Source organism: Lawsonibacter sp. LCP25S3_E2 (assembly GCF_052117285.1).
Classification (GTDB): Bacteria; Bacillota; Clostridia; order Oscillospirales; family Oscillospiraceae; genus Lawsonibacter.
Genome location: NZ_JBQKJL010000019.1, coordinates 1 through 53,783 on the forward strand (window position 1 = coordinate 1; position 53,783 = coordinate 53,783).

The window sequence follows — 53,783 nt, forward strand, 5'->3', positions numbered from 1 at the left end:
ATACATGAACATGAAGCACTTGGAGGCGGCTCTGTACGACGCCTCTATTGCCGGCTGACTTCATTCAGCCGGAGCCTGCAAATAATTTTGCGCATAAATCTTGACGGCACCAAGCGATGGTGTGCCGCTGTATGGACTGGTGTTGCCTTAAAACAGCCAAAACTGATGTTCTTTTTACCAGATACCAAGGTGAGGTGATTTGAACAAAGTCAAGGACGGAAGCTGTTCGCTTCCGTCCTTGATTACTCCAGAGATATTTTTAAATTTTTTCCCAAACTGTCTGCCATTTTTTGAAGAAAGGCAAGGGAGGGATTGTATGTCCCACTTTCAAATCGGGAGATGTTGGCCTGCGCCGTCCCCATTTTCTCTGCCAGTTGTTTTTGTGTCATACCGATGGCTCTGCGGCTCTCAATTTCGGCACGAATGATTTCATATTGAGGCGCAAGCGCATCGTATGCCTCCTCGACTTCGGGACGTTCGGCAAATACCTTTGCTTTATACTCTTTAAAGTCCATATAATGCGGCCTCCTTTTTGTTAGGTGTATTTATTGTGCCCGGCTTTGATAATCCTCCATCCGCTTTTTTGCAATCGCAATTTCTGACGGCGGTGTTTTCTGAGTCTTCTTCGTAAAACCGTGGAGCAGTATCAACTTATTCCCATCCCAAATAAAATAGAAGATACGATAGATATTGCTGGAAAACTTAGAGCGCAGTTCCCAAATCGGTCCATCAATATGTTTTGTATAAGGCTCATGTAAGTCGGGAGCATATTGTGCTAGAAGTTCAATATCCCGAATCACCTTTGCCAGGTCTTTATGGGGTAGGCTATCCAGAAAATCCTGCATTACCTCTTTGCCTGATTGTGTGCAATAAAGTTCAACCTCCATTGAATCACCACCTAACTAGACCTGAACAGAGTATATCATATAAGATATGCTCTGTCAATATCATATATGATATATCTTGGTGACGTTATAGAGCTTTAGATTAATTACCGAGTCTTTCAGTTGTGGGTGGCTGTGGCAGTCTGCGATGTATTTAACGGTCAGCCCATGTACACCATCACCGAAATTGACATGCGCTGGAATGGTGCAACAGACAGAATAGTACATACTATCAAGTTGTGGACGTTATATCCCGGCAGATCCACAAGACGATGTGAGGAGAACAGTACCCATCAAACCTGACGGCGGCTAGCTGGAATGTAGCAAGAGAGGATATCTCTACAACAACGAAAACCGATTCAACTATTAAAAGATTCCGCTGCGAGATTTAAATTTACTACAACTCCTATGCACTTGCTTTTCTCGATAATTTCGATATGACGATTCAGAAAAAATATACTTGATATTTGCGCATCTGTTCGTATACAGTCTGTTCAACTCTGGTGATCACCGCATTGGAATATAATTCTCTGACAGAATCTAATATTTTGGAAATATCCCGACGAACAAATGAGAATCGTAATTGTGTTCCATATAATTCTTCTGCGGCTTCCACCTGAGCATCAAAGTCCACATCAAAAGGCTTGGCATGAACGCGGCGGATGGAATCATAGATATTCTGATCCATAGGATAGTCATTCAAATCGGACAGCAAAGCCAGACCATGATCAAAAATTGGACAGAGACGAAATTTGCCTGTTTTTTCGTTTCGAATCACGGCCAGATTGTTTGTATGGCGATCTTCATTTAGAAAAAAAGAATCTAACTCCAATAAAAAGGTCAGGTAGCATCCAATCCCGGTCAGTCCGGTGATTCTCTCGATAAATTCTGTCGTATATCGAATTCGTTCCTGGGGAGTGCTGATTTTGCTAAGTGCTGCCGCCAAACCCTGGCCTTTATAGGCGCGATGCAGACGCTCGAAAGGCACTAACATTTCGTCTTTGGCGCGAAAATTTTTGCTGACACAGCCAGCAAGTTCTTTTCCCTTATGCTGAATCAATACTGGTTCATATTCTACAAATTCGGGCGCATTGGACTGCTTCAATAACTGGGATACCAACACCTCGGACAATGCTTCATAACCCATATGGTCCGCTTTATACCACTTACCTTTGAACTGCCATTTTGGCTGGTCTCCCTTCGATGTGTGGCCAAAAATTGCTTCTCGCTCAACGGCATCAAGGTTGATTTTATTCACATATTTCTCCTCCCGCTGGGTAATAGTGGAACTTCATCCACATATCGTCTTCCGCCGTTCTTCCCTTCATCTTTTCCGCGATCTGCAAGGGGTCATAGGATGTGAGCTGAAGATCCTTCAAGATTGCTTTTGCATCACCACGTGTGGAGGGAAAGCAGCGATCCTTCAAAAATAGTTCGAAGTCATCCCAAGTTGGATGTTCTACAATGCCAAATGCACGGTGGATAATGTCTTTTGTCTTATTTTGAACGATAACTCTTTGGTTCAGAAAGTCTACATCAATGACTGTACAAGGATGCTGGTGGTACATGTAGGTTATGCGTAGTGTATAGCCGTCGGCCGGTTTTTCGTTGAGATACTTCCCAATGATTTGACGGGAGGTTTTGAATCGCTCTGCGACATCGCTGACGGTCATTCCGTTTTCGATCAGGGTCCGAATTGTCTGAACGTCCTCTGCGGTAAATTTCTTCTTCCGTCCTGCTTTGCGAGAATTTTTCTGTTTATATGTTTGAGCAATTCTTGTTAATTCATTTACATTGTCCGTTCCAAACAGCTCCAAACATAAATTGCGATAATCCACGTCCTACACCTCCTTTGTATTGATTATATGCAATTATTTTAATTTAATATCATTATAACAAAAATAAAGTAATTGTCAACTGAACAGAAAATCTGTGAGGGAGCCTCTTAACGTTCGTTGTACAAAAGACGAGTATTTTTGCCCTGCTATAATAAAAAATATTAAATTTGGAAATATAACCAGAAATATCCAAAAATGCGACCCGTCACAGACAACATGGTCATGGTGGGAGGAGTTCTGCATTGGCATGCTGGATTTGAACAAACGCCGGGGATGGTAACAGTGCGCATTGCCCAAAATTTTCCTTACAACGGTACATATCCGGGAGGGCAAAAAAATCCTGCACAAATGGAGTTTGTGCAGGATTTGCAAGGGTTGTGGGGAAAAAGTACTGTCTCCGTGTTGTCAGCGGGGGTGCAATTTGTTGTGCAGTAGCACAAGAAGTGGGGGTGTACTGTGTGTCGCCAATTTCCGCAGCGCCCCCTCGGTGGAGCTGATACGGAGCGAAGGGCAGAGTTCCCGAATGTCCTGCTTCATGAACCGGCTGACCTTCTTCCATGGCAGCCCGGCGCACAGTCACCAAAGCCGGGAATTTGGTCTCCATCAGGGCAAAGCGGTCTTCAAAGTCCTTATAGAGGATCTTGTAAAGCTGCAGGATGTAGTTTTGCGGAATAGGGGTGGCGTCGAAGTTCTCGTGGATGAGGTTCAGCATATCCCGGTAACCTGCGATTTCCTGTTCATCCCGGTTCCCCGGCGTTGGTTTCTCCTCCATAAGCTGACGGATACGGGTGTTTGTCGTCACGATTCCCTCAATGGCATTAGTTGCCTCGGTACTCTGTACTTTTGCGAGCTCCACCAGTTTCTCCAATTCTGACAGCCGCTGCTTCAGGTACAGTTTTTGCTTTCCGGCTTTTTGTGGAGAACACCCCTCCGGTCTCTTTATTCGGTTTCATCACGGCCTGACATGTTGAAAAGCACCATGGCGGTATTTCGCATTGAGAAAACCCGCGACTATACGGTGATGTCCAACCACCACCTGCGCAACGCGGGGCTGTTGCTAAAATCCAAAGATCTTCTTTCCATGATACTGTTTTTGCCGGAGGACTGGAACTACATCACCAGAAGCCCATCCAAAATCTGCAAGGATAGCACAGTCAGCATCGGCTTTACCCTGAAGGCGCTGGAGCAGGTCAGGTACATAATCCGTAACCGTCTCTGGGACAGCAAGGGTAAGATCGAGGATGTGGAGTATGTCATCTACGAAACGCCCCGCTCCTCGGACACGGGCCAGCCGTTTGAGGACGAGCCGGATACAGCTTGTCCAGATACGGAAACCCCGGATATGGATGACCCATATCTGAAAAAAGGTGATGTAACTGTAGAAAACCTCTCAGTGTGCAGTTCCCCTATGCTTGATTTTTCTCAGATAACAACTCGATGATTGGTGAATCATTTCAATCTGTAATAGCAAATGTTCTTCCCAGCACCCTCCCGTTTCAGTTCGCCGGATGCCACTAATTTCCGCAGTGCTCCTTCGATGGAGCTGATGCTGAGCGAAGGGCAAAGCTCACGGATGTCCTGCTTCGTAAACCGACCGACCTTCTCCATGGTAGCCCGGCGCGCAGTCTCCAGGGCAGGGAGCTTGGTCTCCACCAGAGCAAAGCGATCTTCAAAATCCTTGTAGGCGGAAAGAATGGTCCCTAGCAGATACTTGATGAACGGAATCACATCTTCAGTACCTTCATGCCATCCGATCTGCGCCTGGCCCAGGGCATCGTAATAGAGATCCTTGTTTTTTACGATCTTGGCCTCCAGCGAGATATATTTGCCCACATAGAACCCGCTGCGGTAGAGCAGCAACGTGGTCAGCAAACGGCTCATTCTGCCGTTTCCATCATTGAATGGGTGAATGCAGAGAAAGTCGTGGATGAACACAGGAATGACGATCAGCGGCTCCACTTCCATGTTCCCAATGACCCGGTTGTATTCCTCGCAGATTCTGTCCAGGGCCTCTGGCGTTTCATAGGGAGCCAGTGGCGTAAACAAGGTCTCCACATGGCCGTCTAGATAGGTGGCGCTGATGTAGTTCTGCACGCTTTTGGTCCTGCCCGCCATGGGATTGTTCATGTGGCTGTAAAGGATCTTGTGGAGCTGCAGGATGTAGTTCTGGGTGATGGGGATGGCGTCGAAGTTCTCGTGAATGAGGTTCAGCACGTCCCGATAACCCGCGATCTCCTGTTCATCCCGGTTTCTCGGCGTCGTTTTCTCCTCCATAAGCTGTCGGATACGGGTGTTTGTGGTCACGATGCCCTCAATGGCATTGGATGCCTCGGTGCTCTGCACCTTCGCGATCTCTACCAGTTTCTCCAATTCCTCTGGCCGCTGTTTCAGGTACAGTTCCTGCTTTCCGGCTTCTTTATAGATCGCCGCAACCAGGCCCAAGATCTCCGAATCCCACTTCTGTTCCCGGATCGCAGAGTAGTTGAATGTACGCATATCCTTATCCTCCCTTCATTCCCTTAAATTTTACAATATAATAAGGAAAAGTTCAACTCTAGGAGAAAACTTTCCCTTATCAGTATATCAGTTTTAAGGGATACTATACGTCTGTAAGGGAAATCAATCCTGTTTCCGCCATAGGTCTGCGACTGTGGTGCTTTTCATCTCCCACAGTCTTTTGAACTTAATAATCGCTCCGGTTCTCCTCTGCCGCGATTTTCCAATGGAGGTCCAGCAACTCCTGCTTCATCTGATTTCCGGTCAATTCCCCTCGGACCCACTTCTCTGACAGGAACTTTGCATCCGCAGAAACCGGCACACCCTTGATCGCGTTGATCGCATCTGCGGTTTTGACGGCCGTAAGCATTTTATGGAAATCCTCTTTCATTTTTGTTTAGCTCCATATCGTAATAGCAGAACGGGACCGCCAGCGTACCGGCGGTCCCGTGTCTTTTCATCCAAGGATTTTCATTTGTAGTAAAATTGTTGTAACTGTAGTAAACCTGATTTCTCACAAACCCAGGTTTCATGCGGGTTTGCGGGCTGTCCGTCAGTCTATTGGCTTCATGGTGGGGAACACCCCTCCGGTCTCTTTATCCAGTTTCATCACGGCCTGACATGTTGAAAAAGCACCATTTTTGCGAGGCTTTTCTAACTTTTTGGATTCCATAGGATGTCCTCCTGTGCCGTCTGGTTCGGGGCAAAAGTTGTAAAAAAGTTGTAAAAAAGTTGTAGAAAGTTGTATTGGCACAAAATCGACTCAATATCGACTTCAAATTGGCACAACGAATGGTTGCATTGTTCGAAAAGAAGCCATTGTAAAATTGCCTCATTTGCAGTAAAGCCTGTATGAGCTCTGCGCAGGATTGTCTTGCAGATTCATACAGAAACAAGTATGGCATAAGCATCAAAGATGTTCAAGTCAACATTTTTTCGTTGACGCATTCAATTTCATTACCTTCATTAAAGTAGGTTGGCTTATCATCCGTTTCAAACAACGGCTCTGAAGAACCACGATTTATGCAAATCGAAAATGTCAATTTGGATTTGCATAAATCTTTTGACAGAAGTACTTTCTTATGCAATAATAAAATCGTACTTTAGATTTGCATAAAAATATCTTTGTTGCATAAACTAAGAATGATTGAGGAGGTGCACCATGTATTACGCAAGAACCATTGAGCCAACGATAAAGAAGATCAACGAAACTTTTCCGGTATTGATTGTAACAGGGCCTCGCCAGGTCGGCAAAACCACATTATTGACAAAACTGGCCGAAAAGAATCGCAAAATCGTTTCCTTGGATAATCCTACGATTCGTGCTTTTGCCAAAAATGATCCCGAACTATTCATTCAGCGGTATGCTCCTCCTGTTCTGATTGATGAGGTTCAATATGCTCCCGAGCTCTTTGACTATATTAAGGTATATGTAGACCGAGAAAAGCATTGCGGGGATTTTTGGCTTACAGGTTCTCAAACTTTCCGTATGATGAAACATGTTACTGAATCACTGGCTGGTCGTGCTGGTATCGTTCAAATGCTAGGCTTGAGCAACGACGAGATCAGAGGCGTCCATTTTCCGCCTTTCCGTGTTGATATTTCAGAGCTTACACAGCGAATGTCTCAAGTTTCCCCTATGACTTTATCCGAAATCTATGAGAGGATTTTCAGGGGTTCTATGCCTCGCCTTTATGAAAATCCCGATGTGGATCGAGTTCAATATTATGAATCTTACCTGGAGACATACATCAGTCGTGATATTAAAGATCTGTCACAGGTCGCAGACGAAACATCTTTTTTGAACTTTATGAGTGTGGTTGCTGCCAGAACCGCCACCAATGTTAATTACGAAACTCTCGCAAATGAAGTTGGGGTCTCTGCACCTACAGCAAAGCATTGGTTATCTATTCTGGTGTCGTCTGGTATTGTTGCACTCATTCAGCCCTATTCTAACAATGCGCTCAAGGCGCTCAAGCGCGTCATTAAAGCCCCCAGGATGTATTTTCTGGATACCGGTCTTTGTGCGCACCTGACCAAATGGAGCAGCGCCGAAACTTTGGAGGCTGGTGCAATGGGCGGAGAATTCTTTGAGACATGGGTTGTCTCCGAAATCTACAAAAGCTACTTGAATGCGGGTCAAAAGCCACCATTATACTTTTACCGCGACAGTAATAAGAAAGAGATCGATGTGATCATTTATCAGGATGGCACGGTAACTCCCGTTGAGATTAAGAAGAGCTCTGCACCTAAAAATGCCGTCAAAAATTTTTCTGTCCTTGATGCAATTGAGCAAGATCCTAGCGAAGAGGATGTTTTTTCCGGGGCCACTCATTTGAAAGTTAAGGTAGGGACAGGAGCCGTTGTTTGCATGCCGGTTGATTTGATTCCGGTCGATAAGAAAAACTGGTATGTTCCGGCTTGGCTGATATAAACTCTCTCTTCCGTTGCCTTTTCACAAAAAGCGGATTACAATAGATAAAATCTTGGTATCGGGATGTTGCTTATGCTGATTCAATTTAGTGTAGAGAATTTCCTACTAATACTTGAGTTAGCAGTACGGAAATCATACCGAAACGTAAGAAGCCGCCGATCTGCAACACTAAGTTTGCAGATCAACGGCTTCTTTTTAAAAGGGAAATTCTCGTTTGGTTAATCGTCTATGATCTCGCCGGCTTTCCAGCACTCCGCAAGATATTCCCGCGGCTGATAATAGAGGTCAGAATTGTAATTGCACAGCAATTCATCTATCCAAGAGGTATACACGCTCCACAGCGTATTCTCCTGGTTGTCGTCATCCACATCCTCAATAAGCCGTGAGTAAACTTTCCCCATATCCCACGCTGAGGGAACAGTATGTCGGCAGGCAGACACATTATCATAGTCGCCTCCACGCAGGCCGTACTCTCGGCTAACATCATCAGCCACTTTTTCCAATGGTTCACAGTGGAGAATATCCGCATTGTCCAGCAAGATTCGGATACGCTCTGCCCCAATTTGTCGGACAACATCTCCACGGTGAAGATGGAGATCGCGGCCTATCTGTTCAATGAGAGAACAAGTGAAAAACAAAGCACTGTTATTTGTGTGTCCCATCTGGCACATAACTCCTCTCAAAGTGCAAACGCGCCAAGGCACGCGGCGTATGAAGACTAATTTGATGGGTAGGACGTTTCAATTTGGCCAATGCCCAGAATGCTTCCCGAGTGATGACGCCACTCAAATAATCCTGCACATAGTTGAAAATCGTATCGTCAACCATGGGTCCCTCTACCACATCATAATCGTGAGGCTGCCCAGACCGACAGGAGGCTATAAAGTCCAGCCATTCCTCTGACATCTCAGGAAAACGCTTTACACGAAGGCCATCCAAGTCATCCAGCTGATAGACATTGATAATTCCTGGTTTCCCCAACCTAGTGGCCCAGCGAGCCGCTTGTTGCTCCAGTTTTGTGCAATAAAATCCCCAATGGAAATCTTTGTGGTATTTATGGCTGCGGATTTTAGGGAACTCCACAGTTTTTCTGCTTCCATGATAAACGGTGTTCAAAATCCATATCTCTTTTCTTGGACAATTTCTTATTTGTGTTATATTGTGTTATATTATATCAATGACAGAGAAGCGTTGCAATTTGCATTTTGTCACATAAGGTTGCAATAAAGCTCAACCTCCATTGAATCACCACCTAACTAGATCTAAACTAAGTATATCATATATGATATATCCGGGCGACAATATGAAGTTTTAATTTAATATATCGCTTTTGCCTCCTTACCTACTTATAGCATATGCAGAAATAACAACTTTTTCAAACGACTTTTTTAAATAAGTGTAAGCTTTTTTAAGTCACTCCGACACAAGCACTGTGTTAAAACAACCCGAATAGTTTTTTAAAATTTGACTGAATAGAGTTGTAAAATTTATCTGAATGGAATATAATAATTTCACTGAATCCTTGAGGTGAGTGCCATGGACAAACAAAACTACAAGCCCCGCATCATTGACCGGCAGATGGAGGAATACCTGTCTGCCTTTGGCGCCGTCTGCATCGAGGGGCCGAAATGGTGCGGCAAGACTTGGACATCCTCCTACCACAGCAAAAGCGAGATCTACATCGGCGATCCTGCCGGCAACTTCCAGAACCGGCAACTGGCGGAGCTGTCCCCCGCCCTGGTGCTGGAGGGGAAGACGCCTCGCCTTATCGACGAGTGGCAGGAGGTACCGCCCCTCTGGGACGCCGTGCGTTACAAGGTGGATCAAAGCGCCCAGAAGGGGCAGTTTATCCTCACCGGCTCCGCAACACCAAACCACAAGGGCATCCTCCACAGCGGCGCGGGCCGCATTGCCCGGCTGCGAATGCGGCCCATGTCCCTGTGGGAGTCCGGGGACTCCAGCGGCAAGGTGTCACTGGAGCAGTTGTGCCATGGGAAACTGACCCCCGCCATGACCGGCGAGGTGGATCTGAAGAAACTGATTGAACTGATTATCCGGGGCGGCTGGCCGGGGAGCCTGGGCCTGCCGCTGGAGCAGGCAGCGCTGCTCCCGGCTCAATACTTGGACGCCGTCACTGACGATGACGTGTACCGAATCGACGGGGTGAAGCGGGATACCCAGAAAATGCGTCTGCTGCTGCGCTCCCTGGCCCGAAACGAGAGCACCACTGTCACCAATAAAACGCTGATGAAGGACATCAAAGCGGTGGACGACGAGGACATTGACGCCAATACCGTGGCAGCTTACCTGGACATCTTCAAGCGGCTGTTCATCACAGACAATCAGCCGCCCTTCTCCTCCGGCATCCGCTCCTCTGTACGGGTGAAACAGGCGGAGAAACGGCACTTTGCCGACCCCTCTCTGGCCTGTGCGCTGTTAAAAGCTACTCCCGCCGGACTGCTGGGGGATCTGGAAACCCTGGGTTTCCTCTTTGAGGCTCTGTGCGAGCGGGACCTGCGCATCTATGCCGAGTCCTTCGGAGCGCATCTCTATCACTATCAGGACTATAAAAATCAGGAGATCAACGCCGTAATCGAATTGCCTGACGGCCAGTGGTGCGCCTTTGAGATCAAGCTGGGGGCCAACCAGATCGACGCCGCAGCAGCGAATCTGCTGGAGATCAAAAAGCAGATCGAGGCAGACCCAAAGGGCAAGCCTCCCGCTGTACTGTGCGTTCTGTGCGGGATGGCCAACGCGGCGTATCAGAGGCCGGATGGGGTGTTCGTAGTCCCAGTGACAGCGCTAATGGCATGAAGCTGTTCAAAATTTATATTGTCTTCCTACTCAGAAGAAGCAAAAGAGTGGTTGTGTGACGTGTTCTCTGGTTTAACCGTCCCGTGGACTGGTATAGAACAATTCCTGATCGAGAGCACTATGCTCACAGAATCACAGATCATCAAAAATGTATTGAAACCACTGATTGATGCCGGAAAAGTAAAAGAGTGCAATCTTCACGAAAAGGCAAATAGTGAATTGTCAAATTAAGTGCAACAGGAATTATGGGACTTTGAACTCAATTCCTGTTGCACTTAATTTGACAATTCACTTATACCATATTTCAGGCGGCAGTCATTGTTGATGTAGCTGTGCCGTCCAGTTTTTTAGTGATTCGGATTGTCTTGCCCGTTTACTCCTTAAAATAATCTAGCAGCAAGCGCTACACGGAGCGTTCCATTTGACGTATTAACAGTATCATCTTGGTTTGTTGGTTAGAATAACTCTACACGACCAAGCAGCAGGTCTATCAGATTGCAATGGAAAATTTCGTTCGGAAAGTTTGTAATAAAGTTACGACATTTACGTCGCAAGTACAAGGTACGTGTTGAATTCCATCCGGGATAATGTCGTTGACATACATTTCATGCTTCGGTTTTGCCATGCCGGGATATTCCTTATGGCATTCCCAAAGATCAAATAATAAGCCAAACGGCAATCAGCCACACCTCATCTTGTGACAGACGAAGGTGTGCGCTCCAAAAATCCGATCCGTCACAGGCAACATGGTCATGGTGGGAAGAATTCTGCTCTGGCATGCTCGATCTGCATGAACGAAGAGGCTGGTATTATCATTGGTTTCTCCCAGCATAATAGTAGGTTAATCGTCACAGAAATCCTCATTTTGACCGTAGTAGGTATCCATGATATTCTTATATTAGCAGTAGGTCATCCAAAGTCTTAGGGTAATCATGAGCAAGGAGTGGTCAGCAAATGAAGAAAGCGAGAATCCATTATCCGCTTGCAGAGCGTCACGCAGACACCCTCAAGTATATGAACAACCTTGACTGGGATCGGATACGCAAGTGCATAGATTATAAATTTTTACAATGATAATAGAATCAGAAAATTAAACCAAAAATTTCCTCTAAACGGTACATATCCGACAGGGCGAAAAAATCCTGCACAAATGGAATTTGTGCAGGATTTTCAAGGGTTGTGGGGGCGAAGAACTGTCTCCGTGTTGTCGGCGAGGGCGGAATTTGTTGTGCAGAGTACAACAAGTAGACAGACTTACTTTGTACCGACAAGACAGATTGATGGAAGAGACGGCGTGCCGCTGCATGGGCAGGTATTGACTTTAGTTCGTACTGGGACACACAGCGATTTATTTGATCGGTAAATAGATACGCTGCCGTATATAAAAGATGATCTAAGAGATTCTCAAGGAGAGATGGATGCGCCTGAATTGCGCTTTGAATCTTCCATCTCAATAGAGGGAATTGAAAAAATTTCGATAGGACGATTCAGAAAAAATATACTTGATATTTGCGCATCTGTTCGTATACAGTCTGTTCAACTCTGGTGATCACCGCATTGGAATATAATTCTCTGACAGAATCTAATATTTTGGAAATATCCCGACGAGCAAATGAGAATCGTAATTGTGTTCCATATAACTCTTCCGCGGCTTCCACTTGAGCATCAAAGTCCACATCAAAAGGCTTGGCGTGAACGCGGCGGATGGAGTCATAGATATTCTGATCCATAGGATAGTCATTCAAATCGGACAGCAAAGCCAGACCATGATCAAAAATTGGACAGAGACGAAATTTACCTGTTTTTTCGTTTCGAATCACGGCCAGATTGTTTGTATGGCGATCTTCGTTTAGAAAAAAGGAATCCAACTCCAATAAAAAAGTCAGGTAGCATCCTACCCCGGTCAGTCCGGTTATTCTCTCGATAAATTCTGTCGTATATCGAATTCGTTCCTGAGGAGTGCTGATTTTGCTAAGTGCTGCCGCCAAACCCTGGCCTTTATAGGCGCGATGCAGACGCTCGAAAGGCACTAACATTTCGTCTTTGGCGCGAAAATTTTTGCTGACACAGCCAGCAAGTTCTTTTCCCTTATGCTGAATCAATACTGGTTCATATTCTACAAATTCGGGCGCATTGGACTGCTTCAATAACTTGGATACCAACACCTCGGACAATGCTTCATAACCCATATGGTCAGCTTTATACCACTTACCTTTGAACTGCCATTTTGGCTGGTCTCCCTTCGATGTGTGGCCTAGAATTGGTTCTCGTTCAACGGCATCAAGGTTGATTTTATTCACATATTTCTCCTCCCGCTGGGTAATAGTGGAACTTCATCCACATATCGTCTTCCGCCGTTCTTCCCTTCGTCTTTTCCGCGATCTGCAAGGGGTCATAGGATGTGAGCTGAAGATCCTTCAAGATTGCTTTTGCATCACCCCGTGTGGAGGGAAAGCAGCGATCCTTCAAAAATAGTTCGAAGTCATCCCAAGTTGGATGTTCCACAACGCCAAATGCACGGTGGAGAATGTCTTTTGTCTTATTTTGAACGATAACTCTTTGGTTCAGAAAGTCTACATCAATGACTGTACAAGGATGCTGGTGGTACATGTAGGTTATGCGTAGTGTATAGCCGTCGGCCGGTTTTTCGTTGAGATACTTCCCAATGATTTGCCGAGAGGTTTTGAATCGCTCTGCGACATCGTTGACGGTCATTCCGTTTTCAATCAGGATCCGAATTGTCTTAACATCCTCTGTGGTAAATTTCTTCTTCCTTCCTGCTTTGCGAGGATTTTTCAGCTTATATGTTTGAGCAATTCTTGTTAATTCATTTACATCGTCCGTTCCAAACAACTCCAAACATAAGTTGTGATAATCCACGTCCTACACCTCCTTTGTGTTAATTATATGTAATTATTTTAATTTAATACCATTATAACAAAAATAATGTGATTGTCAACTGAACAGAAAATCTGTGAGGGATCCTCTTAATGTTCGTTGTACAAAAGACGAGTATTTTTGCCCTACTATTGAAAAATATTAAATTTGGAAATATGACCAGACATCTCCAAACATGCGACCCGTCACAGACAACATGGTCATGGTTAGAGGAATTCTGTTTTGGCATGCTCGATTTGAACAATAGGAAGGGTTGGTAGTGGTACACAGTGACCAAAAATTTCCTGCCAACGGTACATATCCGAGAGGGTCAAAAAATCCTGCACAAATGGAATTTGTGCAGGATTCAGGCTGTCGAAAAAGTCCAGCATAGGCTGGGCTTTTTCGACAGCCTGCGGTCAGCAACACACTTGGGTTGCTGACCGGGAAAACTTTATATTTTTTACTGTCCTCTTGACGGGTAGCGGTTCAATGCGCACTGAGATGGCGGCCTTTTTATCCGCCCGGAGATTTGACGGTTACTCATTGTTCATCGCAGAACGTTGCTGTCATATCCATTCCCACTGGTATCAAAGTCGTGCGAGGTATGGGCGCGCCCATGTGTAGGGGAACATGGGAGAAGGTTGAGCGGAAACAACCTTAGGGCTCAAAGAAATGTGATAAAAAGCTGCTGCCAAAGGGAAAGGGATTGAGGGCAGTGGGGGAACCCAAAGATCAAGTGCTCCAGAGCGTGTGTCAATATGGATCAAACAGTGTGGCGTTGCTGTGGGCCGCTTATTTGAGCTGTCTACCTTTATCACGTTTATCTCGCAATGTATTTACCTGGGGTAGGATTTTGCCCGGCCGATTTTAACATAAACATAATAGTATTACAGATGGAAACATGAATGAGAAGTATAGTATCCATTTAAACTTAGATATATGTGCGAGATATATTGCATTTTTAGGGAATTAGAATTGGAAACGGCCGGATTAAAAAACCATTTGAAAAGAATATTGAACAAAAAGCTGGGACTGTGATATAATATTGGTAAATTTTGATAATACACTAGCAAATCGCGCTGCGAAACATGACAACATATGACGGAGGAATTATATATAGGGCGGGAGAATAAACATGACGCTTCAACAACTTGAATTTTCCATTGCAGTTGCAGAGCAGCGGCATTTCACCAATGCTGCCAATGAGCTGTATGTGTCCCAGTCCACCTTATCAAAACAGATCATTGCGTTAGAGAAAGAACTGGGAATTCAACTTTTTGTAAGAAACCATCGGAATGTATATTTGACCTGCGCAGGGGAGGAAATTTTGGAATACATCCGCCGTATTGTGGATGAATACGTAGAGTTGCAGCGTCAGTTATCTGATTCAAAGTGCGTGTCCGTGGATCAGATTCAATTTGGAGCAGTTCCTATTTTGAACCACTATGGGATTACCGAACAGCTGATTCAATTTTGTAAGGATAATCCAGATATTTCGCTGAAGATTTCTGAGACTGTAACGGCCGATATCTTTGATATGTTGGACTGCAAAAAAATTGACATTGGCTTAATCAGGACAGCATACCTTAAGGACAACTGCTATGATGTGCTGCCTCTGCTGAAGGATGAGCAGATGGTCTTGGTAAGTGAAGATCATCCGCTGTCAGACCGGCGAGTTGTCGACCTGACCCAGCTGGCGGAGGATCGGTTTATGCTGATGGACACAGATCCATACTATACCCGCTTTTATCGCAAACTGCTGCGGGATGCGGGCATTCAGCCGAAAATTGAATATACCGGAATGCGTGTCGAGACAATTAAGAGGTGCGTAAAAAACAATACCTGCGTTTCCTTGATGATGGGAAAGGTCGCGGATTATCCCCATATGCCAGGTACAGTATCCTTGAGGATCAAAGGATATCCGTCGCTATATCTGGCGTTAGTGGTCAAGAAAGACAGAATGCTTTCACTTGGAGGGGAAAAGCTGAAAAGCTATCTGTTGCAGACAGTAGGCGGACAGCAGCAGAAGTGATGCATGGCCCCGGATACGCAGATATAACAGAGGGGTATGGAACCAAAGATTCCATACCCCTCTGTTCATTTTAGCCAGAGTGGTTTTCGTGTATTTCTGCCGGTACGGCTTAGCGTTCAGGGCACTCGAACAGGACAGCCCCCTGCTCCAAGAGCATTTGCTGAAGCTGGGAAACGTCCTTCTCCAGCTCTCTGGGAGTAATACCCTTCTGGATACAAAGGCCGGCGGCAGTACCGGCGGCCTGACCGGTCACCATGGTCTGATGCAGGTAGCGCAGATAAGCGGGACGGTCGGTGGACACGCACTTTCCGGCAGCAAGCAGATTGTCGATCTTCTTGGGGACCAAGCAGCGGTAGGGGATATCATAGGAGCCGCCATCCTTTGGCCAGGACATACGGGGATCGTCGATATTGACGTTCAAAGTATTGACGTTTGTCACGTGATACCCACCGGCCTTGAAGGAACTCTTTCCGATGGTATCGGGGAACTGGCGGCACTCAGACACATCTTCGCGGCAAAGCACATAATCACCCACAATACGGGGACCTTCCCGCAGACGCAGTTCGGTGCACACCTTGGTGATATAGGCGTTCTTGAAGCCGGGAACATAGTTCTTAAAGAAGCGCCAGGCGATCAGATTCTGCTTGCGGCACTCAACCATACAGCGGGTCAGATCCCAGGCATCGGTGGGCAGAGAGTGGTCCCACTGAGAAGAGTGCTGGAAGTGGGCCTGGATGTGGCCGCCTTCTCTGGGAATCAGGAAGAAGCCAACACCAGAGTAAGGATGCCAGTCGCCATTTTTCATAGCCATATCCCGCAGCTCATAGAAGCCCATCAGCTCTCCGATCTCAGTGATGTCATGGCACTTACGGTACATATCCATGACCCCTTCGTGAGTGCCGTCAGTATAGGGATTGAGAAGCTGCTTGAAGGCAAACTGCTCAGGATGCTCCCGTACATAGGTCAATAGCACATCCCAGTCCACGCCGTCAACGGTGAATGCCAAGGTATGGGGCTGGATCTCATCTCGGTTGACACAGGCCATCTCACAGCCGGCCTGGGTGGACACATAGCCCTCACCGGTGCAGTCAATGACGATCTTGCCCTTGATCTCGTTGCGGCCATTGGCGTTTTCTACCACAATGCCCGTGACGGTATCGCCGTCCTTGGTGACACCCACCACCAGGGTGTCCAGCAGCAGCTGCACGCCTTCTTCGTCCATCATCTCGAACATCAGCATGGTCCACCACTCAGGGTCCACATAAGAGAAGGTAAATCCGGCTTTTTCACGGACGGGATACCGCTGGTGGGGCATGGCGTGCCCCATCTCTAACAGACGGTGATGAGTCTCTTCCACAATGCCGCCCACATCCCGTTTCCCTTGCGGGTTAAACAGACGGGCGTAGGCAAATCCCGGAGGGCCGGACAGATTCATCTGTCCGCCCATGGTACCAGTCCGTTCCACCAGCAGAGTTTTGACGCCAGTTCTTGCCGAGGCGATTGCCGCAGCTACACCGGAGGTTCCGCCTCCACATACGATTACATCGTATTGAACATCATATCCGCTCAAATGAAAGACCTCCTTTTCGCGGCTTGTTGCAACGGATTATTTGATCACACCAAATTATTTGCGCTTAAAGTCCTCGATGCTCTTGGCGACGGTTCCGTCGGGAAGCGTGAGCGCCTCCACACAGCCCTCGCTGTGCAGTGCCCAAGGCAGAATCACACCGGAGTGGCCGCCGCGACCGCCGATGGTGACCACTTCCACATCCTTGGGGGAACGGGTAACAGGCAGGGGGTGACGGTTGGCCCACTCCTTGGGCCGGACGGGCATCAGGCCACGGCCATTGACCATGGGAGTCTGGTGGTAGACATACTGATGGATGTGCTCCTGAATCATCTCCTTGGTATAGCCCGCCTTCTTCAGCATCATGGCATGGTCAGGAGTCAGACAGACGATCAGGGGGCCGGGCATATAGGCGTTGTTGGAGCCCAGCGTAGTGCAGCAGGCGGTAATGGTGTCCAGCAGGTCATAGCCGTTCAGGCTCAAGAAGTCGATGATGTCATGGATGGGTTCCGCTTTCAGCAGGTAAACAGTGGTGGTTTCGGAATTGAAGCGATCCTCGTTGATCATGTTCCACTGGGCCAGGGAAGGTTCTTCAGCAAAGCAGTAAGTAAACTCCGCCTGGGAAGCGATACAGTCAAGGTCACATACACCGGGAACCGAGCGCAGCACATTCATGATAACCAGGTTGATGGCGCGGCCGATGGTGGCGTTGGCAGGCCAGCCGGGGCCCTGGCAGCCCTGTTTGCCGGAGATGCCGATCTCCTGAGCGATGGGGCCGGAAACGATACACAGGTTACCACCGGGGTGAGAGGTGGTGACAGACTGGTTGAAATTATAGAGGGGGCTGTTGAGTGCCTTAAAGGCGGAAACCAGAACGGGCATCGCCTGGGGAGTACAGCCGGCCATAATGGCGGCAATGGCCACATCCTTTACAGTGATCTCACGTCCGCTGGGACCGGAGGGATCTACCAACTTCATGGACTCGTCCCAGGGGCAATACTCCATCATGGCCTCGTAGCGGCGTTTGGTGGGAGGAATGATGGGCAGGCCGTCAGAGATGTGCATCTCATTGAAGTAGCGGTTGATCTCTTCCATGTAGGCGCCGGGCTCTTTCGACTTCTCCTCGTCGTATTCAGGAACGAAGGGCAGAAGCCCATCCTTGGCGGGAGCCACTTTGTCCATCTTAAAGTCGATATGCGCCAACTTGGCGAGTTCCTCACCGTTGCTGGTCAGGGACTTGAGAATATAATCCCACTTCAGATCCACCTGGGCGGCGACTTCTTCTACGGTGCTTGCCTGGTAGATATCCACGGAGCACAGACACAGGTTTCCGGCACGGTAAACGCCCACACCTTCGGTGATGGCGGTTCCCGGAGGTGCGGTCATATATACAGCGGGAATCCCGATTTTTTCCAAAGCAATGGTCAGAACAGTGGTGGAGGAGGAAGTGCCCATATCACCAAATGCGACGATGGCCGCTACCGGCTTCTCTTCTGCCAGCATCTTGGCATACTCCATCAGCTTATCTGCGTTTTTGCCACGAACGGTCTCGGTGTACTCTACCCACTTGGTATCGTCGCAGCCGATCTCGCGCAGGCGTTCTTTGATGCGGTCAAAAACGGTGTAGTAGTTGCAGAAGCCCAGCTTAGTGTTGTTGTAAAAGAGAATCTTTCCGTTCTTTAACTCATCAAGCGAGGGACGCTTGGCGAGCTGAATGATCTCTCTTTCCTGATAACCGCGGGGATCCAGCAGCGCATGAAGTTGATTGCTCATGAGTGATTCTCCTTTTCCAAACTTATTTATGTCCGGCAGACAGCAGCGGCGCGGTGCTTGCTTCAGTGACATCATTCTAAGGGGAATCAAGGAAAGGAATCAATTCCGTTTGCCGGGGATAATCATTCTGGAATGGAATAAAAGGAGAGAAAAGATCCTAAAATTTACCCTGAAGGGAGGTAATATTCCAGTTGAGAATAAAAGGGAGGGGGAAATCGAATTGTGTTAGGAATATGAGAATGATATAGTTACTTTGCCGTAGAAAAGCAGTCCGGCCCTTAAGCACGGCGCGGTGCTTCGATTCAGGGAATTAGGACAGCCTATCTACCTACTATTTATTCTATTAACCGTGTAAAAGGAGGGTCAATTATGAATCGAAAAGTCATCGCTCTTGCTGTTGCCAGTGCATTGGCGGTTTTGTGCCTCAGCGGTTGTAATTCTGGGAGTGAAGCTGGCCAAAGCAATGCCTCCGCCGATGCTCCCGCAGGAGTTTCCAGTGTTAACATTGGCACCCAGGCGGTAGGTACTTCCTACTATGCCATGGGCACCGGAATTGCCAAAATCATAACTGAGAACACTCCCATCCAGGCGACCATCCTCCCTTACGCCGGGCCGGATGCCTGGATGCCCGAATGGCGGGACGGTACCATTACCTTAGAAGTTATTTCCGCCATGGATATGTACTGGGCCTACACCGGTACGGTGAACTACACCGAGCCCTATGAAGATACCCGACTGCTGCTAAGCGGCAACTGGTCGGAGCACTGCACTATGACAGTGTTGGAGAGTTCCGGAATTACCTCCGTTAAGGACCTGGCCGGAAAACGGGTGGGCTATGAGTACGGCGGCAACAAGCTGACCGTAAATCTGATTGACGCCGCTCTTGAGGCGGTGGGACTGACCATTGATGACTGCGTGGCCGTTCCCCTTGCCGACCTGTCCAGTGCCCAGCGTGCTCTGCAGGAGCGCCGGGTAGATGCCATCTTTGCCGGCTCCAGCACGACCCCCTCCTCCGTACAGTTGGATGAATCCATCGGGATTCGGGTGCTTCCCTTCGGTGATTTGAAGCCCGAGGATATTGCCGATGGCGTTCCCGAAGATTTGCAGGCCATTCTGGATAAGTATGTGCCGGGTGCCACGGCAAAAGTAAGCCCGGCGGCAGGTATCCTGGATGAAGACACAGTATTGATTACCTATCCGATCCAGATGGGTGTTTCTACTCAGTTGAATGAGGACGATGTTTACACCATCATGAAAGCGATCTATGAGAACTATGAGGAGCTGGCCGACGTGCACGCCTGGGGCCAGCAGTGGACTCCTGAAAACTTTGTGGCTGAGGACTTTATGGTGCCCTATCACGACGGAGCAGTGAAGTTCTATAAGGAAGTTGGCCTTTGGACGGATGAGGCGGAAGCCACCCAGAACGCTTTGCTCTCATAATAGGGCAGAGACTGGTAAGCACCTCGACTGGCCGGAGCTTTGATTGAGAGGTGAATTTTTTCATAATGATTAACAAGCTGTTTGAGCGGATTCGGTATGTTTCCTATCCGATTATGGCTGTGATCGGCCTGCTCATTATTATTGACGTCCCCGCATATTTTCGTATTTCCATTTATACTGAGCAGTATCTGGGCATTTATCTGGCCATGATACTTTTCGGCACCTTTATTTCTAACCCCTGGAAAAAAGGAGCGAACTACAACGTGGTGGATGTTGTGTTCGCGGTACTGTCTGTGGGGGCCGGTCTGTATATCACGGTTGCCTACCCGGATATCGCACTGAATATGGGAGTCGTTACCCCGGAGCGCACGGTCTTCGGCGTGATTGCCATTCTGCTCATCCTGGAGGGACTGCGGCGCTCCATGGGAATTTCTCTGACCATTGTGTGTACAGTATTCTTGCTGTATACCAAGTTTGGAGAGTATTTACCCGGAATCCTCCACTGCCGGGCCTTTACCATTCCCAAAATGGTCAGCTATATCTATGTGGACCCCAACAGCCTGATGTATATGCTGAGCTTCGGTGCCACGGTGGGTGTAGCGTTTATCTTCTTTGGACAAGTACTGCTTCACTACGGCGGCGGCAGATCCTTCATCGATTTTGCGCTTCTGTTTTGCGGCAAGTCTCAGGGCGGCAGTGCCAAAACTGCCGTGGTGGCCTCCAGTCTGGTGGGAACCATTACTGGCGCGCCCATGTCCAATGTTCTGCTGACCGGCAGCGTGACGATCCCTATGATGAAGGAAGCCGGTTATCCTCCCCATACCGCAGGTGCGGTGGAAGCGGTGGCTTCTTCCGGCGGACAGATTATGCCGCCGGTTATGGGAATCGCAGCCTTCATTATCGCTGAGACTCTGGGTGTACCGTACAGCTCTGTGGCATTGGCGGCATTGATTCCGGCACTTCTGTTTTATATGGCGACCTTTGTGCAGGTGCATATGGATGCCGGTAAGCTGAAGCTAAAGAAGATCCCGGTGGAACAACTCCCCAAGCCGAAGGATGCCTGGACGCGGGGCTGGTTTATTATCCCTCCCATTGTGGTTTTGCTGGTATGTATGTTTACCCTGGCGCTTCCCGCCTCCATTTCCGCTATCATTGCCGGCGCTGTGGCGCTGCCCTGCTTGGCCATGAAGCCGGAAAACCGCAAGAATTTTGTGGGACAGTTTGTGGGAGCCCTGCGTGAATGCGGTGAGCTGATGATCGGTATTGGCATTGTGATGGCCATGGCTGGCATCGTGGTGGGCTGTATCAATGCCTCTGGCTTGGCGTTCAGCCTGAGCTTGGCACTGACGCAATTGGGTAACGGCAATGTGCTGCTGCTGCTGGTTTGTGCCGCAGTTGCTTCTCTGATCCTGGGCATGGGCATGCCCTCGGTGGCCGCGTATTCCCTGGTGGCAATCCTGGTGGCGCCCTCCCTGATCGAGTTTGGAATTCCTGCTATGGCGGCTCACCTGTTCGTGTTCTATTTCTCGGTTATTTCCAACATCACTCCCCCCGTGGCAGTGTCCTGTTTTGCTGCGGCACCCTTGGCGGGAGCAAATCCCACAAAGGTTGGTACTACGGCGTTCCGATTGGCTATCGCGGCGTATATTGTCCCCTTTGTATTCTGTTTCGAGCCTACCCTGATCATGATTGGAACTCCCGTCATGATCCTGGTCAACTTCCTGTTGTGTACCTACGCAATTTTTGCCGTGTGTATTGCTCTTTCCGGCTACTGGCAGGATGTTGTGTCGATGCCCCGCAGATTGCTGCTGTGCGTCGTAGCGGGCGTGATCCTTTGGCCGACCACGCTGGTTATCAATCTGGCGGGTGTCGTTGCGCTGACTGTGCTGCTGCTTCCTGATATGAAGCGCTCACTCCATAAAATGACCCATAAAGAGGCCGTAGATTAGACGGAACTGTTTCATTTTGATGAATAAGGAGGAATTAAGCCATGAGTTACAGTACCATTTACGATGTGATTGTCTGCGGTGCAGGTACGTCCGGTGTTTCTGCCGCCATTGCCGCCGCTCGGGCGGGTGCCAAGACTCTGCTGGTGGAGCGGACTGGTACCATGGGCGGACAGATGAGCCTGTCTGGCCCTCCGGGATTTGCGTACGCCCGTCTGTTTAACCCCCAGGGCAAGCGGGACATCGGCGGCATTGTGGAGGAGACATACCAGAGACTGTTCAAATCTGGTCATGCGCTGCCTCACCTCCGTTATCCTATCCGCGAAAAAGCCGGATATTCCTTCTCCTATGTGGATCCTGAATGGTGGACCATGCTGATGTTCGAGATGATGGACGAAGAGGGCGTGCAGCTGCTGCTGGATACCCTGGTGGTGGGTGTTACCAAGGATGGGGACACCGTCAACGGTATCGTGGTGGAGAACGCCAATGGCCGTAACGAGATCAAGGGCAAGATCGTCATTGACTGCACCGGCGAGGGCTATGTGTCCGCCCATGCGGGCTGTGAGATGGCTTGTGTCAGCCGGGATGAGATCCAGCCCCATACCCTGGCATTCACCGTTGACGGCGTGGACTGGGATGTACTGCTGACCTATATCCGGGAGCATCCCGAGCAGTTCTCGTTCCGCCAGCTGATTTTCCCCTATGAGAACGCCAATACCCAGGAAGATGTCATGAATATGTACCGCAAGTGCCATGATATCACCGAGCTGGGCGAGCTGATGGGCTTCTATGAGCTGCGGGACATGGCGCTCAAGAACGGTGACTGGCACCCCTACTCTGGCGCGGGATTCTTCCTGACGCCTAAGGAGGGCGGCCATATCCAGGCGCACTTCCAGCACTCCTCCCAGGTTGACCACGCACTGCCCACCGACGCTTGGGATCTGACCCGGTGCATGGTAGAGTGCCGCAAGCAGAACATGATTGCCTGGCGCTTCTTCAAAAACTACGTGCCTGGCTTTAAGAATGCCTATATCACCAAGGTCTGCACCGAGCTCCGCTTGCGGGAAGGTCCCCGTATCGTAGGTGACTATGTCCTTACCCGTGACGATGTGGAGGCTTGCCGCCAGTTCCCTGACACCATCGGCAAGACCTCCTTCAAGGCCGGTGCCTACCATGTGTCCTCCATGGATACCCTGAATGCCTGCGTTACTTATAAGACAGACATCGCCTTCCCCAAGGACGGCGGATCCTACGACATCCCCTACCGCTGTCTGGTCCCCAAGAAGATCGACAATCTGCTGGCTGCCGGAAAGTGCGTGTCCACCGACCGTCCCGCTTACCTGCGTTACCTGCACCAGACTATGGTGACCGGTCAGGCCGCCGGTACCGCCGCTGGCTTGTGTATTCAGAAAGGAATTACCCCCAGAGAGCTGGAGAAAGACGTCTCCCAGCTTCAGCAAATGCTTCTGGATCAGGGTGCCATTCTGTTTGAGTGCCCGGAGCGTTAAACAACGCAATAATAAAATCAGGCCGCTTTTCCGTTTTGTGAAAAGCGGCCTGATCTTTTTAGCTAAATCTGCTGCGTCCTTGAAACGCCTTGCGGAGATACTGGACTAGGCACTGGCAACTTCCTGAGGCACCGTGCTTGGGTAAAATGATGCACAAGGTCAGCGTCAGCGGATGTGAGAGCGGAAAAATCGGGACCTGAGGTGCGAAGACTTTTTCCGCCACCTGTTTCATCATGATAGAGACACAGTTCTTTTTCAAAATGAACTGAACCAGAGAATCCATTTTTATATTCAACAGATGTACATTATCCTGATGTAGGTCGGAATGCAGGATTTGAAGGTGATAAGCCGCCACATTAGGATCGGAATTTTGAAGGACAATGTATTTGTTCTTTAGCTGAGCAATAGAAATTTCGTGGGTTCCGGGAGGAAAGAGAGCCGGACTGGCGATCAGAACCTGCTCATCATCAATGAGAGGGATTAGGTTCAGCCGTTCGGATTCACGCTCCATGGGTAATTGAAACCAGCCGATTCCAATATCCAAAGAGTGGTCGTACATTCCGCTCAGAACATTGTTGGTTTCTGTTTCCCAAATATCAATGGAATAGGAGGGATATGCCCCTTCAAAGCTAATCAGTGCTTCTGTAATGCCGTATGTATTTAGAATGGATACTCCACCCAGCGTAATGGTTTCCTGCTTAGCACGCTGGCGGGCGGCACAGTGAAGAATTTCGCGGTAGTCCTTAGCCATCTGGAGTGCGTGAGGCAGCAGAACTTCTCCGTGGGGGGTAAGCTTCATGTGGTGTGCGTTGCGGACAATGAGCTTAGAACCCATTTCCTTTTCCAAAGCTATCATCTGCTTGGAAAGGACAGACTGGGAGACACCTAACTCCTTGGCGGCGGCAGTAAAGCTTTTGTTCTTGTATATTGTTATGAAGAAAATGATCTGCTGTAAAGTCAAAACAATACCTCCCGTGTGATAGGCTTAGGCGTGCCGAGGTTGAAGCAACGGTATATTCTGGAGCGGTAAATATGGAATTTATTTCTGACGGTACGGTAGAAAGGAAGTGAGTTGTGTGACCTTGATGAATAGAAAACAAGTGATCGGTTTATTTGGCGGTGTTGCCGCGGCTGTGGTAATTTATACCTTGCCCCTGGAGGGATTGACGCAACAGGGGCAGATGTGCCTGTCTTTGACCATTATGACGGTATTATTTTGGGCCTTTCAGGTGGCTCAGGCGGGATATGTGTCCGGCTTGCTGTTGGCACTGTTTGTAATATTCCGGGTAGCGGAACCCGAGGTGGTATTTTATTCCTGGACAGGAACGACTATGTATCTCATCGTTGGGGCATATCTTATCGCAGCGGCGGTTAAAAATTCTGGGCTGGGAAACCGGATTTCTTACTGGTTTATCCTTCGCTTTATGAGTTCTTACCGCAGCGTTATTATATCGGTTTTTTTCATGACTCTGATACTGAGCCTAATTATACCACATCCCTGGCCCAGAGCGTTTTTGATTATGTCCGTCATGTCAGAGGTGATTGAAAACGCACGGGTTCCTCGAAAGGACGCAGTTTCGATTGGATACTCTGTATTTGCGGCATCAGTGCCTATCTCCTGTATCTTTTTAACAGGGGATAGCACGATCAATCCGTTGGCGGTGCAATACTCCGGCCTGGAGTTGGGGTGGTTTGGCTGGCTAAAACTTATGGGGGTGCCATGCGCTGCCTCATCGGTGCTGACATGTGTGGCCTTTTTACTGTTTTTCCGGCCCAGTCAGCCGATGACCATCGATAAACAGGCGGCAGAGAAAAAACTGCATGAGATGGGACACCTTTCCCAAACGGAAATCCGGGCTGCAATCTGGCTTACCATTGCGGTCATTCTGTGGATGACAGACAGCCTGCATGGTCTTGATATTGGATGGATTACATTGGCCATTGCCATGTTGATGTCTTTGCCGGTGGTGGGAGAGCTGCTGACGCCTGGTTCTTGGTCAGAGGTTCCGACCAATGTGCTGCTGTTTATTACTGCGGCAATGGCCATTGGAAAAGTGGGGGCGGTGACAGGGATGAACGAATGGATTGCGTCCACCCTACTTCCCGGAACCATTCCGTCGAATCCTTTTGTTCTGGCTGCTTTCGTGGCAACGATCTCAGTGATCATCCATATGTTGTTGGGCAGTGTGATTGCTGTTATGGGTGTGGCGGTTCCAGCTGTGCTGAGCTATACATCAGCCATGGGAATCAATCCCCTGGTACCAGCGTTGTGGGTCTTTACAGCAATTGTGATGCACTATGTGTTTCCCTTTCAAAATATGTCAATTCTGGTGGGGCAAGGGGAGAAAAATGGCCTATATTCCTCCAAAGAGACGATCCGCTTCAGCGTGCCGCTGCTTGGAATCACATTTGTTACAATTGTTGTATTTCAGGTGCTGTGGTGGAAGATTTTAGGCATTCTATAATTATAAAATCAAGTAACATTATATACTGAAGAAGAAAAATAGGCAACTGAGGAGACAAGCTTTTCTTTGATGATCAACGGACGGCTGTCGAAAATAAGTATGATTTGGGCTCCGCACTGGTCAATATGGTGCGGAGCCCTGGCTCTGTTTGTAAGAGGAGAATCCTTCGAAGGGCAATTCTCCGCTGCGGTTTGAAGAGTAGGTTTGAAATGCTGGTTTTCTTGTTTGGCAGTAGGCTTCATACTGGCGGCAAACAGGCAAATTGGGATATTCGTCAATCATCAGAAGATTGAGAACTCGAGTTGCGGTCTTGCTCCTCTTTGGAAGCATTATCGACCGTTAGAGCCTGCTGTTTTATGGCCTGGATATATGTCCGACACAGCTCTTGCTGCCCCCGGGCCACTGCCTGAAGGGGCTGGCCGATGAGCAGGTCGGCGGGAATACCCGTAAAAGAGGTGGGTACATCGTCTTTTAAATTATGATCGTTTTCAGCTTTGACATCACGCATGGGTTGCTGCCTCCGTAGAAGTAAGATTTGAATATAGCATGGGCCATTTCTTTGGGAGTGTTCTCTGGATGAGCGGAAAGACACCCCTTCGCTTCAGGGTGTTCCTGCTCTAACAGGTGGTTTGTAGGGAATAGTATAGCATTATTTCCACAGACCGTATAGTAAAACTGCGGCAAAAGCTGGGCGGCTTGAAGGGTCATGATGAAAGAGAACTTCATTATGAGTCTGACAAACGGGAAAGTCAAGCAGTACGATTCCGGACATAAGCGGAAGGAGGAAAGAATGATGGAAAACCCAGACGGTTTTGGTTAAAATACGCTGGCTTTCCGATCCTTTACGCCTTGCGTTCCATAGGGGAATGTGGTACTATAAAGTGATATTTTATGGGGGTCAGACTCCTGACCAAAATGCCAGCGGGAGGAATCACAATGAATGATCGAATCTTCCTGTCCTCCCCCACCATCCATGGGGAAGAACAGAAATTTGTCCAGGAGGCCTTTGATACCAATTGGGTGGCGCCTCTGGGCAAAAACGTAAATGAGTTTGAGCGGGAACTGGCTGCCTATGTGGGCGTAGGTCATGCCGCCGCCCTGGTTTCCGGTACGTCCGCACTCCATCTGGCGGTAAAGCTGGCGGGGGTAAAGCCCGGAGACAAGGTGCTGTGCTCTGATATGACTTTCTCCGCTACCGTCAATCCGGTGAGCTATGAGGGCGGGGAGCAGGTATTCGTGGACAGCGAGCGGGAGACCTGGAACATGGACCCCAAAGCGCTGGAGCGGGCTTTTGAGAAGTACCCCGACAGCAAGGTAGTGGTGCTGGCCCATCTGTACGGTACGCCCTCCAAGCTGGATGAGATCACCGCCATCTGTGAGGCCCACAATGCTGTCCTCATTGAGGATGCGGCGGAGAGCCTGTCCGCTACCTACAAGGGGAAACAGACGGGTACGTTTGGTAAATACAGTGCGGTCTCCTTTAACGGCAACAAGATCATCACCACGTCCGGAGGCGGTATGCTCCTGTCGGATGACGAGCAGGCCATCCAGAAGGCCCGCTTCTGGGCCACCCAGGCCCGGGAGCCGTTCCCCTGGTACGAGCACAAGGAAATCGGCTATAACTACCGCATGAGCAACATTGTGGCGGGCATCGGCCGCGGGCAGCTGCTCCACTTGGAGGAGCACCGGGCTAAGAAAGAGCAGATTTACCGCACCTATGAGGCGGCGTTCCAGGGGCTGCCTGTAAAGATGAACCCCTACCTGCCCGAGAGCCGTCCCAACTTCTGGCTCTCCTGCATCACCATCGACCCGGGCTGCGATGTGAAGCCGGAGGATATCCGTCTGGCCCTGGAGAGCGAGAACATCGAGTCCCGTCCCATCTGGAAGCCCATGCACATGCAGCCGGTCTTTGCCGGACACGACTTCATCACCGCCGGGGACAATGTGGGCGAGGACATCTTTGCCCGCGGCCTGTGCCTGCCCAGCGATGTAAAGATGACGGCGCAGGAGCAGAACCGGGTCATTGAAATCATCAAAGGAATGATACTGTGAGTCGAGGAAAAAACGGAATTTACTGCCGCTACATAAAAAGACTTCTGGATATCCTGTTGTCCGGCTGCGCGCTTATCGTGCTGTCTCCGGTGCTGCTCATTGTAGCTATTTTCGTGCGGACGAAATTGGGCAGCCCGGTGATTTTCTGCCAGGAGCGCCCGGGCAAGGATGAGAAGATTTTTAAAATGTATAAGTTCCGTTCCATGACCGATGAGCGGGACGAAAACGGAAATCTTCTGCCGGACGAGGTACGGCTGACCAAATTTGGCCGCCTGCTGCGCTCCACCAGTCTGGACGAGCTGCCGGAGCTTTGGAACATCTTCAAGGGCGATATGTCCATTGTGGGCCCCCGGCCGTTGGCGGTAGTATACCTTCCTTATTACAGTGAAGCTGAACACCATCGACATGATGTTTTCCCTGGATTGACTGGCTTGGCACAGGTGCATGGCCGAAATGCCATAAGCTGGGAGGAGAAGTTTTCATATGATCTTAAGTATGTCCAAGAGGCTTCTTTTTTGATGGATTGTTCGATTGTTTTTCTGACAGTAAAGAAAGTGCTGGTACGGGAAGGAATAGGGCAAGCGGAGCAAGCACCAGAAAGTTTGCATATACAACGCTCAAGAGAGAAGGCGGTAAAGTGAACCTTTATGGAGAAAAAGTAATGCTCCGGGCTATGGAACCGGAGGATATGGAAATGCTCCGAGAAATGATCAATGATCCTGAGGTTGAACGTATGGTTGGAGGCTGGAGCTTTCCTGTCTCTAAACACACTCAATCTCAGTGGTATGAAAAGGTAGCAAATGATCAGCAAAATTTACGCTTTGTGATTGAAGTTCAGGAGAGCGGTGAAGCTATAGGTCTGATTACGCTGACAGACATTAATTGGAAAGATGGAGTGGGAGAAGAAGGAATCAAATTAAGATCGGGAGCTCCTAAGAGAAAAGGGTATGCAACGGATGCGTTGATGACACTTGAGTGGTACGTTTTTGAAGAACTCCGGTTCCATCGCTTGGAAGCAAGATGGTTAAGTCATAATGAGGCTTCCAAGCGGTTACATGTGAAATGTGGTATGAAGCATGAAGGAATACGGCGCTCGGCTATTTTTAAGAATAATCAATATCTCGATCAATATTGTGCGGGAATCCTCAGAAATGAGTATTTTGAAGTGAAAAAACGACTGGGATGGCAAGGCTATGGCGAAAGAAGAAATTGGCAGTGAGTTTTTTGAGGTTCCCCTAGGAGAATGCAGCAATAATCATTTTCCATCTTCTACGGTTTGGTACCGTTCTGGCCGTACAGCGCTGGGGGCCATCATTGATTGTATCCTTTCACGGAGAGAATTTCACTCTATCGCACTTCCCTCCTGGTGTTGCGAAACAATGATCGAACCATTTTTGGCCAGAAAGATTGATGTGTTTTTTTATTCGGTTGTTTTAGATGTTGAAGGGCATTTGTGTCAAAAGCTTCCAGACCCGGAATTTTGTGATGGAATCCTTGTGATGGATTATTTCGGCTATGTTCGTCAGCCGGAACTTTCTGCCAAATGGAAGATTGTAATTCGGGATGTGACCCACTCTGTTTTTAGTGCGGTTTACAAAGATGCGGATTATATATATGGCAGTCTGCGTAAATGGGCTGGCTTCTGGACAGGTGGATTCGCGTGGACAAAAGAAGACACTTTGCAGCAAGCAGTCTCGAAAGATATCGAGGATGTATATGTGTCGCTCCGAAAGCAGGGAATGGAAGAAAAGCGGAGATACCTTTCTGGTGAAATAGAAGAAAAAAAGCATCTGAAAACATTTGCCTTGGCAGAAGATTTGCTGGAAAAGCAGCCTGAGGGTGGAGCTGACTGCCAGGATATACAGGCTGCGTTAAGACTGAATGTACCGCTTATCCGGGAAAAACGTCGGAATAACGCTGCACAACTTCTGGATACCGTAAAGGAATTTGCATTGTTTCCCGAATTGCGACCAGATGATTGTCCCTTGTTTGTTCCTGTCCGGATACCGGGAGAGAAACGTGATGCATTGCGGCAATATTTAATTGAACAGAAAATATATTGTCCGGTTCATTGGCCTGTATCTTCGCTGCACCGCTTAGATGAGAAAGAACGCCAAATCTATCAAGAAGAACTGAGTCTAGTTTGTGACCAGCGCTATGATGCAGATGATATGCAGCGCCTGTGTGAGGCGGTGGATCATTTTTTGAAGGGAAACAAGTGACATGGAGTTCAATGTTTATTCCTTGGAGCAGGGAGAAGTGTGGGACCAGCTCGTGCGAACTTTTGCTCGGCATGATATTTACTACCTTAGTGGTTATGTAAAGGCATTTCAACTGCACGGAGACGGTGAACCGTTGCTTTTTTATTACCAGGGTAATGATGGCTTACGTGGAATCAATGTGGTAATGAAACGGGACATTGCTAAAGACCTGCACTTTGCCGGAAGGCTATCCAAGGATCAATACTTTGATTTTGCCACTCCCTATGGCTACGGAGGTTGGCTGCTAGAAGGCAATGGGGCACCTGACCATCTTTTTTCTGCATATGAAGAGTGGTGCCGAGCTAATGGAATTATCAGTGAGTTTGTGCGGTTTCATCCGGTACTGGAAAATCATAAGCAGTGTCAGGGGCAATATGAAGTTGTTCGGCTTGGAAATACCATTGTGATGGATGTTTCTTCTGATACGATTATTTGGGCCAATATTTCAAGCAAAAATCGGAATGTCATTCGCAAGGCGTTGAAAAATGGAGTCCACATTTATAGTGGCAGATCTCCTCAGCTATTCGATACATTCCGCACCATTTATAATGCCACCATGGATAAGGACCAGGCTGCGGATTACTATTATTTTGAACCAAGCTTTTATCAGAGTATTTTGAATGATTTACCGTATAATGCACAAATTTTTTATGCAGAGCATGAAAGAAAGATAATCGCAGCGTCTATCATGCTGTGTGCAAATGGCCGAATGAATTATCATCTTTCTGGTTCTGTGCGTGAGTATCAAAATCTTGCACCTACCAATCTTCTCCTTTATGAGGCAGCACTTTGGGGCTGGACAAACGGGTATAAAACTCTTCATTTGGGCGGAGGTGTAGGTGCTGGAGAAGATAGTTTGTTTGCGTTTAAAAAAGCGTTTAACCGGGGCGAACCGTTGCCTTATTATATTGGGAAAAAAGTATTTGCACCAGAAAAATACGAAGAATTGATTCGATTACGAACGGATTTGCTGGAAAGTAGGTTTTTCCCCCGCTATCGGGCGTAAAGTCCCATTGAAAGACAGACAGGAGCAAGTTGAAATGCTATGAACCTCATATTTTTATCTCTTTTTCAAATGAACTCCCTAGATCAGAGCGGTATTTATCCTGATCTTCTGCGGGTGTTTGTAAAAAAAGGTCACTATGTGCGCATTGTCTCGGCGGAGCCAGATTGTGAAACTCATGATGCCCCCCGAAATGGATACTCCATTCTGCATGTACGTACACAGCAGATGACAGGCGTCTCTTTTATTAAAAAAGGTATAGCCTCTTTACAGATCGGCCCCAACATCCAGAAGGCCCTGGATCGGTACTGCGGCCATGAGCACTACGACCTTATCCTGATGGCCACGCCGCCCATTACTCTGGCCGGGGTGATGGATCACATCAAAAAGAGAGATGGGGCAAAATTTTATCTAATGCTGAAAGATATCTGGCCCCAGGGAATCGCAGATTTGGGGGCCATTTCTCAGGGAGGGCCGGTGTACCGCTACTTCCGGGCTAAGGAGAAAAAACTCTATGCCTTGGCGGATTTTATCGGTTGTATGAGCCCAGCTAATGTGGATTATGTCCTCTCCCACAACCCAGGCCTGCGAGCCGACCGAGTGGGGCTTTGCCCCAACACTGAGGAGCCGAATTTCCGTACAACTACGATGGAGCAGCGCACGGCAGTTCGGGCCCGCTACGGGATTCCCCAAGATAAGACGGTGTTTTTGTACGGGGGTAACTTCGGCCGACCGCAAGGAATTCCATTTCTCCTGGATTGCCTTCGTCGGTGCCGGGAGGATCGCCAGGCATATTTTGTCCTGTGCGGAACGGGGACGGAATATCCAAAACTGCAAGCCTACGTAGAACAAGAACGGCCTGAACATGTTCTGCTGCTGAACGGACTGCCTCGGAAGGAGTACGACGAGCTGGTGCTGGCCTGCGATGTGGGAATGCTTTTTCTGGACTACCGCTTTACCATTCCAAACTTTCCCTCCCGGCTGCTGTCCTATCTTCAGGCAGGACTGCCGGTGATTTCCTGTACAGATCCGGCCACCGATATTGGAGAAATTACCGAAGCTGGCGGATTTGGATGGAAATGCCCCAGCAACGATACAGAGGCTTTCTATACAGTGGTGAAGAAGGCGTACAAGGCGGATTTGGCGGCTATGGGAGATGCAGGCCGGAAATACTTCTTAGATCATTACACGGCGGAACAAGGTTATGAAATCATCATGCGAGGATTGGAGCGCTGAAGCGTATGTTTCAAGGAAAGACTTTATTGATCACCGGCGGTACCGGCTCCTTCGGCCACGCCGTACTGGACCGCTTTTTGGAGACGGATATCGGAGAAATCCGCATCTTCTCCCGGGACGAAAAAAAGCAGGATGATATGCGCCATGAATTTCAGGCGAAAATGCCTGAGGTGGCGGAAAAAATCAAGTTTTTTATTGGCGATGTGCGGGATCTGGCCAGTGTGAAAAACGCCATGTATGGAGTGGACTACGTTTTTCACGCGGCTGCGCTCAAGCAGGTGCCCTCTTGTGAGTTTTTCCCCCTGGAGGCGGTCAAGACCAATGTAATTGGAACGGACAATGTACTCACGGCGGCCATCGAGGCAGGGGTGAAGTCTGTGATCTGTCTTTCCACGGACAAGGCGGCCTATCCGGTGAATGCCATGGGCACCTCTAAGGCCATGATGGAGAAGGTGGCGGTTGCCAAGAGCCGCACGGTCAGTCCAGAGCGTACCAAGATCTGCTGTACCCGCTATGGAAATGTCCTATGCTCCAGAGGCAGTGTGGTTCCTCTCTGGATCGATCAGATAAAGGCCGGAAAGCCCATTACCATTACTGAGCCGGAAATGACCCGCTTCGTTATGACCCTGGAAGAAGCAGTGGATCTGGTGCTCTTTGCCTTTGAGCACGGGGAGAGCGGCGATGTTCTGGTTCAGAAGGCCCCGGCCTGCACCATCGCCGTACTGGCTCAGGCGGTGCGGGAGCTGTTCTGCCCGGAAGCAGAGACTCGGGTCATCGGAATCCGTCACGGGGAAAAGCTCTATGAGACGCTGCTGACCAATGAGGAATGCGCCAACGCACTGGATTTGGGCGACTTTTACCGTGTTCCTTGTGACAAGCGGGATCTTAATTATGATAAATACTTTACTCAGGGAGATCAGGAACGTAATATCCTGACGGAGTTCAATTCCAACAATACCGCCTTGATGGACGTAGAGCAGGTGAAGGCAAAGCTGCTGACCCTGTCCTATATCCGGGAGGAGTTGGCAGAGTGGGAGAAACGGGCATGAAAATACTGGTAACCGGAGCGCGGGGATTTGTAGGGCGCAATTTAGTGGAGACCCTGAAGGCAGTCCAAAGCGGAAAAGAACGTACAAGAAATATCGATGTGGAGGAAATCTACGAATTCGATGTGGATACTGTGCCTAAACTGCTGGATGAGTACTGCCAGAAGGCGGACTTTGTGTTTAATCTGGCCGGCGTGAACCGTCCAAAAGATCAAAGCGAATTCATGAGCGGGAATTTTGGGTTTGCTTCCACACTGCTGGATACTCTGAAAAAGCACCAAAATACCTGCCCGGTTATGCTTTCCTCTTCCATCCAAGCCAGCCTGTCAGGACGCTATGCCGGAAGCGAATACGGACGCTCCAAGCGGGCGGGAGAGGAGCTTTTCTTCCAATATGGGGTGGAGACGGGAGCAAAGGTTTTGGTCTACCGGTTCTCCAACCTGTTTGGAAAGTGGTGCCGTCCCAACTATAACAGCGTGGTAGCTACTTTCTGCCATAATATTGCCCGTGATCTGCCCATTACGGTCAACGACCCCAATACAGAGTTGAACCTGGTTTATGTGGACGACGTGGTGGATGAGATGTTCCGGGCTCTTCGGGGAGAGGAGACACGCCAGGGAGAGTTTTGTACAGTCCCCGTAAGTCATACTGTGACCCTGGGACAGATCGTAGAGCTGCTCCAGCGTTTCCACGACCAGCCGAAAACCCTGGAGATGCCCCAGATTCCCCAAGGGTCTTTTGCCAAAAAACTCTATTCCACCTATCTTTCCTATCTCCCTGAAGAGGCTGTCTGTTTTCCGCTGAAGATGAATGCAGACGCCCGGGGCAGTTTTACAGAGCTGCTTCGTACCGCTAACTGCGGTCAGTTCAGCGTGAACATCTCCAAGCCCGGCATTACCAAAGGCCAGCACTGGCACCACAGCAAGTGGGAATTCTTTATCGTGGTGTCTGGCCGTGCCCTGATCCAGGAGCGCCGGATTGGTTCTGACGAGGTCCTGGAGTTTGAGGTCAGCGGGGACGAAATCCAGGCGGTACATATGCTGCCTGGATATACCCACAACATCATCAATCTTTCGGAAACTGAGAATCTCGTTACTGTGATGTGGGCCAATGAGGCCTTTGACCCCCAGCGCCCTGACACCTATTTTGAGGAGGTTTGAGCCATGTCCCGGCTGAAACTCATGACCATTATTGGCACCCGACCGGAGATTATCCGATTGTCCGCCGTCATCAAAAAGTGCGACCGCTACTTTGATCAGATTCTGGTCCATACCGGACAAAATTACGACTATGAGCTTAACCAGGTTTTCTTTGATGACCTGGGACTCCGGGCACCGGACTTCTATCTGGATGCGGTGGGAGCGGACCTGGGGGAGACCATCGGCAATATCATTGCCAAAAGTTATGCGCTTATGGTCAAACAACAGCCGGATGCTCTGCTGATTCTTGGGGATACCAACTCCTGCCTTAGCGCCATCGCTGCCAAGCGGCTCCACATCCCCATCTTCCACATGGAGGCGGGCAACCGGTGTAAAGACGAGTGCCTGCCGGAGGAGACCAACCGGCGGATCGTGGACATCATCTCCGATGTGAACCTGGCCTACTCCGAGCACGCCCGGAAGTATCTCCACGAGTGTGGCCTGCCGAAAGAGCGCACCTATGTCACCGGGTCCCCCATGGCGGAGGTGCTCCACGCTAATCTAGAAAAGATTGAAGCATCCGACATTCACCAGCGGCTGGGGCTGGAGAAAGGAAAGTATATCCTGCTCTCCGCCCACCGAGAGGAGAATATCGATACGGAGAAAAACTTCTTCTCCCTGATGAATGCAGTAAATGCGCTGGCAGAGCGGTACGATCTGCCGATTTTGTATTCCTGCCATCCCCGCAGCGCCAAGTATATTGAACAGCGGGGCTTTATCTTTGATTCCCGGGTTCGGCAGCACAAGCCTCTGGGGTTCCACGACTACAACTGCTTGCAGATGAATGCCTTCTGCGTGGTGTCCGACAGCGGAACCCTGCCGGAGGAGTCCAGTTTCTTCCTATCGGTGGGACATCCCTTCCCGGCGGTGTGCATCCGTACTTCCACCGAGCGGCCGGAGGCCCTTGATAAGGGCAATTTTGTGCTGGCAGGTATTACCACGGAGCAGGTACTTCAGGCGGTGGAGACCGCGGTGGCCATGCACCAGAACGGGGACTACGGGATTCCGGTGCCGGATTATGTAGAGGAAAATGTCTCTACCAAAGTGGTGAAGATTATCCAGAGCTATACCGGCGTGGTCAACAAGATGGTGTGGAGAAAATTTTGATCAGTGGTATCCTGGTGAGGGAATCGAGCAGTTACTGCCAAGTTTGATGGGATTCCCCCTGATAAATCGGAGCTTATCTCCATGTTCAAAACCAAAAAAGGAGAGTAGTCATGAAGCCTGCCGTCAGCGTAATTTTTCCTGTCTATGGAGTAGAGGACTACATTGAAAATTGCCTACGTTCCGTTGCCGGGCAAACATTCCGGGATATGGAACTGATTCTGGTAGATGATGAGAGCAGGGATGGATCCATCTCTGTGGCGGAAAAGTTTCTGGAAAAGACAGATCTCGAATGGCGGGTAATCCGCCAGAAAAATGCGGGGCAAGGAGCTGCCAGGGACTATGGAATCAGAGAAGCACGGGGGAAATATGTAGTCTGCATTGATGCGGACGATATGGTTTCCCCAATTTTTCTGGAATGCATGTACAAAGAGGCAGAATCTGGCGAATACGATGCGGTGTTTACAGGCTTTCGGTCAGCGAAGAGTGGAGATCCGTTCTATATGGGACCAGTGACCTTTCAGCCGATTAACCGGGAGGAACTGCTGTACCAGTTCCTGTGCCGGACGCTCATTCCCATCTTGCCGGCAATGTTGATACGGCGGGAGATCATCCTGGAATACGACCTGCGGGCAAAGGATGGTTGCCGTTTTTCAGAAGATGTTTACTTTATGTGGCTGCTTTTTTCCCGGGCAAAAGATATTGCATACACACAGGCACCACTGTATCATTATCTGAGACGGCCCAATTCCACAATGACGGCATCATCTGCTGCCCGCATTATCACAGGATATGAGGCTTTTTACACTTTGTCACAGGACCCCAATTTCACGGGCGATTTTCAAGGCGTTTCTTATCTGTTACCTAGGTGGGTTCTGGGATCTTTGCGGACAGCTGCGGGGATCTCCTCTTATCCGGTATTTTACGAGTTGGCGCAGAAGATGGATTATCGCACGCACGCACAGGCACTGCAGGGGTTTCCAGAGAGAAAGGCTCGGATTCTGGCTATCTGCCTGCGCATTTCTCCGCGTGTGTTTTACAATGTCGTGAAACGGTTGGGGTGAGAGGGATATGTCTGGTTTGTTCAATAAACGCTATTCTATCATACAGAAATATATGGAATTGCGGCTGAGCCAAGCGGAGCCAACGGGAACGGTACTCATGTTTCATGATATCTATGCCACAAGGAGCACACCGCCGGAGCCGGGGATTGCCCTCTCTGCCAGTAATTTTGAACAATTGCTGGATCAGATAGAAAAAACGCGCAGGGTTGCTACCATCCATCATTTTTCCGATGTAGAGAGATTAACCGCTGGCGATGTTGTCCTTACCTTTGATGATATGTTTGACTCAGCCTATGAAAACGCGGTACCGCTTTTGCGGGAGCGGAAGATCCCGTATGTGGCCTTTGTTGCCACGGGGTTGGTGGGGGAGCCTGGATATCTGACAAGGGAGGCACTTGCGGATCTACAAAAGGACCCGCTCTGCACAGTGGGAGCCCATTCGGTTCATCATCAGTTATTTCGATTCCAGCCTGAGACCGTGATAAAGGAAGTACAAGAAAGTGTGCAGGCATTAGGAGCGGATTTGTTTGCGTTTCCCTACGGCAGCATATATGCATGCTCTTCTAAAAATCAATTGGAGGTCAGCCGTAGCGGCTGTGTCTCTTGCGCCTTTTCTACGCTGGACGCACCTCTGTCGAAGCGTGCGCTGCAAAACCGTTTTTTTCTTCCCAGACGAAATATGAACGATACCCGGTTTGAGGCAGGTTCCCTTATATAATAAACTCTACTATCAATTATAGTCGTTATCATAGATGGAGGATATAGTGAAGATCGTACACATAGAGTTAGCTGGATTTTATAATGAAGGAATGTCCTATCAGACAAATATGCTTGTTTCACAAAATTGCCGTGATGGACATGAAGTTCTGGTCATTTCCAGTAATTATCAATTTGTAGATGGAGAGGTTTGCCGTGTTACTTCAGGACAACATGTTATGGCTGAAGGTGCAGTATTAATTCGACTTCCTTATTTCCCTTCCTTAAAACGATATTCTTTTCAAAAACTTCGATATGCTCGAGGAATATATAAATTATTAGAACAATTTAAGCCAGATGTTGTTTTTATTCATTGCACGCAAACCCTAGCTATATTTGATATAATCCACTACAAGAAGGATCATCCAGAGGTTAAGCTTTACGCTGATACCCATACCGCCTATTACAACAGCGGCATGAACTGGCTGTCTCTGCATGTGTTGCATCGGATACTATACCGCTACCTGACACAAAAAGTCCTGCCCTACTTGGAAAAATACTTCTATATCGGCCAGGGGGAGAAGAAATTTTCCATGAAGGAATATAAGGTTCCAGAATCCGTGATGGAGTATTACCCCCTGGGAGGCACCTTATTCCCTGAAGAGGTTTATGAGGAAAAGCGAGCCCGCCGACGGGCAGAACTGGGGCTTGCCCACGGGGAACTGCTGCTGCTACATTCGGGAAAGATGGGGGCGTTAAAAAAGACCGCTGATCTGTTGCGGGCCTTTGCTGCTGTACCTAAACTGAAGGCAAAGCTGGCGGTAATTGGTTCCATTCCCAAGGACATGGAGTCTACCCTCCTACCTCTGTTGGAGCGGGACAGCCGGGTGGTCTACCTGGGGTGGAAAGCCTCGGAGGACCTGCTGGAGTATCTCTGTGCCGCAGACCTATACTGCCAGCCGGGCAGTGTGTCCGCCATCATGCAGAACGCCATCTGCTGCGGCTGTCCCGTACTGTCGTTCCCCCATGAATCTTATGTAGATACGCTGGACTGCAGCGAGTTTTTCTGGGCTCGAAGTCAGACGGATATGGAATCGGTCTTTTCCAAGCTGGCATCTACGCCAGAAATTTTGAAGCCTATGACGGAGGGCGCCTGGCGCTGTGCCCGGGAGATCCTGGACTACCGGCAGCTAGCTGCCCGGTTGTATCAATAATTCAAAAGAGCAGAAAGGATGCTGGCCCCATGGACTTTTCATACACCGGCTATGTTCGGTTGCTGTCGTTGCTGCGCCAACACGCTTATGAGATCGTGGACTATCACGATTATGAGGAGCATCCTCGCTGCGTAATTCTCCGACATGATATCGATACGGACTTGGCACAGGCTGTCCGCTTTGCAGAGCTGGAAGCGAAAGAGGGCGTCAAGAGCACATATTTTGTCCTGCTACGGACGGATTTTTATAATCCGGCATCTAGGCAAAGCATGGAACAGCTCCGGCGCATCCAGTCGCTGGGCCATGAGATCGGGCTGCATTTTGATGAAAAGGCCTACCCAGAAGGCTCCGTCAGCGAAACGACGGAGCATATTCTGAGGGAACGAGATATCCTTTCCATGATTTTGGAAGTTCCGGTCACGACCGTTTCCATGCATCGCCCTTCCAGAATGACGTTGGAAGCTGATTTAAAAATACCCGGTATGGTAAATTCTTACGGTAAGACATTTTTCCATGATTTCAAATACCTCTCCGACAGCCGCCGCAGATGGCGAGAGCCTGTGGAGGAAATTATACAGTCCGGAGAATATGATCGGTTGCACATTTTAACCCATGCCTTTTGGTATCATGAAAAAGATGAGTCCATTGAGGCTACGGTGGGAAGATTTGTACGTTTGGCCAATAGAGAACGGTATGGGCAGATGAAGGAGAACATTACCGACCTTCCGTCGATTTTGAAAGAAGATGAGTTTTTCGATGAAAATCACTGAGGTATTATTTTTTTTAAAAGACCAAAATATCCCTTTCGAATTTCACGGAAATTCTGATCTGGAAGTGGAAGGTTTTTCGGCACTGACCCGCTATAAAAAGGACAGTTTTACCTGGATCAAAACGCAAAAAAATATTCCTGATGGCTTTGATCTGTCTCAGATAAAACTTGCTTTTATCTCCCAAGAGGTACAAGTGAACAATGTGAATAATATCATCCGGACCCCAGAATCTAAAAGAGCATTTTTCTCTACAGTGGAACATTTTTACGGTCAAGAGGTGAAGAGACCTCCAGTTGGAGAATTTACATACATCTCTTCAAAAGTAAAGTTAGGTAAAAATGTTCGTATTGGTCATAATTGCACCTTGGATGGAGAGATTTCTATTGGAGATAACACTGTGATATGGAATCATGTGACCATTGTTAACAAGGTGCATATTGGCAAGAATTGCGATATACGCTCTGGTGCGGTGATCGGACATGATGGATTTGCTTATACAGAGGATAATGAGCATAAAAAGACAATGGTAAAGCATTTTGGCGGTGTGGATATCGGAAACAACGTTTTGGTTGGAGAGAATGTCTGTATCCATAGAGGAACGATTGACGATACGATTTTAGAAGACGGAGTGAAAATTGATGCACTCTCCCATATTGCACATAATTGTTACTTTAAACGCAACTCCGCTGCTGCTGCCCCATGCAGGACAAATGGAAGTGTAAAGATTGGGGAAAACGCCTACCTTGCGGGTGCGTTAGTACGAAACCAGTGTGAAATTGGGGATAATGCTTTTATTGGGCTCGGTGCGGTTGTAGTGAAAAATGTGGAAGAAAACCAAACTGTTGTTGGGAATCCGGCAAGGCCCTTGGTAAAGGAGAGGTAAAATATGCAATTCATCGACTTAAAGGCCCAGTATCAGGCTCTGAAACCTGAAATCGATGCTAACATCCAGGCCGTTTTGGACTCCGCTCAGTTTATCGGCGGTTCCTTTGTAAAAGAGCTGGAAAATAAGCTGGCTACCTTTGTTGGGCGGAAACACTGCATTACCTGCGCCAACGGTACGGACGCGCTCCAGCTGGCCTTTATGGTCTACGGCGTTGGAGAGGGAGATGCGGTGTTTTGCCCGGATATGACCTTTATCTCCTCCACGGAGCCCGCCAAGATGTTTGGGGCTACTTCTGTATTTTGTGACATTACTCCGGATACCTACTGCCTATGCCCCCAGAGCCTGGAGAAGCAGATCCAGGCGGTGCTGGCCGAGGGTAAGCTGAAGCCCAAGGCAGTGGTGGCAGTGGACATTCTGGGCAACCTCTGCGACTATGAGGCTCTGACCGCTGTGTGTGAGAAGTATGGCCTTGTGATGATTGAAGACGCCGCACAGAGCTTTGGCGCTTCCCAGAACGGAAAAAAGGCCTGTGCCTTTGGCCATATTGCCACTACGTCCTTCTTCCCGGCCAAGCCTCTGGGCTGCTACGGGGACGGCGGCGCAGTGTTCACCAATGATGACCAGGTTGCGGATCTGTGCCGCTCTCTGTGTGTCCATGGCAAGGGCCCAGGCGGCAAGTATGACAACGTACGGGTGGGGATGAACTCCCGCTTGGATAACCTCCAGGCAGGTATCCTGCTGCCCAAATTGAAAGCTCTGGGAGATTATGAGATTGACGCCCGCCAGACAGTGGCAAAGCGGTATAACGAAGCTTTTGCGGGCAAATTTGTCGCACCTTATGTGGCAGAGGGGACTGTTTCAGCCTGGGCACAGTATGCTATCCTGGCGGAGAGCACCGCCCAGCGGGATCACATCATTGCACATCTTAACGAAAAGCACATTCCCAACATGGTGTACTATCCCACCCCCCAGCATGCACTGCCGGTGTTCCGGGATGAGCCCCACTACAATGAGCAGTTTGCCAACGCCAACGACTACTGCGCCCGCACCTTCTCCCTGCCTATGCACCCCTACCTGACAGCGGAGGAGCAGCAGGAGATCATCGACGCGGTTTTGGAGGTCCTGTGATGGACAAGCCGTATTTTGTGCATGAGTCCAGTTATGTGGACGAGGGATGCTCCATTGGGGAAGGAACTAAGATCTGGCACTTTTCGCACATTATGAAGGGGTGTTCCATTGGGAAGGGGTGCAACATTGGCCAGAATGTGGTGATCTCCCCGGATGTAGTTCTGGGCGATGGAGTGAAGATCCAGAACAATGTGTCTGTCTATACCGGTGTGGTCTGTGAAGACGGTGTGTTTCTGGGCCCGTCCTGTGTATTCACAAATGTGATTAATCCCCGAGCCTTTATTGAGCGGAAAAGCGAATACCGGAAGACTGTGGTAAAAAAAGGTGCCAGCATTGGAGCCAATGCCACTATTGTCTGCGGTCACGATGTTGGTCGGTATGCCTTCGTGGGCGCTGGTTCTGTGGTGACACGGGATGTGCCGGATTACGCTATGGTCTATGGTTCTCCGGCCAAAATTCGAGGCTATGTGTGCCGTTGCGGGGAGAAGCTGGTATTTGAGGAAGGAAAGGCTGTCTGTAAGGCTTGTAGAATGCACTATATAAAAGAAAATGAACAGGTGAAGGAGAGCAAATGAAATGGCTCTGAAAGAGGAACTGCTGAAGAAAATTTCGGATAGAACCCTGATCTGTGGTGTAGTAGGTCTGGGCTATGTGGGTCTGCCCCTGGCGGTCGACAAAGCCAAGCACGGATTTAAGACCATCGGTTTTGATGTGCAGCAGCAGAAGGTGGATATGGTCAATGCTGGACAGAACTACATTGGTGATGTAGTGGCTGCCGACCTGCAGGAACTGGTAGCCTCCAATATGTTCCATGCCACCACTGATTTTGGGCAGGTCTGCAAGGTGGACTTTATTGCCATTTGTGTGCCCACCCCTCTGGATCAACACCAACAGCCGGATATCAGCTATGTCCGTTCCTCGGCTGAAGCCATCTCCAAGCACTTGACTCGGGGTACCATTGTGGTGCTGGAGTCCACTACCTATCCCGGCACCACGGAGGAACTGCTCAAGCCGATTCTGGAACAGGGCAGTGGCCTCAAATGTGGGGAAGACTTTTATCTGGGATTTTCCCCCGAACGGGTAGATCCCGGTAATTTAATCTATAAGACCAGTAATACGCCCAAGGTGGTGGGGGCCATCGGGGAGGAGGCCACCGAGGTGGTATCTGCTGTCTACCGTGCCATTCTGGACGGGGATGTACATACCGTTTCCTCTCCCGCTGTGGCTGAGATGGAAAAGATTCTGGAGAACACCTATCGGAACATCAACATCGGCCTCATCAACGAGATGGCCATCCTCTGTAACCGCATGGGAATCAGCATCTGGGAGGTTATTGATGCTGCCAAGACCAAGCCCTATGGCTTCCAGGCGTTTTATCCAGGGCCCGGTTTGGGCGGGCACTGTATCCCTCTGGATCCCTATTATCTGAGCTGGAAGGCCCGGGAGTACGGCTTCCATACCAGTATGATCGAGGCCTCCATGATGATCAATGACCGTATGCCCGAATATACTGTGGAGCGGGCAGGAAAGATCCTCAACCGGTACAAAAAGGCCCTCAATGGCTCTAAGGTACTGGTGTTGGGGGTGGCCTATAAGCAAAACATTGATGACTATCGGGAGAGCCCTGCCATTCGGGTTATTGAGGAATTTGAAAAGACCGGGGCCCAGGTGGATTTCTATGATCCCTTTGTACCTAAGTACCGGGAGCAAGGTGAGTGGCACAAAGGTCTGGAGGCCATCAGCCCTAAGGTCATCAGTCAGTACGATTTGGTGACCATTACCACCGCTCATACCACAGTAAATTATGAGATGGTCTGTGACTGCGGTGTGCCGGTGTTTGACTGTAAAAACGTATGCAAAAATATTCAGAATCGGGAAAATATTGAGGTATTGTAATTCCTACAAAGGAGATAACCATTATGAAGTACGCCCTCATCGGCTGCGGCCGCATTGCGGTCAATCATATCAAGGCTGCGCTGAACAACCACCTGGAGATCGTCGCCGTGTGCGACGTGCTGCCGGAAAAAATGGAGGCTCTGTTGGCCAAATATGACCTGGCGGGAAATATCTCTATTAAGCGATACACCGACTACCGACAGATGTTGGATGTGGAGAAGCCCACCCTGGTGAGCATCGCCACGGAGAGCGGCATCCATGCCGAAATCGCCCTGGCCTGTATCGACGCTGGGGTGCATGTCATTATCGAAAAGCCCATGGCCATGAGCATGGAAGACGCAGAGGAGATCATCCGCCGCAGTGAAGAGAAGGGGGTTAAGGTATCGGCCTGCCACCAAAACCGGTTCAATGTGGCAGTGCAGGAAACACGGAAAGCATTGGAATCCGGTCGCTTCGGCAAGCTGTCTCACGGGTCTATCCATGTCCGGTGGAATCGGAACAAGGACTACTACGACCAGGCTCCCTGGCGTGGCACCTGGGCCCAGGACGGCGGCTGCCTGATGAACCAGTGCATCCACGGAATTGATTTGCTTCGCTGGATGATGGGCGATGAAGTGGAGGAGGTCTACGGCGTCACCCGTCAGCAGTTCCACCACTATCTGGAGGCCGAGGATGTGGGCATGGCGGTTGTCAAGTTCAAAAACGGGACCATCGGCACCATTGAGGGCACCACCAATGTTTATCCCAAAAACCTGGAGGAGACTCTGTATTTATTCGGGGAGACCGGCACGGTGAAGATCGGCGGTACTTCCACCAATAATATTGATGTCTGGAATTTTGCTGACGAGGGAGAGGCCGATGCAAAAAACAAAGGACTCCAGGAGGCCACCAGTAATGTTTACGGCAACGGACACACCAGCCTGTTTGCCGACATGATGGAGGCCATCGAGCAAAACTGCAGACCTTATGTGGACGCGGTGGCAGGCCGCAACGCGCTGGAGATGATCCTGGCGATTTATCAGTCTTCGGTGGAGGGAAAGCCGGTGAAGCTGCCTTTGACGGACGTGGCCAGTGTAGATTTTGAGGGGTATTTCGATAAATGAATATTTTAGTTGTAAGTGGTTATGGGCTTTACTTCAACCTGTCCAGTTCGTTTGTTCACGCTCAGGCAAAGGCCTATGCGGAGCTAGGTCATCGGGTCCGGGTGCTTATTTTTCTCCCAGTAGGCAAAATGTGCAACGGTAGCTACCTCTTTCCACCTGTGCAGTTCATCCAAAAGGACAGAGTAGAGCTGTGTTATCTACGCTATTTCTCTTTGTCGAACTTTGGAGGGGCTTGGTTTAACACCCCAAGTGCACTGATGGCACTGAAAGTCAACCTGTCTAAGGTAACGGAAGGATTTGCACCCCATGTGATCCATGCTCATACTTTGGGACTTTCCAGTGAAGCAGGAGCTTATCTTAAAAAAAAACTAGACCGGCCTCTGGTAGTGACCACCCACGGTTCCGATACGTCTGTGCCAGTCTTACAGGGAAAAGCTACTCACTTAAAGACCTTTGCAGAGCGGGCGGATCATATTGTTGCCGTAAGTTCCGCGCTGGTCAGAAAGCTAAAAACTTGTGGAATTACGGTGCCTATCTCTGTTATCCTAAATGGATTTCGTTTTGAGAACATATCAAAAGCTTTAGAAAAACGACGATTTTCCATAATACAGGTGGGCAATATAATTGCGCAAAAAAAAGTTGATATCACTATCCGTGCCTTTGCCAGTCTGCACCGCCGATACCCGGAAGCTACGCTGGAGATTGTGGGGGCTGGCGGTGAGTTGGAGCAATTGCTTAGGCTGTGCCGAGAATTGAACGTGGAGCAGGAGGTTCATTTTTGTGGAGCTGTCCCCAATACAGATGTTCTGGACTGGATGGCAAAGTGCGAGTTTTTCTGTATGCCGAGTGTAGATGAGGGGTTTGGTATTGTGTATCTGGAGGCGATGGCCGCAGGGTGCATTACTATTGGGACAGAGGGAGAGGGAATCGCTGATGTGATCGAACATGGGAAGAATGGTTTCCTCGTGCCAGCTGATAATCCAGATGCCATTGTAAATGTAGTTGAATGGTGTGTTGCTAATCCAAAAGAGGCTAACATTATTGCAGGGCAAGGAAAGCAGGATGCGATGGCCCTTACATGGGAGAATAATGCAAGGCAGTACATAAGATTGTTTGAGAAGTTGATTAAAGGAAACAGTTAGGAATGCAAAAAATTTGATACACTAGACGCTAAAATCGTTTTCACAAAATATTATTCTACATTTTTGCGTACAGTGACAAGCGAAGTTTTAGAACCATGTTTAGAAGAGTACATGTCAGTTTAATTCCGAGCATTTAACCACAAGTCAGATGTTAAGAGGTGGAGCACTATGAATTATCCTATACAAAGTAAATTGATTTCTTTGCTGTTAGAACCTTTGGCTGTTGCTGTATCTAAACTTTCGGGTAGAGCGAGGCATTTAATATTTATCTTAGGTGGATGTATTATATCGGCTCAGATGCTCTTGATGTCTGCAGGTATTTGGCAGGTTCGATACCTCTATCAGTATACAATCGGATGTGTGGGTTTAGGATTAATGATTTTAATGCTACTGAAGCCGGAACTCTCCCCAGTGGAGTTTGATTATAAGGTCATGATTCCGTGGTTTGGGTTAGGATTAATGGTTCTTATCTCCGGAGTTGTCCAAGCATATGATTACCTTCCGGATGCATTATTATATCTGTTCGCATATCCTGTTTTTTTTATTGTTGCGGCAAATAACTCGAGAGATCAAGTTTTTAGTTGGTTGCATCAGGTTGCTGACCTCTCATTTTTAGCTTTTTTTATGATTTCAATGCTCTTTTTTCCCATGCAGGGAGAATTTTATGCTGGCTTTTTTGCTAATCAGAATGGAATCCCAAAATTCTTGTCTGTTTGTTACTGCTTTGCGTTGAGTTCGTTGTTAAGCCAAAGAGGTTCTATTTTTGAAATTTGCAAGGATTTTATTGTTCTTGGGTTGAGCGCTGCCTTCATATATCTAACTACTTGTCGTGGAGGCATTATAGCTATCCTAGGATCTACAGTGGTAGCGTTTGTTTTAACAGCTGTTGTATATAGAAAAAAAATATTCCTGTTGCTCATGAAACGTTGGATTCCACTGGTTGTGGTGATATACGTTGCTGTCCCAAGCGTAGTTTTTATGAATGATAAAATTTCATATTTCTGGGTACCAGCGACTCCGCCTGTAACTGATATCTCTTCGCAGTCGTCTGTGGATGTGCCCGAGCAGCCTTCTGTGGATGTGCCCGAGCAGCCTTCTGTGGATGTGCCCGAGCAGCCGCCTGTGATTGAGGAACCTAATTTTCTTGAAAATATAGACAAACGTACAGAGCAGAAATTTAATGTAGATAGATCTCTCAATAGTATATCATCTGGTCGATGGTATGTGTGGAAAGGGTATTTAGGGGAACTAAATATGACGGGACATTCTCCTGAGTATCGTTTTAAATACTATGTAGGGCCGGAATATGAACATTTGGGAGAGAATGGAATTCTTGAAATGGATGTAACTGCACACATGACAATTTTGCAGTTTGCATATTCAAACGGAATCTTAGCAGGTGTATGTTTCCTGTTGATCAATCTGATTGCCGGAATAAAATCCGTAGGGTATTTGTTGAAACATAAAGAAGAGAGATACGTTTTTCTTCCGCTGGTTATAGCTGTGGCTTATGGGATACAATCGCTTTTAGCAAGTATGAACTCTCCTTTTGGTACACTTATCGCATTTTATTATTTTGCGTCTCTTATCCCATTAGTGTTAAAGAAATAAATTGTTAAGTATTTAGATGGTGAATTATGTTGAAGATAATAATTGTTACGTTTAATTGTGCATATAACTATGGAGCGTGGCTCCAGATGTACGCACTTCAAAAGTTTTTGAAGAAAAATCATTTTGAGACGGAAATATTAAACTATCGGCCGGCTTGGAAAGATAATGTACCAACAACTAAAAGCGTAAAGCGCTTAATTATTGATGCGATAAATAAGATGCGCGAGCATAAGTTTAGAAAAGACAGCAGAAGATATCTCCAAATGACACCTATATGCCAATCTGTTGGAGATTTAGTCAAATGGAAACAACCAGATGTGTATATTGCTGGAAGCGACCAAATCTGGAATCCAAAACTTACACATGGTTTCGATGATATTTTTTATTTAAATTTTTCCACATCCGCTCGCAAACTATTTTATGCTGCCAGTGTTGGCTTTGACAATATTAATGAAAATATGCTGCGAAAAATGGAAGCAAAAATCGATTTAAATGCCATTATTTCTGTAAGAGAGCGATTACTATATCAAGTTCTTCATGACAACACAAGTTTGCATGTTACACATGTGCTTGACCCAGTTTTTTTATTGGAGCCATCGGATTACAAGCAACTTATGGTACCAAGTCCCTATAAGAATTACTTATTGCTCTATTTAGTTGAGGATAATGAAAATTGTTATAAGCTGGCAAAGAAAATTGCACAGGAAAAGAAGTTGAAGGTAATCCAGGTTGGAAAAATCAGAAAAATGGATGGCATAGAAAAGACTTATGCAACGTTATCACCGACAGAGTTCTTAGGAATGGTGTATGGAGCTGATTATATTGTAACTAATTCATTTCATGGAACAGCTTTGTCAATTTTCTTTCGGAAGCAGTTTGCTACGATACCAGTTTCAGTTTATCAGTCCAGAATTGCGTCTCTACTTGCTACGATGGAATTGGAAGATGTTCTTGTAGAAAATATGAGCACTTTTTGCTTGAAAGAGATTGATTATGCAGCACATGAACAGGTAATTTCCGATGTGATTCAGAATTCTAAAAACTTTTTACTGTGCTCTTTGAAATGCATAAGGTGAGAATAATGCGCACACAAAAATTCATTTGGAACACCATTACAACAGTATTTTTACAACTCGTAATGGTTGCTTCAGGGTTGATCGTTCCTAGAGTGATGCTATTGGCTTATGGGTCTGAAATCAATGGCCTTGTGAATTCCCTTTCGCAGTTTATTAATTATTTCAATCTATTGGAAGCTGGATTGTCCAGTGCAACCATATATGCGCTATATAAGCCTTTAGCTGATCACAATACTTATGAGATAAATCGAATCTTGTCTGCCTCGAGAAAATTCTACATTCAAACAGGGTTAATTTTCCTGGTTATGGTAGGGGGCCTCGCCGTCTTATATCCTCTCTACATTCAGAAGAATGGATTTTCAAATTTTGAGATCTCCTTACTGGTGTTAGTGTTAGGCATCAATGGAGTGCTGGAATTTTTTACTTTGGCGAAGTATCGAACCTTATTAACGGCAGATCAAAAAACGTACATTATCTCTCTTACCAGTATTGTACAATGGACAGTATATACTGTTATTATTGTTTTATTAACAATGCTACGGTATAATATTATTTTAACTAGAGCAATTGCGTTGTTGGCGATTTTTATAAGAACATTTTTGCTTATAATATATTGCAGAAGACGGTATAAGTATTTGGATTATTCTGTACCACCTAATGTTGAAGCGCTCAGTCGTAGATGGTCTGCGCTGTATAATCAGATTGTAGGAATGCTACAAGACGGTGGACCTGTGATTATTTTAACAGTTGTTAACAAAGATTTAAAGTTAATTAGTATTTATACGGTGTACAATGTCGTGATTGCTGGAATTAGGACAGTTTTAGACATTTTTTCTTCTGGCTTAGCGGCTTCTTTTGGCGATGTAATTGCTCAAAAGCAGACGGAAATATTGAAACGAGCATACACCGAATTTGAAACTCTTTATCATTTTGCAATAGGTATCGTTTATACTCTAAGCCTGATTTTGATTATACCGTTTGTAAGGATATATACATCTGGCGTGACAGACACAGAATATGTTCAACCTACTGTTGCAGCATTATTTGTATTAAATGCTATGTTCTATAACTTTAAGACTCCCCAGGGGATGATGGTTGTTGCTGCAGGTATGTACCGTGAAACGAGAGCACAGACGACCATTCAAGGAGTAATTCTGCTTGTTTTCGGTTCCATGCTATCTTATTATTATGGGTTACCTGGATTGCTTATCGGAATAATATTATCTAATTTGTATCGTACAATTTATTTAACATTTTTTGTCCCTCGATACATCACGCATACACGGATTTGGAATACAGTTAAACAGTATTTAATCATTGTTTTTGGACAAAGTATTGTTTTATATTTTTTTTACCAATCATATTTGCTCGATGGTATTGATAACTACCTAGCGTGGAGTTTAGCTGCAATAAAAATTGGAGTTTGGACAGTGGCAGTTTTTGCTATCCTTCATGCCCTATTTAACCGTAAAGAATGGCTTGGAATATGGAATCGCGTAAAGCTGCTGTTGTTAAAAAGGTAGTAGATTAATATATAAATTTTTTATTAAACATATGAATTGAAAGGTGACAATGAATATATTTAATAATTTATCTAATCCAAGACATACCATATATAAATTAGCGAGCGCCTGTAAAGTAATGATTCCTCCAAAAGTAGCTGCTATATTATCGTTCAGCAACAGATATGATGAATTCCTTAAAATGGATACATATGATGGTTCGGGACAGGCGGTCCACCCCTCGGTGGTTGAGTATAATGGAAAACTGTATATGGCAGTGACGCCATATCCATATGGAGTGGAGTGGTATGAGAATCCTTCCATTTATGTATATTACGATGAGGTGTGGAAAGCAATTCCAGGCTTGTCACCGGTGATAAAGCCAAATAAATTGGGATGCGAACATTACTCTGATCCCTGCCTTTATACAGGAGAAGCAGAAATATCATTGCTTTTTAGAAAATGTGAACGTAGAGAAAATGGAAAAAGAGATCTCCTCTTTGTTATGCACTCTAAAGATGGATATAAATGGGATGCTCCTCGTCTATTAGCAGACAGAGCAGGGGATACTTTGATTTCTCCGGCCGTAGTGGGAAATCAGATTTGGTGTGTGGAAGCAGTGAACAAGCAAACTTCTTTGGTAGTTTATAAATTTGACAATAATTGCATTGAATTACCTACACCGGTACCTGTAATTTTGTCAGAGAAATGGCGTATTTGGCATATTGATGTTCAACAAACCTTAGAAGGTAAAGTTCAGGGATTATTTATGCTCGTAAAAACTGATAGTAGACAATACGAAAGTAAACTGGCATTGTTTAGACTTTTAGATGGCGTTTGGTGCTATCAGCATGATATAAAGATTCCCGATACAATAAGACTGAAGATTAAGTATATTTACAAGTCTGCTTTTCATCCAAATGGAGAAGATATTATCTGCTCAGCTTGTGATTTGAAGGGACGCTTTTTCCTTTTCCAGATGAAACCATAATAGAATAGTATAAAATCATGTATAAGGGTTAACGTGAAGGCCTAGTTGAACTGAGGTGAAGATAGGTGAAAACAGAGATTGATAAAGAACGATTAAGAGATGCACATCAAGTATTTTGTAAGACGTTCAATGTACAGATGACTTACGACAAATTTTACTATAAACATTATTGTAACCCCGAGGTAGATATGAACGTCGCAACTTTTGTGAGGTATGAGAACGGAATCCCTTGTGGAACAAATTCATTTATGAGTGGTACCCTATATATTAACGAATCTGCTGTACCAGTTACATATAGCTGTGACACTGCCGTGTTACCTGAATTTAGAGGGCGGGGAATATTTACGTCAGTAGTGCAAGAGGCGATACAAGCCTGTAAAAACGGTCGGCCGGCACTAATATGTGCGGCACCTAATTCTAATTCCTATAGAGGGTTTCAAAAACTGGGATTTACAGAGCTATTCAAACTTCAAAGTTGGAGCGCAATATTACATCCAGTTCACCTGGGATTGAGAAAAAAATTGCGTTGGAAACATTGTTATCAAGAATTTAGGGAGGAACAATTTTTTGATCGAAATGGTAATTGTTGGGAAAGCTTTGAGGAGTGTCCGTTTACAGATGAGGAAATCCAGACATTAAATGAGCGATCGGGAATTTGCCTAGGCCGTAGCCGAGCATTTTATCAGTGGAAAGTAGACCAAAATAGCGATCACAATTTTCTGTATTGGAAAGTTACGAAAGATCATGAGATGGTAGGTTTTTTTCTCCTCAAAAGAGAAACTCATGGATCGTGCTGCCTTTGTGACTGGTGGATAAATCGGGATGCAGGCAGACTACTCAAGACATTGCGTAAACACAGTAAAAAATACGCTGATGTGCTAAATGTTCTGGCTATTAATCCCGAAAGTAAAGTAGCTATATATTTAAAGAAGGGAGGCTTTTTCTGTAGAATAAAGCAAGACTTACCGTTTATGATATATAATACTGGGGCAGATGCTGAAGTGTGGCAACAACTGAACGAATTACAAGAATGGCAAATATATCAGATAGATTTTGATACTATTTTAAATTAATTAATTGATCAATCAAAGACTGGATATTTGGACTACCAACTATTTGTATATTTCAGATGGAGGAATATACCACGACTTAACATCTTTGGATCTAGTATACTGCTATTTGGGAGTTTATGAATGATGGAGGCTAAAATAAATAGAATTAAGTATTTCCTTGGCTGGATAGGATATAAAATTTATTGTGCCAGAATTTATTACAGACAAGTAAAAAATACTGTGTCTGTCAACATTGGGGAGAATAGTGTGCTTACTGGATTAGTCAATATAGCTTATCCGGAGAATGTTCATATAGGGAATAATACCTATGTAAATGGTGGTGATATAGTAGCATCAAAAAACGCCCGCATTAGAATAGGGGATAATTGTTTGATCTCATATAATGTACACCTACGTACGGATATGCATTTATACAAAAGCAGGAATACATTAATTAACCATCAAGGACATAGAGAGGATTCCATTACAATTGGAAATGATGTTTGGATTGGATATGGTGCCCAAATTATGGCTGGAGTCACTGTAGCAGATGGAACAGTTGTCGCGGCTGGAGCTGTTCTTACTCATGATACAGCTCCTTACAAAGTTTATGGCGGTGTCCCTGCAAAAGTTATTGGGCAAAGAGGATGCTTGGAATGAGTGGAAAATCTCGTTACGAAAAATTCCGAGCCTGCTGCCCGGGCGGTTGTGGATATAATAGAGATAGAGGTAAAAGGGAGTAAAAGGCCAGCGACTGCTGGGGAAGAACCTCGGTGCTGTGTGGTAAAATACAGCGGTAATATCATTAAAAATGTAAAGGCACGTTATCGTCCCCTGCTCCGGCGTAACATAACCGTCAAAGGAGCGGGCGGATAAACTTCTATGAGATAATAGTGCTGGAATGTAGCGGAACGTTCGTAACCGTAAATCTCCCGGCGTATAAAAAGACCGCCATCTCATTGCCTGTGGCACTGAGATTGCGGTCGGCATTTCCTTTATGGTTTTGAAAATTTACATTCCTGGAGTGCGTTCACCGGGAGAAAAGATGGTCAGGTAGAATAAGTTTCACAAAAGCAAAAAGAGACATGGTTTGCAGATCTCTGGTAGAATGAAGTCGCGACACACAATTCGAAAGGAGACAGCAAACCATGTCGGAAAAGATTGTACAGCTAGTATCCCTTTCATACGAATCCTTTCTACTGGGTTGTTTGGTCACTAATGGCTTTCTCTTTTGAGCTCGGATTGGTGATTCCTGTTGGACGCTATGGGGCTATTTCAGTTGGGCCCAAACAGCCTGTGAGATAGTTACCATTTACGGGGTGCTTGTGGCAGTGTTTTTCTTGCCTTCCATGGAGAAAATGATACCACAAAATAAGACCAAAGCCAATGGTTTCAGTGCTTCCAGGCATCAGATCACACTCAGACCAGATACCGCTTTATTGCCGTCGGCTGCTCGTTCTCCAGTCCCTCCATCAACCAGTGGTACTGTTGGGGCGTCAGGGCCTGCACTTCATCCGGACTCCGGGGCCATTGGAAACTGCCGTTCCCCAGACGCTTATACAATGTTATGAGACAATAAGATATCCCTGAAAATGCCAACGCAAAATCCTTGAAATTGCCAAAAAAATTCCCTGGTCTTGCCACAAGAAAATCCCTGTAAAGGGAAAAGGCAGA

At 47.5% G+C, this 53,783-nt stretch carries 50 protein-coding genes; 34 read left to right on the forward strand and 16 right to left on the reverse strand.

The features are described from left to right. The coding region (locus ACTQ3R_RS13575) for a hypothetical protein (protein WP_441779789.1) at positions 1–198 on the forward strand (198 nt) is incomplete at its 5' end. Positions 199–242: 44 nt separating this feature from the next. On the opposite strand, the gene ACTQ3R_RS13580 is transcribed toward ACTQ3R_RS13575, so the two are convergent. From ACTQ3R_RS13580 to ACTQ3R_RS13600, 5 genes are all read right to left on the reverse strand, one after another. Next, positions 243–515 carry a helix-turn-helix domain-containing protein gene (locus ACTQ3R_RS13580; protein ID WP_441779788.1) on the reverse strand — a complete coding sequence of 91 codons (273 nt, stop codon included), beginning with the start codon at positions 513–515 and terminating at the stop codon, positions 243–245. Positions 516–545: 30 nt separating this feature from the next. Beyond that, positions 546–887, reverse strand: coding sequence for a type II toxin-antitoxin system RelE/ParE family toxin (locus tag ACTQ3R_RS13585; protein ID WP_441779787.1), 342 nt, complete (start codon positions 885–887; stop codon positions 546–548). A gap of 442 nt (positions 888–1,329) precedes the next feature. Then, positions 1,330–2,142: a hypothetical protein gene (locus ACTQ3R_RS13590; RefSeq protein WP_441779786.1), complete on the reverse strand. Its 813-nt coding sequence runs from the start codon at positions 2,140–2,142 to the stop codon at positions 1,330–1,332. Next, positions 2,135–2,722, reverse strand: coding sequence for a helix-turn-helix domain-containing protein (locus tag ACTQ3R_RS13595; RefSeq protein ID WP_441779785.1), 588 nt, complete (start codon positions 2,720–2,722; stop codon positions 2,135–2,137). The genes ACTQ3R_RS13590 and ACTQ3R_RS13595 overlap by 8 nt, the downstream gene beginning before the upstream one ends. Positions 2,723–2,942: 220 nt before the next feature. Beyond that, positions 2,943–3,590, reverse strand: coding sequence for a hypothetical protein (locus tag ACTQ3R_RS13600; protein WP_441779784.1), 648 nt, complete (start codon positions 3,588–3,590; stop codon positions 2,943–2,945). Positions 3,591–3,701: 111 nt separating this feature from the next. On the opposite strand from ACTQ3R_RS13600, the gene ACTQ3R_RS13605 reads away from it, so the two are divergent. Further along, on the forward strand, positions 3,702–4,163 hold the full coding sequence (locus ACTQ3R_RS13605) for a hypothetical protein (protein ID WP_441779783.1): 462 nt from the start codon (positions 3,702–3,704) through the stop codon (positions 4,161–4,163). Positions 4,164–4,171: 8 nt separating this feature from the next. Here ACTQ3R_RS13605 and ACTQ3R_RS13610 read toward each other — a convergent pair whose 3' ends face one another. Both ACTQ3R_RS13610 and ACTQ3R_RS13615 read right to left on the reverse strand, forming a co-directional pair. Further along, positions 4,172–5,218 carry a Fic family protein gene (locus ACTQ3R_RS13610; protein WP_441779782.1) on the reverse strand — a complete coding sequence of 349 codons (1,047 nt, stop codon included), beginning with the start codon at positions 5,216–5,218 and terminating at the stop codon, positions 4,172–4,174. 187 nt (positions 5,219–5,405) lie between these two features. Next, complete coding sequence (locus ACTQ3R_RS13615; protein ID WP_441779781.1) at positions 5,406–5,609, reverse strand: antitoxin VbhA family protein; 204 nt, start codon at positions 5,607–5,609, stop codon at positions 5,406–5,408. Positions 5,610–6,380: 771 nt separating this feature from the next. Between ACTQ3R_RS13615 and ACTQ3R_RS13620 the strand changes: the two genes are divergently transcribed. Further along, positions 6,381–7,652: an ATP-binding protein gene (locus ACTQ3R_RS13620; RefSeq protein WP_441779780.1), complete on the forward strand. Its 1,272-nt coding sequence runs from the start codon at positions 6,381–6,383 to the stop codon at positions 7,650–7,652. Between the two features lie 218 nt (positions 7,653–7,870). On the opposite strand, the gene ACTQ3R_RS13625 is transcribed toward ACTQ3R_RS13620, so the two are convergent. Together ACTQ3R_RS13625 and ACTQ3R_RS13630 are read right to left on the reverse strand one after the other, a co-directional pair. Beyond that, entirely contained in the window at positions 7,871–8,314 is a 444-nt protein-coding gene (locus ACTQ3R_RS13625; RefSeq protein WP_441779779.1) for a hypothetical protein, read from the reverse strand. Next, positions 8,298–8,768 (reverse strand): DUF3990 domain-containing protein, encoded by a 471-nt coding sequence (locus tag ACTQ3R_RS13630; RefSeq protein WP_441779778.1) that lies wholly within the window; start codon positions 8,766–8,768, stop codon positions 8,298–8,300. Before ACTQ3R_RS13630 ends, ACTQ3R_RS13625 begins: the two co-directional genes overlap by 17 nt. Before the next feature lie 420 nt (positions 8,769–9,188). On the opposite strand from ACTQ3R_RS13630, the gene ACTQ3R_RS13635 reads away from it, so the two are divergent. Then, on the forward strand, positions 9,189–10,466 hold the full coding sequence (locus ACTQ3R_RS13635) for an ATP-binding protein (RefSeq protein WP_441779777.1): 1,278 nt from the start codon (positions 9,189–9,191) through the stop codon (positions 10,464–10,466). 1,487 nt (positions 10,467–11,953) lie between these two features. Here the strand turns inward: ACTQ3R_RS13635 and ACTQ3R_RS13640 are convergent. Continuing rightward, the gene (locus ACTQ3R_RS13640; RefSeq protein ID WP_441779776.1) at positions 11,954–12,766 is read right to left on the reverse strand and encodes a hypothetical protein; all 813 of its coding nucleotides are present in this window, start codon (positions 12,764–12,766) and stop codon (positions 11,954–11,956) included. Continuing rightward, entirely contained in the window at positions 12,759–13,346 is a 588-nt protein-coding gene (locus ACTQ3R_RS13645; protein ID WP_441779775.1) for a helix-turn-helix domain-containing protein, read from the reverse strand. Before ACTQ3R_RS13645 ends, ACTQ3R_RS13640 begins: the two co-directional genes overlap by 8 nt. Positions 13,347–14,481: 1,135 nt before the next feature. Here ACTQ3R_RS13645 and ACTQ3R_RS13650 point away from each other — a divergent pair. Beyond that, entirely contained in the window at positions 14,482–15,378 is an 897-nt protein-coding gene (locus tag ACTQ3R_RS13650; RefSeq protein WP_441779774.1) for a LysR family transcriptional regulator, read from the forward strand. 109 nt (positions 15,379–15,487) lie between these two features. Here ACTQ3R_RS13650 and ACTQ3R_RS13655 read toward each other — a convergent pair whose 3' ends face one another. After that, positions 15,488–16,948 (reverse strand): FAD-dependent oxidoreductase, encoded by a 1,461-nt coding sequence (locus tag ACTQ3R_RS13655; RefSeq protein ID WP_441779773.1) that lies wholly within the window; start codon positions 16,946–16,948, stop codon positions 15,488–15,490. A 54-nt stretch (positions 16,949–17,002) separates the two neighbouring features. Then, entirely contained in the window at positions 17,003–18,718 is a 1,716-nt protein-coding gene (locus tag ACTQ3R_RS13660) for a UGSC family (seleno)protein (RefSeq protein WP_441779772.1), read from the reverse strand. Between the two features lie 369 nt (positions 18,719–19,087). Between ACTQ3R_RS13660 and ACTQ3R_RS13665 the strand changes: the two genes are divergently transcribed. The 3 genes from ACTQ3R_RS13665 (at position 19,088) to ACTQ3R_RS13675 (ending at position 23,612) form a co-directional block, all read left to right on the forward strand. Continuing rightward, entirely contained in the window at positions 19,088–20,158 is a 1,071-nt protein-coding gene (locus ACTQ3R_RS13665; protein ID WP_441779771.1) for a TAXI family TRAP transporter solute-binding subunit, read from the forward strand. A gap of 65 nt (positions 20,159–20,223) precedes the next feature. After that, positions 20,224–22,107, forward strand: coding sequence for a TRAP transporter permease (locus ACTQ3R_RS13670; protein WP_441779770.1), 1,884 nt, complete (start codon positions 20,224–20,226; stop codon positions 22,105–22,107). Positions 22,108–22,148: 41 nt separating this feature from the next. Continuing rightward, the gene (locus ACTQ3R_RS13675) at positions 22,149–23,612 is read left to right on the forward strand and encodes an FAD-dependent oxidoreductase (RefSeq protein ID WP_441779769.1); all 1,464 of its coding nucleotides are present in this window, start codon (positions 22,149–22,151) and stop codon (positions 23,610–23,612) included. 58 nt (positions 23,613–23,670) lie between these two features. On the opposite strand, the gene ACTQ3R_RS13680 is transcribed toward ACTQ3R_RS13675, so the two are convergent. Next, the gene (locus ACTQ3R_RS13680) at positions 23,671–24,573 is read right to left on the reverse strand and encodes a LysR family transcriptional regulator (RefSeq protein ID WP_441779768.1); all 903 of its coding nucleotides are present in this window, start codon (positions 24,571–24,573) and stop codon (positions 23,671–23,673) included. A gap of 124 nt (positions 24,574–24,697) precedes the next feature. On the opposite strand from ACTQ3R_RS13680, the gene ACTQ3R_RS13685 reads away from it, so the two are divergent. Continuing rightward, positions 24,698–26,077, forward strand: a complete 1,380-nt coding sequence (locus tag ACTQ3R_RS13685) for an SLC13 family permease (RefSeq protein WP_441779790.1) — start codon at positions 24,698–24,700, stop codon at positions 26,075–26,077. Positions 26,078–26,351: 274 nt separating this feature from the next. Here ACTQ3R_RS13685 and ACTQ3R_RS13690 read toward each other — a convergent pair whose 3' ends face one another. Then, positions 26,352–26,585 carry a hypothetical protein gene (locus tag ACTQ3R_RS13690; protein WP_441779767.1) on the reverse strand — a complete coding sequence of 78 codons (234 nt, stop codon included), beginning with the start codon at positions 26,583–26,585 and terminating at the stop codon, positions 26,352–26,354. Between the two features lie 428 nt (positions 26,586–27,013). On the opposite strand from ACTQ3R_RS13690, the gene ACTQ3R_RS13695 reads away from it, so the two are divergent. The 25 genes from ACTQ3R_RS13695 (at position 27,014) to ACTQ3R_RS13815 (ending at position 52,769) form a co-directional block, all read left to right on the forward strand. Beyond that, positions 27,014–28,129, forward strand: a complete 1,116-nt coding sequence (locus ACTQ3R_RS13695) for a DegT/DnrJ/EryC1/StrS family aminotransferase (RefSeq protein WP_441779766.1) — start codon at positions 27,014–27,016, stop codon at positions 28,127–28,129. Then, positions 28,126–28,770: a sugar transferase gene (locus ACTQ3R_RS13700; protein ID WP_441779765.1), complete on the forward strand. Its 645-nt coding sequence runs from the start codon at positions 28,126–28,128 to the stop codon at positions 28,768–28,770. The genes ACTQ3R_RS13695 and ACTQ3R_RS13700 overlap by 4 nt, the downstream gene beginning before the upstream one ends. After that, on the forward strand, positions 28,767–29,348 hold the full coding sequence (locus ACTQ3R_RS13705; protein ID WP_441779764.1) for a GNAT family N-acetyltransferase: 582 nt from the start codon (positions 28,767–28,769) through the stop codon (positions 29,346–29,348). The genes ACTQ3R_RS13700 and ACTQ3R_RS13705 overlap by 4 nt, the downstream gene beginning before the upstream one ends. Then, a complete protein-coding gene (locus ACTQ3R_RS13710; RefSeq protein WP_441779763.1) occupies positions 29,323–30,351 on the forward strand; it encodes a hypothetical protein in 1,029 nt (342 codons plus the stop codon). The genes ACTQ3R_RS13705 and ACTQ3R_RS13710 overlap by 26 nt, the downstream gene beginning before the upstream one ends. Position 30,352: 1 nt before the next feature. Next, complete coding sequence (locus tag ACTQ3R_RS13715) at positions 30,353–31,396, forward strand: lipid II:glycine glycyltransferase FemX (protein WP_441779762.1); 1,044 nt, start codon at positions 30,353–30,355, stop codon at positions 31,394–31,396. Between the two features lie 39 nt (positions 31,397–31,435). Then, a complete protein-coding gene (locus tag ACTQ3R_RS13720; protein ID WP_441792675.1) occupies positions 31,436–32,629 on the forward strand; it encodes a glycosyltransferase family 4 protein in 1,194 nt (397 codons plus the stop codon). Between the two features lie 5 nt (positions 32,630–32,634). Next, entirely contained in the window at positions 32,635–33,678 is a 1,044-nt protein-coding gene (locus ACTQ3R_RS13725) for a polysaccharide biosynthesis protein (protein ID WP_441779760.1), read from the forward strand. Continuing rightward, entirely contained in the window at positions 33,675–34,835 is a 1,161-nt protein-coding gene (locus ACTQ3R_RS13730) for a capsular polysaccharide biosynthesis protein CapF (RefSeq protein ID WP_441779759.1), read from the forward strand. The genes ACTQ3R_RS13725 and ACTQ3R_RS13730 overlap by 4 nt, the downstream gene beginning before the upstream one ends. A gap of 3 nt (positions 34,836–34,838) precedes the next feature. Then, positions 34,839–35,981: a UDP-N-acetyl glucosamine 2-epimerase gene (locus ACTQ3R_RS13735; RefSeq protein ID WP_441779758.1), complete on the forward strand. Its 1,143-nt coding sequence runs from the start codon at positions 34,839–34,841 to the stop codon at positions 35,979–35,981. A 110-nt stretch (positions 35,982–36,091) separates the two neighbouring features. Then, positions 36,092–37,042, forward strand: a complete 951-nt coding sequence (locus ACTQ3R_RS13740; RefSeq protein ID WP_441779757.1) for a glycosyltransferase family 2 protein — start codon at positions 36,092–36,094, stop codon at positions 37,040–37,042. Between the two features lie 7 nt (positions 37,043–37,049). Then, complete coding sequence (locus ACTQ3R_RS13745; RefSeq protein WP_441779756.1) at positions 37,050–37,760, forward strand: polysaccharide deacetylase family protein; 711 nt, start codon at positions 37,050–37,052, stop codon at positions 37,758–37,760. A 46-nt stretch (positions 37,761–37,806) separates the two neighbouring features. Then, complete coding sequence (locus tag ACTQ3R_RS13750; protein ID WP_441779755.1) at positions 37,807–38,952, forward strand: glycosyltransferase; 1,146 nt, start codon at positions 37,807–37,809, stop codon at positions 38,950–38,952. A gap of 29 nt (positions 38,953–38,981) precedes the next feature. After that, positions 38,982–39,722, forward strand: coding sequence for a hypothetical protein (locus ACTQ3R_RS13755; protein ID WP_441779754.1), 741 nt, complete (start codon positions 38,982–38,984; stop codon positions 39,720–39,722). Further along, entirely contained in the window at positions 39,709–40,605 is an 897-nt protein-coding gene (locus ACTQ3R_RS13760; RefSeq protein WP_441779753.1) for a DapH/DapD/GlmU-related protein, read from the forward strand. The genes ACTQ3R_RS13755 and ACTQ3R_RS13760 overlap by 14 nt, the downstream gene beginning before the upstream one ends. 3 nt (positions 40,606–40,608) lie before the next feature. Then, positions 40,609–41,736, forward strand: a complete 1,128-nt coding sequence (locus ACTQ3R_RS13765; RefSeq protein ID WP_441779752.1) for a DegT/DnrJ/EryC1/StrS family aminotransferase — start codon at positions 40,609–40,611, stop codon at positions 41,734–41,736. After that, entirely contained in the window at positions 41,736–42,311 is a 576-nt protein-coding gene (locus ACTQ3R_RS13770) for a DapH/DapD/GlmU-related protein (RefSeq protein WP_441779751.1), read from the forward strand. The genes ACTQ3R_RS13765 and ACTQ3R_RS13770 overlap by 1 nt, the downstream gene beginning before the upstream one ends. A gap of 1 nt (position 42,312) precedes the next feature. Then, positions 42,313–43,632, forward strand: coding sequence for a nucleotide sugar dehydrogenase (locus ACTQ3R_RS13775; protein WP_441779750.1), 1,320 nt, complete (start codon positions 42,313–42,315; stop codon positions 43,630–43,632). A gap of 23 nt (positions 43,633–43,655) precedes the next feature. Next, entirely contained in the window at positions 43,656–44,735 is a 1,080-nt protein-coding gene (locus ACTQ3R_RS13780; RefSeq protein WP_441779749.1) for a Gfo/Idh/MocA family protein, read from the forward strand. After that, on the forward strand, positions 44,732–45,877 hold the full coding sequence (locus tag ACTQ3R_RS13785; RefSeq protein ID WP_441779748.1) for a glycosyltransferase family 4 protein: 1,146 nt from the start codon (positions 44,732–44,734) through the stop codon (positions 45,875–45,877). Before ACTQ3R_RS13780 ends, ACTQ3R_RS13785 begins: the two co-directional genes overlap by 4 nt. A 168-nt stretch (positions 45,878–46,045) precedes the next feature. Beyond that, positions 46,046–47,488: an O-antigen ligase family protein gene (locus ACTQ3R_RS13790; protein WP_441779747.1), complete on the forward strand. Its 1,443-nt coding sequence runs from the start codon at positions 46,046–46,048 to the stop codon at positions 47,486–47,488. A 26-nt stretch (positions 47,489–47,514) separates the two neighbouring features. Then, the gene (locus ACTQ3R_RS13795; RefSeq protein ID WP_441779746.1) at positions 47,515–48,564 is read left to right on the forward strand and encodes a polysaccharide pyruvyl transferase family protein; all 1,050 of its coding nucleotides are present in this window, start codon (positions 47,515–47,517) and stop codon (positions 48,562–48,564) included. 5 nt (positions 48,565–48,569) lie between these two features. Beyond that, on the forward strand, positions 48,570–50,087 hold the full coding sequence (locus tag ACTQ3R_RS13800) for a hypothetical protein (protein WP_441779745.1): 1,518 nt from the start codon (positions 48,570–48,572) through the stop codon (positions 50,085–50,087). Positions 50,088–50,136: 49 nt separating this feature from the next. Then, complete coding sequence (locus ACTQ3R_RS13805; protein ID WP_441779744.1) at positions 50,137–51,057, forward strand: hypothetical protein; 921 nt, start codon at positions 50,137–50,139, stop codon at positions 51,055–51,057. A gap of 65 nt (positions 51,058–51,122) precedes the next feature. Further along, positions 51,123–52,130: a GNAT family N-acetyltransferase gene (locus ACTQ3R_RS13810; RefSeq protein WP_441779743.1), complete on the forward strand. Its 1,008-nt coding sequence runs from the start codon at positions 51,123–51,125 to the stop codon at positions 52,128–52,130. Between the two features lie 120 nt (positions 52,131–52,250). After that, positions 52,251–52,769, forward strand: coding sequence for an acyltransferase (locus ACTQ3R_RS13815; RefSeq protein ID WP_441779742.1), 519 nt, complete (start codon positions 52,251–52,253; stop codon positions 52,767–52,769). A gap of 759 nt (positions 52,770–53,528) precedes the next feature. Here the strand turns inward: ACTQ3R_RS13815 and tnpB are convergent. Next, positions 53,529–53,783, reverse strand: a 255-nt coding sequence (tnpB, locus tag ACTQ3R_RS13820) for an IS66 family insertion sequence element accessory protein TnpB (RefSeq protein WP_441779741.1), incomplete at its 5' end; no start/stop codon positions are given.

Coding starts and splice junctions, on each gene's coding strand:
- ACTQ3R_RS13785 (WP_441779748.1), top strand. CDS start 44,732: ATGAATATTTTAGTTGTAAGTGGTTATGGGCTTTACTTCAACCTGTCC.
- ACTQ3R_RS13665 (WP_441779771.1), top strand. CDS start 19,088: ATGAATCGAAAAGTCATCGCTCTTGCTGTTGCCAGTGCATTGGCGGTT.
- ACTQ3R_RS13690 (WP_441779767.1), bottom strand. CDS start 26,585: ATGCGTGATGTCAAAGCTGAAAACGATCATAATTTAAAAGACGATGTA.
- ACTQ3R_RS13745 (WP_441779756.1), top strand. CDS start 37,050: ATGTCTGGTTTGTTCAATAAACGCTATTCTATCATACAGAAATATATG.
- ACTQ3R_RS13695 (WP_441779766.1), top strand. CDS start 27,014: ATGAATGATCGAATCTTCCTGTCCTCCCCCACCATCCATGGGGAAGAA.
- ACTQ3R_RS13740 (WP_441779757.1), top strand. CDS start 36,092: ATGAAGCCTGCCGTCAGCGTAATTTTTCCTGTCTATGGAGTAGAGGAC.
- ACTQ3R_RS13670 (WP_441779770.1), top strand. CDS start 20,224: ATGATTAACAAGCTGTTTGAGCGGATTCGGTATGTTTCCTATCCGATT.
- ACTQ3R_RS13720 (WP_441792675.1), top strand. CDS start 31,436: ATGAACCTCATATTTTTATCTCTTTTTCAAATGAACTCCCTAGATCAG.
- ACTQ3R_RS13770 (WP_441779751.1), top strand. CDS start 41,736: ATGGACAAGCCGTATTTTGTGCATGAGTCCAGTTATGTGGACGAGGGA.
- ACTQ3R_RS13650 (WP_441779774.1), top strand. CDS start 14,482: ATGACGCTTCAACAACTTGAATTTTCCATTGCAGTTGCAGAGCAGCGG.
- ACTQ3R_RS13755 (WP_441779754.1), top strand. CDS start 38,982: ATGGACTTTTCATACACCGGCTATGTTCGGTTGCTGTCGTTGCTGCGC.
- ACTQ3R_RS13775 (WP_441779750.1), top strand. CDS start 42,313: ATGGCTCTGAAAGAGGAACTGCTGAAGAAAATTTCGGATAGAACCCTG.
- ACTQ3R_RS13585 (WP_441779787.1), bottom strand. CDS start 887: ATGGAGGTTGAACTTTATTGCACACAATCAGGCAAAGAGGTAATGCAG.
- ACTQ3R_RS13710 (WP_441779763.1), top strand. CDS start 29,323: ATGGCGAAAGAAGAAATTGGCAGTGAGTTTTTTGAGGTTCCCCTAGGA.
- ACTQ3R_RS13685 (WP_441779790.1), top strand. CDS start 24,698: ATGAATAGAAAACAAGTGATCGGTTTATTTGGCGGTGTTGCCGCGGCT.
- ACTQ3R_RS13815 (WP_441779742.1), top strand. CDS start 52,251: ATGATGGAGGCTAAAATAAATAGAATTAAGTATTTCCTTGGCTGGATA.
- ACTQ3R_RS13615 (WP_441779781.1), bottom strand. CDS start 5,609: ATGAAAGAGGATTTCCATAAAATGCTTACGGCCGTCAAAACCGCAGAT.
- ACTQ3R_RS13605 (WP_441779783.1), top strand. CDS start 3,702: ATGGCGGTATTTCGCATTGAGAAAACCCGCGACTATACGGTGATGTCC.
- ACTQ3R_RS13795 (WP_441779746.1), top strand. CDS start 47,515: ATGTTGAAGATAATAATTGTTACGTTTAATTGTGCATATAACTATGGA.
- ACTQ3R_RS13760 (WP_441779753.1), top strand. CDS start 39,709: ATGAAAATCACTGAGGTATTATTTTTTTTAAAAGACCAAAATATCCCT.
- ACTQ3R_RS13800 (WP_441779745.1), top strand. CDS start 48,570: ATGCGCACACAAAAATTCATTTGGAACACCATTACAACAGTATTTTTA.
- ACTQ3R_RS13805 (WP_441779744.1), top strand. CDS start 50,137: ATGAATATATTTAATAATTTATCTAATCCAAGACATACCATATATAAA.
- ACTQ3R_RS13625 (WP_441779779.1), bottom strand. CDS start 8,314: ATGGGACACACAAATAACAGTGCTTTGTTTTTCACTTGTTCTCTCATT.
- ACTQ3R_RS13715 (WP_441779762.1), top strand. CDS start 30,353: ATGGAGTTCAATGTTTATTCCTTGGAGCAGGGAGAAGTGTGGGACCAG.
- ACTQ3R_RS13660 (WP_441779772.1), bottom strand. CDS start 18,718: ATGAGCAATCAACTTCATGCGCTGCTGGATCCCCGCGGTTATCAGGAA.
- ACTQ3R_RS13780 (WP_441779749.1), top strand. CDS start 43,656: ATGAAGTACGCCCTCATCGGCTGCGGCCGCATTGCGGTCAATCATATC.
- ACTQ3R_RS13620 (WP_441779780.1), top strand. CDS start 6,381: ATGTATTACGCAAGAACCATTGAGCCAACGATAAAGAAGATCAACGAA.
- ACTQ3R_RS13725 (WP_441779760.1), top strand. CDS start 32,635: ATGTTTCAAGGAAAGACTTTATTGATCACCGGCGGTACCGGCTCCTTC.
- ACTQ3R_RS13730 (WP_441779759.1), top strand. CDS start 33,675: ATGAAAATACTGGTAACCGGAGCGCGGGGATTTGTAGGGCGCAATTTA.
- ACTQ3R_RS13790 (WP_441779747.1), top strand. CDS start 46,046: ATGAATTATCCTATACAAAGTAAATTGATTTCTTTGCTGTTAGAACCT.
- ACTQ3R_RS13610 (WP_441779782.1), bottom strand. CDS start 5,218: ATGCGTACATTCAACTACTCTGCGATCCGGGAACAGAAGTGGGATTCG.
- ACTQ3R_RS13765 (WP_441779752.1), top strand. CDS start 40,609: ATGCAATTCATCGACTTAAAGGCCCAGTATCAGGCTCTGAAACCTGAA.
- ACTQ3R_RS13675 (WP_441779769.1), top strand. CDS start 22,149: ATGAGTTACAGTACCATTTACGATGTGATTGTCTGCGGTGCAGGTACG.
- ACTQ3R_RS13735 (WP_441779758.1), top strand. CDS start 34,839: ATGTCCCGGCTGAAACTCATGACCATTATTGGCACCCGACCGGAGATT.
- ACTQ3R_RS13635 (WP_441779777.1), top strand. CDS start 9,189: ATGGACAAACAAAACTACAAGCCCCGCATCATTGACCGGCAGATGGAG.
- ACTQ3R_RS13580 (WP_441779788.1), bottom strand. CDS start 515: ATGGACTTTAAAGAGTATAAAGCAAAGGTATTTGCCGAACGTCCCGAA.